Here is a 56,779-nt window from a genome sequence, read left to right on the forward strand (position 1 = left end):
ATCTTTGGGGAAGTGGAAATAAGAGAGGTGTTTCACTTCATTATGATTTTCTTGTAGTTGCATTAGGAAGTGAAACGAACTTTTTTGGAATGAATGATCTTGAGAAAAATGCCTATCAAATGAAGACACTCAATGATGCAGTTATGGTCAGAAATAGAATGATAGACATGTTAGAGCAAGCAGAAAATGAAACAAATCCAATTCTAAAACATAGTCTTCTTACTTTTGTTGTTGTAGGTGGAGGATTTGCAGGAATTGAAACTGCTGGAGAGATAATGGATCTTTTATTGGATGTTAGAAAATATTATCCAAATATCAAAAAAGAAGATATTCGAGTTGTTGTATTAGAAGCATTACCAAATATCTTACCAGGTTTTTCTGAAAGTCTTGCAAAATTTGCACAAGAAAAACTAACAGAACATGGAATTGAGATCAAACTACAAACAGCTGTTACCAGTTTTGATGGAGACGAAGTCATGATAAAGAGGTTAGATGTTGACAAAGATGCAGTAGATGATTCAATAGTAAGTTCAATTCAATCAAAGACTGTAATTTGGACTGCAGGAGTAACACCAGTCAACACAATCAAAAGATCATTGTTCAAAACAGACAAAGGAAAAATCATTATTGATAAGAATTTAGAAGTAAATGATTTCCCAGGCGTATTTGCAATTGGGGATTGTGCATTATTCGTTGATCCCAACACTCAAAGACCATTCCCACCAACTGCACAAATTGCAGAAGCTCAAGCAAAGATTGCTGCAAAAAACCTTCATGCCTTGATTAGAAATGAAGAAAAAACAGAATTTACATACGAATCAAAAGGTCAGATGGCAATAATTGGAAAGCGAACTGGTATTGCATCATTTTTGGGAATGAATATTCATGGAATTTTTGCATGGTTTCTATGGAGAAATATCTATCTATCAAAAATTCCAACATGGGATAAACGATTTAGAGTATTTCTTGATTGGACAGCTGATGCAATTTTTGATAGAGATATTTCAAGACTCAAATTCATGAGACGTGAACCAGAAAAAGAATACAAGGTTCTTGATGAAGTCGATGATGTTTGGTAATTAGTTTAGTTTTCGGATTTTGAAGATGATTATTACAGGAGCTACAAAATACATTCCAATATTCATTAGAATAATTCCCACTCCGTAAGAGATCATTTCTGCTTCAGAATCAATTTCAGCATAATTTAGAATTGAAAGTGTAGATAGCATTGGAGTAATTGTTAGTTTTACAATTTCTTTGAATAATGGGTGTTCACGTTCTAAATCAGCAATTGTTGGTGAAAATGAATAGTATAGTTGATTGAATCCACTCATAAATGCAGCTCCGGATTCTGTTTCAAAAACAGTATTGTCTCTAAGTTCTCTTAATTGCTGTACTTGTGGTGCAAGTTCTGAGCCAAATGTTGCAGTTGTAATTAAACAACCACCATTCTCTTCAGAATTGATAGAATCTTCTGATAGTTTTTTGAAAGAGTCTATTGTTTCGTTAAATCTTTCAAGTTGAGAATCAAAATCATCTGCTCCATTACTGTATGAAAAAGTGTAATAATTGTCTGAACTAAGAATTACTACTTCTTTGAATTTTACATCATATTCTTGACCATTAGCAGAAAAAAGCCCTTGTGCATTAGTTATGTAAGCATCTTTTCCATTAATGGTGATTTGTTCTTGAGAAATTAGATTCAGTTGTCCTGATTCAATTACTTGCCTTAGTTCTTCAGTTTTATCAGAAATTATATCATCAATGGTTTTTCCATTTGATGGATATATTGTAAGTGAAATTACAGGGTTTACTGTACCAACCTTTGGTCCAACTGCTACAACATCAGGTGAATTTTCCTGGGTTTTCTCAGGTTGTTGTAAGAGCCAACCTCCAGGAGCACTAAATTCTATATCATATTCTTCACTCTGAAATAATTGATTTCCAGTAAGGGGTTCTACGTTTGTTTGAATTCGTTCAGGCATATCTAACTCCAGTAAATCAGGGATTTCAGATTGATTAACAATTGTAACTTTGGTAATTCTAACTTGTTCAGGGTTTAGAGGTTCATCTCTATTTCCAGTAGAGACTGATGCAATTTTATCAAGTGTTTCAAAACTTTCTTCAGTCAAAATTCTTCCAAATACAGTATATTGTTCATCAAGGAAATTGGAATCTTGATGTACAATAAAGAATTGTGATCCACCACTGTTTGGATCAGTTGATCTTGCCATTGAAACAATTCCACGATTATGTTTGATATCGTTAAATTCTGCATCTAATCTTTTTTCAGGACCACCAGTACCCCAAGAATTTGGATCACCATCAATAGTATTTGGGTCTCCGCCTTGAATCATAAATCCAGGAATTATTCTATGGAAAAGTGTTCCATCATAAAATCCAGTATGTGATAATTTTATAAAATTTTCAACATGATTTGGTGCATCATATGGAAAAAATCCTATTACAATTTTTCCTAATTCAGTTTCAATGATCACCACTGGATTAGTTATGTTTGTTAAGTTAAATTCAACACCTACTTCTTGAGCTTGTGCAAGAGGTTGATTTGTAATTCCAACAAAAAGTATACCAATTGTAATTAGAAGAATTACTTTATTCAATATTTTTTTCCTATCTGACTTACTTAAAAGCCAATTGTATTAGTTTTTAACAAAGTCAAGCAGATTACTCCTATGCAACCTGATGAAAAGATTCAGGCACATATTGTTTCAATATGGAGAGAATCAAAAAAATTTCTATCAATTGGGGGGAAAGAAGGAATGTTGGTTCTTACTGATAAACATCTAATGTTTATTCATAAAACTGAAGCCAAGATGAAATGGTGGAAGGCAATAACTCAAAGACAAGTAATTAATTTTATCAGATCAAAAAATACCATGATACGTCATGATGGTTATGATGAGCAAGAGTTAATGAATGACGTAGAGGATAAAAGAAATACAGAATTATCATTTGATGATATTTCTAATATTAGTTTTGAAGAAAAAACATGGGGAAGTGTTTTACAATTAGAATACGAAAAAGATGGTAAAAAAGAGAAATTTCAGTATTCTATTGCCCAAGATTGGGTAAAATATCCAGCAAAAGAGCCTACAAAATACATGAAAGTAGATTGGGAGCCATTTGTGCAATATATTAAAGACAGACAGAAATTTACAAAGTAAAATTGGGAAAAGTTTTCGCTGTAGGTGTAGGTCCAGGTTCACCAAAATATGTTACAGAAGTTGTTAAAGATATAGTTCAAAATTGTGATATTGTGATTGGGTACAAATACACTCTAAAAACAATTGAACATCTTCTTGAAGGAAAAGAAATTCATGAAATTACAATGAATAATCAAGAAGAATCCTATCAAGAAGTTCTTCCAAGATTAGGAGATAAAACTCTAGTGATTCCATTTACTGGAGATGTAAATTTTTCAGAATCTGAAGTAGTAGATAGATTAATAGAAATTTTTGGTGAAGTAGAAATCATTCCAGGAATTAGTTCGATACAAGTAGCAGCATCTAGGGCACAAATACCACTTGATAAATCTAAAGTGATTACAATGCATGTAACAACTCCAATTGAAGATAAAAAACTAGAGTTACAAAAAGCATTGATTGATGGATTTAGTGTTGTTTTAGTTCCAAGACCCTGGCCAAAACAACCAGACAAGCATTTTATGCCATCAGAAATTGCAGTTTATCTTCGTAAATGTGGTTTTGACACTACAAGGATTAAAGTTCATGTTTTTGAGGTCATAACGACTGAAAATGAAACCAGTTTTGAGGGAACTGTAAAAGATTTGGAAGGAAAAGAGTTCTCAGATTTGTCAGTAATGGTGTTTAATCAAACAAGCCTAGACTCATACATGAATTACAGATGGCAGTGGGAAAACTAGTTTCCTAGATTTTGTCCCTCTCTAAGTATCAAATTATCTGAATTTGGGAACACATATGCTACAATTTTCATCCATGGGTAATCTGGATCATACAATCTGTAAAATCCTGCATCATCAAATGTTATGTTAATAGAGTTGCCAGGTGCAATATCCCCTGTTGAAATTCTTTCATCGGGTGTAAATGGATTATGTCTATCACCATAGTTTTCTTTTCCACTAATAATATTATGAGAGACTATATCATCATTTACAATTGTAATAGTAGTGCCAGGTTCTACTGATATTCTATCATCAGAGAAATATCGTAATCTTGTTGGATCTGTTGTAGATTGTGCTTCACCGGCATCAACATAACTATCTAAAAGACCCTGTGAGGAAGAACCTCCAAGGATATGGATTGCAACTTCTTTTGTGTCTTCTAATGTTGGAGTTGTGTTGATTTTTGATAATGAAGATAATTTTGTAGTGTAGATTATTTTGTATGTGTCATCAGATGTTGTAATTCTACCAGTAAAACCATACACCGCTGCGTCTTTACTTTCTGCAACTAGTCGTCCAAAGAAGCTAATTGTTGTTTCAACTCCACTAGAACTTTCTATATCTCCATTAATTCGAATATAACGGCCTTCACGCAAAAATTTTCCTTCTAATTCTGAAATTATGAATTCCTCATCATCAAGAGTGATAAATCCATCTTCAATAACAAACCCAATTGTACTTCCACGTTGTTCTTGAGATGAGAGACCTAAATCAATTTCAGTAAATTTGATTTGTTCTTCAGTTATAGCAAAACCAGATCCTTCTAAAAGAAAGGCTTGGTTTTCAGAAACTTCTGCAAATGATTCGTTGAAAAGATATCCTGAGAAAATTACCAATAATGCCAGTAATGATATTGCCAACTTCACAATAAATTTGTCCTTTAATTTGGTTTATAATTTGCTACTAAATTATTTTAGACTCAATAGGCAAATCCTAAGGGGATTAGATGTCAAGCCCAGGCATTTGAAGGCCTTGTTCCTGGGCAAGTTCAATCATGTAAAATTCCAGATACCCTCCTACCAAAAGCAATCCAACTACAATACTAATTTCAATTGCAGTAGGTTTGATTAAAGTTCTCAGACCAAATTTTTTAGTAATTGCTCTAATCAGAATAAAACTTCTAGAAATTCCTAATGAATATGCAGTAAGCTCCATCAATCCAAATGGAGACAAAAATAGAATTGCCAGTGGAGGGACTTTTTCTAAAATTGGAGCAGTCGTAGTAATTGCTGCAAATGCAAATCCTGTTGACCATGCTGAAAAAAGTCCCCAAGCAATGCCAAACCCTGGAATAAACATTGGAAGTGCTATTGTTGTATTATGAGTAAATATTCCAAATCCATCAATATCCATTACCAACTCTTCAAACTCTGACATGAAAATGTCAGCTTCCTCTTGACTTACTGTAGACATTGAACCAATTTGATATGTACCTGCAAAGATTCCCACGAATATAAAAAATAAGGAAATTCGGAGTTTATTCATAACACAACACAATTAGAACAATATTTGAGGGTTCGTAGGCGCAGATTTAATTAAACCACATCATATTTTTTGATATGAAAAAGGAATTGTCCTTTGCATTAAATTATGCACTAAACAAAGGATTCCAAATTCATCCAGACGCCTTTAAAATTTTAGAAAATGTTGATGTAAAAAAACTAGAGAAAATAATAAAGGAAATTGTTAGAGAGAAAACAAAACAGAAATTATTTCAAATCAATCAAGATGATTTAGAGACATATCTTGGAATCAAAGATGACCCATCATTAGAAAATGAAGTTAAGGTATTGTTGGATCCCACAGACAAGATAACCACTGGTGAGGGAGTAAAAGGGTATAATGCGTTATTTTCTAGTAGATTTAACAAACTAAAACGAATAATTTCAGACAGGCCAGAATCTAGAATGTTAAAGTCTCTAACTTTTGTTAAAAACGAAAGATCTGAGGATGACATGTATGTTTGCGGTTTGGTAACTACAAGAAATAGTGAGAGAAATGTTACAAAGTTGGTTTTAGAAGACCCCTCAGGCTCACTTGAGGGGATTATTTTTGATAATGAACTCCAAAAGACAGCCGATACTCTTCTAGTAGATCAATTTGTAATGGCAAGAGTTAGTGTAGGGAAAAATTCAGGATTTATCATAAAGGATTTGATTATGCCTGATATTCCTGATCAGGCCACTAACAAGTCTGAATCAGAATCATATGCTGTTTTTCTGTCTGATTTGCATATTGGAAGTAAATACTTCATGGAAGAAGAGTTTGCAGAATTTGTTTCCTGGATTTCTAGTCCAGATCCTACCGCAAAAAAAATCCGATTTGTTTTGATTGGTGGAGATGTAGTTGATGGGGTTGGGATATATCCAAATCAGAATAAGGAATTGGTTTGCCAAACCATAGAAGAGCAACTCAAAAAAGTTGAAAGTTTGATTGATCAGATTCCAAAAAACATCAAGATAATCATAATGCCTGGAAACCATGATCCTGGTAGAAGGGCATTGCCTCAACCAGCAATACCAAAAAAATACAATTCTGGGTTATGGGATAGAGAAAATGTCATAATGGTTGGAAACCCTGCTGTTGTCTCACTAAATGGTGTTAAAGTGATGATGTTTCATGGTCAAAGTATTGATGATATTGTAAAGACTACACCAGGATTAAGTTATGACAAGCCAACAAATGTAATGAAGCATCTACTAAGGGCCAGACATCTTAGTCCAATTTATGGTAGTCAAACACCCATTGCTCCTGAGATGCAGGATCTTATGGTAATTGAGGATATTCCAGATATCTTTCATGTAGGTCATGTCCACAAAGCCCAGTTGGATATGTACAAGGGTATTTTGTTAGTTAACTCAGGCTCTTGGCAAAAACAGACACCGTTTCAGGCAAGTGTTGGAATGACTCCTAATCCTGGAATTGCTTTGTTAGTTAATTTGAAAACCTTTCAAGTATTCCACCAAAATTACAATTCTAATTTAGACAATATCCTGCAAAGTTAGATCATCTTTGAAGGTCTTTTTTACCATTTCAGATGAAACTGTTAGTTTGTATTTCTTTGTCCTACCATGAATTCCTTGATGAATCAATCTTCCAGAGATAATTCCAGAAAGTTCAATCTCGCTTAACATTTGTGTAATCCTTCTTTGTGTAAGCTCATCACGTCCTACTACTTTACAGAGATTTTTGTATGATGAGTAGATTTCTCCAGTAGAAGAACCATTTGCCTTCATTATAGCAAGTATGACTAATTTTTCATGTAGTGGGTATGATTTGAGGGATGTCTCTTCTTTGTTTTCCTCAATTTTTTGGGATGCGTCTCGTACATGGGTTTCGGTGACTTTGTCAGATTGTTGTCTTTCAGCTAGTTCGCCTGCAACCCTAATCAAATCAATAGCTCGTCTTGCATCACCATGTTCTCCTCCTGCCAAAGCAGCGCATAAGTTTAGGGCAGAATCATCCACGGATTCGGTCTCAAAGGCTTCAGATATCCTTTCTTCTAGAATTTTCTTTATCTGTTCAACATCATAATTTGTAAAGACAATTTCCTCTTCTCCCAGGCTACTAATCACTCTAGGATCTAATTTTTCTTTGAAGGTTAGGTCATTTGAGATTCCAATTAAAGTTAATGAGCCAGAATTAAGGCTTTCATTTGCTCTGGTTAATTGGTATAAGATGTCCTTTCCAGTCTTTGAAACCAATTCGGCTAGGTAATCTATCTCATCAATTACAAAGACTACATTGAGTTTCTCTTGATCAATATTGTTTAGGATTCGTTTGAATACCTCACTAATAGCCAAACCAGTTGAGGGTAATTCCTTATCATTTAGGCCTAATTGACGCCCAAAACTGACCAGTAATCCATAAAGTGTGGTCTCTTTTTTTGCATTTGAATAAATTAATTTTATTGGGAAATTTGACTTCTCCACTCTCTCTTGAATTTTTGAAATAACTTTTTTGACGACAAGTGTTTTACCAGTTCCTGGTTTCCCATAAACTAGGAGATTAGACGGTCTTGATTGTTTGAGAATTGGCAAGAGTGATTGGGTAACTTGTTCTTGTTCATTATTCCTATGTTGAATGGTTTTTGGAATGTAGGTAAAATGTAGGATTTCCCTGTTTTTAATAATTGATTTGCCAGATTCAGCTGCATCTAATAATCTATCAATCGGATCAGACATACTCACACACCTTTGTTTCCTATCAATTTCATCTTAACCATATCTCAATTAAGAGAGTATAGAATAGAATAGTAATTCTAGTTTAGTTTGTAATTAATTATTTTTAGTTAGTTTTTGTTTTTTTCAAAAAAAAAAAAAAATAGAAAAAAGAAGAGTGGAAATATTGGTGTGTGGGTTCCATAGAGGTTAACAACCATGTTAATTTAGTGTTAAGAAAACTCCAAAAAACCCTGTTTTGACCCCATAATTTCCATTCCAGGCGTTAAGATTGACGTTAACATTGTGAATATCTCAAATCTAACCCCTTTATTTCCACTCCAGGCATGAATATTTCTTAATTTAGGGGGCTTAAACATGACTAATTGTTAATAATAAAAAAATGGCTAGGCGTGACTTACACAGTCAATGTTAACAAACCATTTAGTTAACAAATTTTCGCGGATCATTTGAACTGTTAACATCAGATCGAATAGATCCTAACATGGCCAAAAAACGTATTCGTATAGACATGGAAGACTCTGATGGTGCACGTTATGATATTAAACTTGAAGGTAATGTAACCAGGGACAAAGTCTTGAAAATATTTGAGATGATGGACTTGATGAATATTGAAGAAGAGGAAACCACAACCAACATAGATTCTGTAGGCTCTAAAATTTGGCATATTGTTGACAAGTTCTTCCCTATGGGCAAATTCACATCAACTAACATTCTTGAAAAATATGAGGATGAATTCAATGAACCTATCAAACTTAGTGTAATTTCCACATATCTCTCAAGATTTTCCTCAAAAGGTAGGGTGGATAGGACTAGAAATGGTAGAGAATGGACCTATCAAACCATAAAAATCGGCCAAAAACAACACTAAATCAATCAAGATATAGTGATTTTTCTAACAATCAAACGGTCTTTTCCAAGAATTAATTTTACATATTCGCCTTTTTGGATGTCCATATACTTTCTAAACTGTTTTGGGATAGAAATTGTCCCAGCAGATGTAATTTTTACCAAGACTTCATTTTCTTGAATGGACATATTATAACTATAAATTAATAATATATATAATTTAATAAAATATGTTAATTATAATTAATAATAAAAAATGGTATTTTTTGCGTAAAATTATGTAAAATGACTTTGGGAAAACTCGAAAGATATCTTTTAGGCAACAGTTGGATTTGTTTCAACTTCTCCAACCTTTGCTATTCCCTTTTCAGTAATGGAATACGTGTATGGTTTAGATTCAGTGTTTCTTTGAACAAGACCCTCTTCAAACAACTTCTTCATCAGTCTTGAAGTATGCTCCCTACTCTTCTTTAATGTGATTTGTATATCACGTGATGTCATAGCTTTGTTTGTGATTAGATGCAACACGTAATTGGTAGGATTTGCGTGCTCAATATTGGCAATTTTAGGCGTGGAAACTGGTTTTTCAAGAATTTTTTCTGGCTCCTGTGATAATACAACTTCCTTTTCTTGAACTTCATTCTTTGCTAATTTTTCCAAGAATTGTTTTAATTCCAAATTTGGATCCTCTGTTTTTTGCTCAATTCCCTGGATTTCTAATGCATCTAGGCGTATTTTCATATCAATTAACTGCCTTTCATAGTACTCTAAACGCTCAGATTGTGATGTATCAACCATCTCACTCTTAGATTTGATGAATGGTCGAATCTTATAGTATCCATACAAACCTCCCAAACCCACAATGAAGGCCAATATCACACTCAAAATCACTTCTGGGTCAGGAATCTCTACTAACATCACAAATTTTATGCCTGCATTGTGATTTATCGTGATAGAACAACATTATTTCACACTTTAGATTAACAAACTCACACAATTATCACAAACAACTCAACTGATTGAACTAAACAATTATCACAACATCACATACTACATGCCTGTCTTACGAGCCTATCTATCACACTAATGACCTCTTCCTCTCTTTCTGGGAATATGACACTCTCATTTATCACACTAATCTGCTCAGATAACTTGGATATCACATCAATATCATCAGGCAAAATGATGCCTAAACCGCGTAAAAGTATGATTGAGTAGAATAATGAGACTAATTTCTCTCTGGATTGCCCAACTTGCCTATAATACGCACCTTTTGAAATTGAAAACTCTGATTCAAGAAGATTCTTCTGATTTAAAATAATTTCAATTTGTCGCTCTGTAAACAAAGATTTTTTGATAATTTTTCTAATAATATTGTTAAAATTAGATCCTTCAAACTCCGACATAGCTATACAAATCTGTATAATGACATTCCAATTAAACTTTAAAGAGCCACATACAAACCATTTCTATGGCTGGAAACAAAGTTGAAACATTCCTAAAATCAGAATTAAAAAAGAAAAATGCATTATTGTTTGTTCTAATAGACTCAGAGGTATCAAATCTAGAGGCATCTGCTAAACTAGCAAAAGATGTTGAAAAGATTGGGGCATCTGCAATCTTGGTTGGTGGTTCGTCTGCTACAGATCAAATAGAGATGGCACAGGTGGTAAAAGGCATCAAAAAAGGCATCAAAATACCAATAATCCTGTTTCCTGGCAACGTTACAGGTGTTGTGCCTGACGCTGATGCCATTTTGTTTAGTTCCTTAATGAACTCAGAAAACCCATACTTTATCACACAAGCACAAGCCCTAGGTGCACCAAGTGTCCTAAAATTTGGGCTAGAACCACTCCCTACCGCATATCTGGTTATAGGAGAAGGTACAACTGCTTGGTTTGTTGGTTCTGCAAGAGGAATTCCATTTGAAAAGCCCAAAATCGCTGCAGCCTATGCACTTGCAGCTCAATTTCTTGGAATGAGATTCGTCTATCTTGAGGCAGGCTCTGGTGCAAAATCTAGTGTTACACCTGAGATGGTCAAGACTGTAAGACAGTTGTTTGATGGATTTTTGATTGTAGGTGGTGGGATAAAGGATGTAAAAACCGCCCAGAACTTGGTTAAAGCAGGAGCTGATGCCCTAGTAATTGGCACTTTCCTTGAGAAAGGTGGAAGTCTCAAGAAACTCGAAGAAATAACAAAAGCAATTCAAAGAAGCAAGTAATAGTACTCTATTATGTCTGAAAATGACGCAATTTCTCGTATTAGTGGCATTAAGATGCCTGATTACTATTCTGATTACTACTCTAGTCTATCAACAGAAACATACACCATTTTTGAGAAAGCTGCATCAGCAAAATCTAGCCTAGTCGACTCTTCAGGCATAATTGAGCCGAAAATCGCATTTGATCTGGCAGATCGAGTGGCAAAAATGCACGAAATTGATATTGCTGAACCCCTTAGAGAACTTCTAAAAATCAATGGAAAAGAACTCTCTGCATTAATTCTATCAAAAGAGATTGCACAGGGGAAATACTCACTTCCTGATTCTACTTTGGAAGAAAAACTTGATCTGGCAGTACGTGTTGGATTGGCAATTGTTACAGAAGGAGTAACAATTGCTCCATTGCAAGGAATTAGTGAGGTAAAGATTAAGAAAAACAAAGATGGTTCTGAATACCTTTCAGTTTCCATTGCAGGTCCTATGCGTTCTGCTGGAGGAACAGAATCTGCTGTAACTATGTTAATTGCAGATCACGTCAGAAAGACAGCAGGATTATCAAAATTTCAGGCCAATTCGTTTGATGATGAAACAGGTCGATTTGTTGAGGAGTTAAGAATCTATGAAAGAGAGGCCAGCAGCTTTCAATTCCATATCCTAGATGAGGATATTGAACATGTGATTTCTAATCTACCAGTAGAGCTGGATGGTGTTGATACAGACCCCTATGAGGTTGTAAATCACAAATCTATGGCACGAATCAAAACTGACAGAGTAAGAGGAGGCGCTCTACGTGTCCTAAATGACGGTCTTATAGGCAGATCCAAGAAACTGCTCAAAAGAATTGAAATGTACAATCTTGATGGTTGGGAGTGGCTTAATGACCTAAAGGGCGCAGTTCAGACTGGTGAAAAACAAGAAGATGCAGCTACCAAAAGAATGCATGAGGTAATTACAGGCAGATCAGTCCTTTCCATGCCTAACACATTAGGAGGATTTCGACTAAGATATGGACGAGCATGCAATACTGGCTTTGCTGCAGTTGGAATTCATCCTGTTGTAGCTGAAATACTTGATCACACAATTGCAGTTGGAACTCAAATCAAGATTGACATTCCAGGAAAAGGCTCAACTGTAGCATTTGTTGATTCAATTGAAACTCCAGTGGTTCGTTTGAAGAATGGAAATGTTGTAAAGATTAAGGATGTAAAACATGGAATTGAAATTAAAAACGACATTGAAAAAATACTCCATCTTGGGGATATCTTGATATCTTTTGGTGATTTCCTTGAAAATAATGCACAGCTTGTTCCATCAGGATATGTAGAGGAATACTGGATTGAGGAATTAAAACAAAAAATTGAGAAATACGAGCCTGAAGACAAATATCTAACTCAATTTCTCAATAGAATCCCTACGATAGATGAGGCATTGAAAATCTCAATTGATTTTGATATGGCTCTTCATCCTCATTACCTGTATTATTGGGATAAGATGTCTGCTGAAGAACTTGGGCTACTTTTGAATCCAAAAACAATCAATGAAACTTCAATTATCTACTCTTCACAAACAAAGAAAATTCTTGAAAAATTAGGAGTTCCACATAAAGTCGAAAACGACAGTATTATTCTTGAAAATATTGAAGCAAAAATTTTCTTTAATTTGTTGTTTAGAGAAGAACCAAAAATTGATGATTCTTCCGTTCCCCAAATTATTTCAAAATCTTCTGGGATCAAAATTAAAAACAAATTTTCTACATCCATTGGGGTACGAATCGGAAGACCTGAGAAATCTGCTCCAAGACAGATGAAACCACCAACACATGTATTGTTTCCAATTAGTGACAAAGGAGGACCTACACGAGATCTTCTAAAAGCATCTAGAAATGAACACTTTTTCACTAATATTCACAATAGACATTGTACTCAATGCAATACCCCATCAATTGGAATTAAATGCTCAAAATGCGATACAAAGACCACTGTTACCTATAGGTGCCCACATTGCAGAGATTCACTTGAAGAACCTTTTTGTGAAAAATGCAAACGAACTGCTTTAGCCTACTCTCATAAGGAATTTCCACTAAAATCAAAACTACTCGAAGCCCAAGAAAAAATTCGCCTACGTGCACAAGAACCATTCAAAGGAGTTAAGGAATTAATCAGTCAAGATAAGATTGCCGAACCTTTAGAAAAAGGACTGGTTCGTCAAAACTATGGATTGACAGTATTCAAGGATGGAACCGTTCGATTTGATGCAACAAATTCCCCTCTAACTCAATTCAAACCCTCTTGGATTGGAACATCTGTTGAAAAACTCAAAGAATTAGGATATTCTCATGATGTTGATGGAAATTTACTTGAAAATGCTGAACAAATAGTTGAGCTTCGGATGCAAGATGTAATTATTCCATATGAGAGTGGCAAGTATCTCGTTTCAATTTGTAAATACATTGATACACTTTTAGAAAAATTCTACGGCAAAACTGCATTCTATAATGTCAGCAACTCTGAACAATTAATTGGACATCTGATTATCGGTCTTGCCCCTCACACATCAGTTGGAATTGTAGGTAGAATTATTGGCTATTCTGAAACCCATGTGTGTTTTGCAACACCCAATTGGCATTCTGCAAAAAGAAGAGATGCAGACGGAGATGCAGATTCTATAATGTTGTTGATGGATAGTCTTTTGAATTTCTCAAGACAATTCCTCTCAGATGCAATTGGTGGGTTAATGGATGCACCACTACTTGTTCAGCCTCTTGTTTTACCACATGAATCCCAACCCCAAGCCCATAATCTTGAGGTAACAAAATCATTACCATTGGAATTTTTTGAATCAACACTTCAACAAACTAAATCACCTGACATCTCATCTGTAGAAATAATCAAATCTAGACTTGAAACAGAAAGGCAGTTCTATGACTATTATTTTACACATACCACATCATCTCTTACAACTTCCAAATCACGTAGTGCGTATTCCACTCTTGGTTCAATGCTTGATAAATTCGATATGCAAGTTAGAAATGCTGATCTAATTGATGCTGTAAATACTTCAGAAATCGTTTCAGATGTCATCTCGACTCATCTAGTACCAGACATCATGGGAAATCTGAGGGCATATGCTAGACAAAACTTTAGGTGCACTGGATGTGGTAAGTCATATCGTCGTATGCCACTAATCCAAACTTGTGTTTGTGGTCATAAACTGATTCCTACAATAACTCGTGGCTCTGTAGAAAAATATCTAAAACTTGCAAAAAGACTTGTTGACAAATATGATGTCAGTGAATATCAAAGAGGAAGAATTCATGCACTTTCTGATGAGATTGAACTAGTATTTGGAAAAAGCCCAGGCGACCAATCACTTCTTACAGACTATGCCTGAATTATCGCAATTTGACGTATTCGTAAGCACCTAACTTGTTGTCAAAACAGAATTTTACCTTTTGGTAGTTCTTTCTAAATGACTTTACTTTGGAAAGTAATTTTTTAGGATCTCTCTTTTCTATCACTACTTGTTTGATAAAAGAAGCAATCTCTTGCATTTCATTTTTCTTCATTCCAAGTCTAGTAATTTCTGAAACACCTAATCTAATTCCGCCTGGATGGAAATAATTTCTTCCAGCTTTAATGTCTCCTGGAATTAGTTGTCTGTTTACAATTATGTTGGCTTTCTCCAAATCCGCCTCAACTTTTCCACCATCAGAATAATCTAAGACATTTACCGCAATTTGGTGTGATTGTGTAAATCCTTTACTTTCACCTAAAACTTTGAATCCTGCATCACTTAATGCATCAGCAAATGATTTTGCATTCTTTATGACTTGAACAGCATAATCTTTTCCAAATTCTAATGCTTCAGCAAATGCAACTGCTTTTCCTGCCATATTGTTGATATGATGGCTACTTGTAAGTCCTGGGAATGTTGCTTTTTTGATTGGTTCTTCGTGTTCTTCAGAACCTAAAACCAATCCACCTTGAGGACCAAACAAAGTCTTGTGAGTACTCATTGTCATTGTATCTGCTCCTTCGCGGAGTGGGTCTTGGAATTTTCCTCCTGCTATTAATCCTGCAACATGAGCTGCATCATAATTGATATGCATGTCATAACTCTTTAGAAAATCTGAAAGTTCTTTGACTGGATGTGGGAACAAAAACAACGAACCTCCAAACATTGCAATTTTTGGTAGTCGTTTGCTTTTCTTTAACTCCTTCACTTTTTGCTTTGTCTTGTCAACATCAATTGTCATCTCTTCAGCATCAAATGGGTAAAACTCGATTTCCAAACCATGAACTAATCCAGCTGTTCCGGAATGTTCTTTTTTACCATGTGAGATGTGGCCTCCAGCTGGAATAGATGGGGCTAACATAACATCTCCTGGATTAGAATAAGCAGAATATACAGCAAGATTTGCTACTACACCTGAAATTGGTCTTACATCGGCAAACTTTGCTTTGTAAAGTTTTTTGGCTAATTTCATACATTCAAACTCTACATCATCAATGTAGATGCAACCAGCATAGACTCTTTCTCCAGGCCAACCTTCAGCATATCTATTGCCAAAATCTGAGATTATGGCTTCTCTGACTGCAGGACTTGGAATGTTTTCACTGGCAATTAACGGAATTGAGTTCTCAAACCATTTATGGTGTTCTTTTAATTTTGTAAAAATTTTATTGTAAGATTCTTTATTTTGTGATTTTGCCATATTTTGCAACCTGATTTTCCCAATTTAAAAACACCGATAGACTATCAAACCATCCAATCTTGATCTGGAAGGTATAAAAGGGGAATCTGGAGTTTTTGCATCAATGGGTATGCAAGCTACTTCTAAAGGAAATATGCCAGTCGTATTGCTCAAAGAAGGCGGTTCAGAAACTAAAGGAAAAGATGCACAAAAGAACAACATTGCTGCATCAAAGATAGTTGCTGAAATTGTTCATACCAGTTTAGGTCCTAGAGGCATGGATAAGATGCTAGTTGATTCACTAGGAGATGTTACTATTACAAATGATGGAGCAACAATTCTCAAAGAAATTGATGTTCAACATCCAGCAGCAAAAATGCTTGTAGAAATTTCTAAAACAACTGACAACGAAGTTGGAGATGGAACTACTTCTGCAGTAGTTTTGGCAGGAGCCTTACTTGAGAATGCTGAATCATTAATTGATCAAGATGTTCATCCAACAATTATTGTTGATGGTTATAGAAAGGCTGCTAGAAAGGCTAAACAATTTCTTGAAAGTATATCCGATAAAATTTCTGCAAATGATAAGAATATTCTCAATAAAATTGCAAAAACTTCAATGCAAACTAAACTTGTTAGAAAAGACTCAGACCAACTTGCAGATATTATTGTAAAATCAGTTCTTGCTGTTGCAGAAAAAGACTCTGAAAGCTATGATGTTGATATTGATGATATCAAAGTTGAAAAGAAAGCAGGCGGTTCAATAAAAGACTCAATGATTGTTCAAGGTATTGTTTTGGATAAAGAAATTGTTCATGGAGGCATGCCTAGAAAAATCAATGAAGCTAAAATTGCTTTGATTAACACTGCATTAGAAATCAGTAAAACTGAAACTGATGCTAAGATTAACATTTCAAATCCTCAACAATTGAAATCATTTCTAGATGAAGAAAATAGAATGCTAAAAACGATGGTTGACAAAGTTATCGGTTCTGGCGCAAATGTAGTTTTGTGTCAAAAAGGAATTGATGACATGGCACAACATTACTTGGCAAAAGCAGGAATCATTGCTGTTAGAAGAATTAAGGAAAGTGATTTAACAAAACTAGCAAAAGCAACAGGTGCAAGAATAGTTACAAACCTTGATGATCTCTTTGAAAAAGACCTTGGCAGTGCTGATCTTGTTGAGGAAAGAAAGATTGAAGAAGATAAATGGGTATTTGTTGAAGGATGTAAACATCCAAAATCTGTAACATTACTTTTACGTGGTGGCTCACAAAGAGTTGTTGATGAAGTAGAACGTTCTGTTCATGATGCTCTAATGGTTGTAAAAGATGTAATTGAAAAACCAGAAATTGTAGCAGGCGGAGGAGCTCCTGAAACTTATGCTGCTACAAAACTCCGAAACTGGGCTAAATCCCTTGAAGGACGAGAACAATTAGCTGCAGAAAAATTTGCTGATGCTTTAGAAGCAATTCCATTAACACTTTCAGAGAACGCTGGAATGGATCCTATTGATACTCTTACCTTATTGCGTTCAAAACAACAGAAAGGTGAGAAATGGACAGGTATTGATGTTATGAAAGGAAAGATTGCTAATATGAAATCTAGTGATATCATTGAACCTCTTGCAGTAAAACTCCAAATTGTTTCAGCATCTGCTGAAGCTGCATGTATGATTCTTAGAATTGATGATGTAATTGCTACTCAGAAATCTGCTGGTGGTCCACCTGGTGGTGGAGAAGGCGGAATGCCACCTGGAATGGGCGGAATGCCACCTGGAATGCCTGGAATGGGCGGTATGGGTGGAATGCCTGACATGGGCGGAATGATGTAAATTATTTTGCAATTTTTTTCAAAAGTTTATTTGATAACCAACTTTACGAACAACATTGAATGAAACTTCGTCAAAACTTCTTACTGGTTTTAAGTATGTTTACTTGGTTGCATTCTTTGCATTACTGGCAGGATTTTTCCATCCATTAATCACTAACACCAGTTTTGATAGTGTTGTTGTAGGGGTTTTGGTATTGTTTGTAGGACTTACAGGAGGTATTTTGTTGTACAAAGCTGCAACATCAGAGAAAAGAAGAGGAATATTTCTTGGAGGTGGATTTATTCTAATGGCAATTTCATTATACTATATTTTTGAAATTAGTGGACGAATCTAGACATCAAAGTACAGATAAAATTCATGTGGGTGTGGTCTAATGGAAATCTCACGTTGATCTCTTCTTTCTAATTCAATGATTTTGTCAATCACATCATTTGTATAAATTGGATTGAGGAATTTTCTATCACTCTCTAGCTCATCTAATGCTTCTCCAAGACTCTTTGGAAGAACCCCTATTCCTCTCTTGTTTCTATCACTTTTTGTCATTTTGAATATATCGTCACGAACTTCATCTCCAGGATCCATTTTCTTCTTGACCCCATCCATTCCTGCAGCAGTTACTGCTGCAAACACCAGATATGGATTTGATGACGGATCAGGAGCTCTGAACTCTAATCTCTTTAGATTTGAATAATTCTTACCTTTCAGATGTTTTGGGACTCTAACTATTGCAGAACGATTTCCAGAACTCCATGCAATGTATGCTGGAGCCTCATAACCGGGAACTAATCTATGATAGGAGTTTGTAGTTGGATTACAAATTGCTGATAATGCTTTTGCATGATTAATTATTCCACCACAAAAGTATCTTCCAAGCTGGCTTAATTCAATTTCGTCGTCTGGATCATAAAATGCATTATCTTTTCCCTTCCATAAACTGACATTAACATGCATTCCAGAACCTGAGTCCATTGCAATTGGTTTTGGCATCATTGTTGCAACTTTGCCATATTTTTGAGCAACATTTCTAATCACATATTTGTAAGATTGTGCGGCATCTGCAGCATTTGTCATATAATCATATTTGATATCAATCTCACATTGTCCTGCTGTTGCTACTTCGTGGTGATGGTTATCACATAAAATTCCAAAATTCTTATTGAGAATATTTACACATTCATTTCTATATGGTGTAAGAGTGTCCGCAGGCGTACTAGGATAATATCCTTCTTGTAATCCCATAGGATATCCATCACCTGATTGATTCCATGGTGCTTCCTTTGATTCAATTGAATAGGATTGTCCTTTGTATGGTGTTAGTACATCCCAATGTACTTTATCAAAAACAAAAAATTCTACTTCTGGACCCCATGTACTAAAGTCAAACCCTTGTGTCTTGATGTATTCTTCTGCTTTTTGTGAAATACCTCTAGGATCTCTTGATAATCTGCCTCTGTCTTCTCCCCAATAGACATCACAAAGCAATCTAGCTGTCTTGTTTTCAGTCATCCATGGAATTATTGCAAATGTATTTGGATCAGGTTTTAAGAGTAAATCTGAATCATCAATACTCGTAAATCCAATAATTGATGAACCATCTAATTTTGGTAGTCCATCTCTCATTTGCTCAGGTGTAAAAGTATTGGCAGAAATTGTAGTGTGGTGGAAATGGCCAGTTAGCCCAGTAAATTGAAGATCAATAAATTGGATACCTTCATGTTGAATCCTTGAGAAAACTTCGTCAGATGAATACGATACTTGCATTGCTTTTCCGTGACTGACTTTATAGGGCAATTTTATACTTCAATCAAACACAAATACATCCAGCATTTAAGGATTAGGTAAGAAATGTCCGAAACAAATCAAATTGATATCAACTATCTACATCATACTGTTTTACGAGAAGCTGAAGATGAGTCTCTACTAGAAATTGATCCAAACTTTTACAGAAACCTATCTGACTTTATGGGAAATTTGAAAAAACAGGAATTTGATGGTGTTGAAAGCAAAATCAAAGATGCCATGATAGAAATGGCTACTGAATTGACATCTCTATTGATAAATATCAGATTAGAAAAAATCTCAAAATCAAAAGACCTTGAAATTGGTTTTCTTTTAGATGAAGAAAAATTCATTCTTGATTCACAAGAAGAAGAAAAAGACCGGAAAGAGATGATTCTTTCAGCAACAATTAATGGAAAATCAAAATTTCTTGAATCATTATCACAAAATCATAAAACAAAGAGAATTGCAGTGAGATTTTTACAAGAAGTAGATGAAATTGTAGGTGCTGACCTTGAAAAATATGGGCCATTCAAAACTGAGGATATTGCTACTATTCCATATGAAAATGCACAGGCACTCATTGCTAAAAATGCTGCAACAAAAGTTCGTTTAGAAGATTAGATAGAAATTATACCTACTTCATTTCTAATTAGATGTCTCATACAGGTGTTGATGTAATTGATTTTCTATTTTACACAATTTACCCTGTAATTGGAATTTTTATTGTTGAGGGAATCAGTAGAGCAGTTAAAGCTCCCAAATGGGCAAAATTATGGACACAAGCTGTAGTTTCAATTGGTTTTGGAATTTATTATTGGTTCATTTTACCAGCACCACAAAATTTCCCATTAACTGCATTAGTGATGTTCGCACTTGCTATTGCATTAATCTATCAAGGAAGACGTGCAAAAATTTCTCCTGAAAAAAGTCCTTACTAAAAACGTCCAAAAATTCTTCTAAAAATATTTGGTCTATCTCTTCCTCCATCCCTGATAACTTTTTTTTCACCAAACCGCTTTGCTCTAATTTGGCTTAATTTTACACATCTGTGTTCTTCAGGAAGTCTGTGCTCTGAACAAAATGGATCTTTGCAGTAATTGCATTGGAATGGTAAATCTGTTAAATCTCCACAATACGCACACTTTTCAGATTTCACAATTTTATTTACTATTTTTCTTTTAAAAAAGTTGCCAGTATTTTTTTGAGAATTATTTTTCTAGGCTAAACATTTTTACGATGTCAAAATTTAGTGTGACTAATTGATTAAAGATAAAGTTGCAATAATAACTGGAGCTAGTAGCGGTATTGGATTTGCCACTGCTTTGGCATTATCAAAAGCAGGTGCAAAAGTTGCTATTGGTGCTAGAAGAGTTGATAGATTAGAAGAACTTGCAAACAAAATTACTGAAAATGGCGGGGAAGTATTTTATCAAAAACTAGATGTTACACAAAAATCAGAATGTGATAATTTTGCAAAAGCTGTTTTAGAAAAATGGAATTCTATTGATATTTTAGTTAACAATGCAGGCCTTATGCCTCTAAGCTTCTTCAAAAATCTCAAAGTAGATGAATGGGATAGAATGATTGATGTGAATATCAAAGGTGTTTTGTATTCTACTGCATCAGTTATTACTCACATGAAAGAAAAAAAATCTGGTCATATTGTTAATCTATCATCTGTAGCAGGAAGAATTGTCTTTCCTGCTGGTAGTGTGTATTGTGCAACAAAACATGCAATTGCCGCATTTAGTGAGGGATTGAGACAAGAATTCAGTATACGTTCAAACATTAGAGTAACAAGTATTGAACCTGGTGTTGTGGACACAGAACTCAATAACACAATCACTGATGAATCCTTAAAGGGATTTGTAGAGAATGCAGCAAAAATGGAAGCTCTACATGCTGAAGATATAGCAAATGCCATTTTGTATGCAGTTGACTCACCATCTTATGTTAATGTCAATGAAATCCTGATAAGACCCACAACACAAGAACGTTAACTTGACAGATATTCCACACGTTGTAATTTTAGGAGGAGGTTTTGGTGGACTTGCTACTGCAAATGAGATTAGAAACTCATTGTCTTCTTCACAAGTCAAAATCACAATTATTGATAAAAAAGACTGGTTTATGGTAGGATTTGCAAAATTATGGATAATAAATGGGACCCGAACATTTAAAAATTCTATTGGCGATCTAAATCAATTAGAAAAAAAAGAAATCAATTTCATGCAAGATGAAATATTATCAATTGATCTTCAAAACAAAAATGTCAAAACGAAACAAGAAAATGTATCATATGATTTTCTTGTAATATCATTAGGTGCAGTTTTAGCTCCACAAAAAATTCCTGGATTAATTAAAAATGGATTCAATTTGTATGATCATAATCAACTTTCAGAAATTCATAATAAACTCCAAAATATTGATTCCGGGAAAATTGCTATTTCTATAATGGGACTGCCATACAAATGTCCTCCCGCACCATTTGAGGCTAGTTTATTGATAGATTCTATGCTTAGAAAGCGTGGGATCCGAGATGATGTTCAAATTAATTTTTACAGTCCAGCTCCAATTACATTACCTGCAGCTGGTCCTGAAGTCAGCAAAAAAATTCTTGAATTAGTAAATTCTGAAAAAATCACTTTTCATAATTCATCTAAAATAAAATCAGTTGAATCAAACAAATTAATTTTTGAAAATGGTGAAGCTGAATTTGATTTGCTTTTAGCTGTTCCACCTCATGTTGCACCAAAAATAATCTATGATTCTGGATTAGCTAAAGAACCTGGATTTATTCCAATAGATAGAGATTGTAAAACTCCTTTTGAGAATGTATATGCAGTAGGTGATGTTACCAGCTTAGTAGTCACAGAAAATAAGGCAGTACCAAAGGCTGGAGTTTTTGCAGAAGGTGAGGGCATAACTGTTGCAAAAAATATTGTCTCAAAACTTCAATCAAAAGAAGAATCTGAATTATTTGATGGAAAAGGCGGATGTTTTATTGAATCAGGACGAGATACAGCTTCAATCATTGAAGTTGATATGTTTTCACAACCAGAACCTTCTACTAGTATTTCTGAACAAACTTCTGAAAATCTTTCAAGTAAATTAGAATTTGAAAAAGAAAGACTCTCCAAATGGCTTTAATTAATCAGAATTTTCTTTTTCTCTTGCAAGATGTTCTAAAACAGCTTTCATTTCAACACCAAGATCTTTATCATCTTTAGAAAGATTTAGTTTTTCAGGAATATTATTTTTGAAATCTTCAGCTTCCAACTCTATACTTCGTTTTTGAATGCAGTCTATATGGTCTTCTCCTGTTGCAGAAAGCTTGTGACAAATATTACAAATTTTCATAATTTTTGGTTGTTAATACGACGATTTAATAATTTCATTTTGTGCCTCTGAGACAAGGGATCGTCGTCTAGCTTGGTATGATACTAGTCTGGGGGACTAGTGGTCGCAGGTTCAAATCCTGCCGCTCCCATTACATTTTCAAAATTTTCAAGAGATTTTCAAAATTTTCAAGAGATTTTTCTTGTTTGTATTGTTTTAGAGCACCAATAATTTTCTCCTTTGGTGGATTTTTGTAAATTTTTTGTACTCTTTTTGCAATTCCTGAACCAATAAAAATTGCTTGAGTAATTGATGTGACGTTTGATGGTCTTCTTTTAACACTGGAACTCTCAAAATCTATTAGAGTAGATTTTGTTTTTCCAACTATAACATGTTTTGAGATATTACTTAGCTCCCCGTGATCAAAACCAATTTGATCCAAATTATAACAATCTTCAAGAACTTTTCTTATTGTTGGTTTCAATTTTTTTACACTACCTGTCCCTTTGAGAGAATTTACCCAATCAACAATTTTGATTCCTTCAATGTATTCCATTATTAGAAAATTTTTGCTTACATCAATCATTTTTGGCCCAACATTTACTGAATTTACTAACTTCAATAATTTGGCCTCACTCTTCATTTCTTTTCTTTGTGAATCTGTTCTTCTAATCTTTAATGCAACTTCTTTACTTCCTTTTTTTGCAAGAACAACCACACCCACGTATCCTTTTCCAAGAATCTCTAGTTTTCCTAATGTTGTAGGACCTGTCAATGAAATTGATTTAATTTTTAATTTGTCTAATTCCTTTATCCTAGACTTTATTTGACGTGGAGTTGATTTTGGATACCCCAAAATTTCTGAGTATGGCTCATTCACAAATTTCTTAATTGAAATGAAGGAGTGTGCCATCAGTTGAGATCAACTCACTTGCGACCTCTTTAATTGATTTGCTTAACCCTTTTTCTCCAATAGTGATTTTGAAACCTTGTTTGAAATCAGCTTGGAGGCCCTTTGGTATGCCTGTTTGAAGATTTTTATTCAAAAATTCAGTCATGAATTTTCTAGCATCTACGTGTTTTCTCTTTTCTAAAGAGATGATTTTTTTATTTTTTCCTACCCATACTATTCCTGTATTTGTAAGATTTTTTGAAATGAAACTCTTTGAACTACCTTCTCTAAAAAATTCTGGTCCACTTTTTGCATAAATATCAGAAATTTTTGTGGATTCTAAAAAGAATAGGAGACAAGCTTCTTTTTGTTGATCCGTGTATGCTTTACTCCTTAACACTGTAAAACCAGCTAATTCTAACTGCGTGTTTAATGATGATGTGGTTCTCTTGATTTGTCCCCAAATTATATCTGGGCTTCTCATTTTGAAACTAAATCTAATTGATAATACATTTCTCCAATGTTTTTTTGAAACTCTTGATTTTTTATTCTTAAAAAATTCTAATTTAGGATTTTCTTTAAAGGCTCTACAAACAAGAATAAATTTTCCAATATTTTCATCTGATATTGCAGCAGCTAAATTTCTATTATTGTCTATTGGATCAATTATTACTAAAGATGTATCAAACTTCTTTGAAGTTTTTCCAATAACTTGTTTTTCTTCAATTTTAGAAATTGATTTTATAATATTTTCAAAACTTCCAAAGTGCAAAATTAGAACTTCTGAAACATATCCACTAAATCCTTGTTTTGCAATTTCTGCACCATAGATTCCGTTTGATTTTAGAAATGTCTTTAGAATTCTAACCTCATTTCTCATTTTTTGTGTTAATGATTTTGACATGAATTTTGTATGAAATGGTGATCTATCTGCAGCGCTTTTCCATTCACCTGCTTTTACATCATAAAATGGAACAACATTGATCTTTGTATCCTTCATTTTAGCCTCAACATATGGGTGCTCAGAATATCTTACATATGGAGAAAATTCCTTCAATGAATCAAAACCAATTTTTTTAGAGATTTTTTCAAATTTCTCTTCTGAAGTTGATTTTTTGAATCTAACAAAAATATCTACATCTGCATCTTTTGATAGCCATGTGCCTTTAGCATATGATCCTCCAAATTCTACTCCTATAATTTCAGGAAACTTTTCAATTTCTTTCTTAACTAATCCTAATGCTGTTTGTGCAATTCCTTCTTTTGATTTTTCTACTGTTTTTGTCGGAATTACATTTCTCATCATGTTGGCAATAATTTTTTTCATTTTACAGCAATTACCTCCTCTAAATTAGAATAGATTGGTCCCTCAGATGTAAGTTCACTTTTTTTCAGCATAATCCTAGAAATTTTTTGCATTCCAAAATCCATAAACTTTTGTTTATTCAATTCCTCTGTAATATCTCCAATCTTCTTTTTAATTCTAAATATTGTAATATGTGGCTTGAATGGTTTATCCGAAATTAATCCTAGAGGTTTAAGCACATTTTCTACTCTTTTTGCCAATTCAATCAGATTCTTCCCTCCCTCTTCATCTGTTCCAACCCAAATTACTCGTGGAAACTTTGGTTTAGGAAATGCCCCAATTCCTTTCAAGTTTATGGTAAATTCAGAAAACTTGATTGTTTGTAGTGATTCAATTACTTTTTGTATTTGTTCTTCAGAAATTTCTCCTAAAAATTGTAATGTAAAATGTAATTGATCTGAACTTATCGGTTTTGCACTAATTTGTAATTTATTTTGAAAATCTTTAATAGATTTTTTTATGTCATTTTCTGAAATCTCAATTGCCACAAAAGTTCGCATTACAATTTTCCTTGATGTATCTTTATAATGATTTCCGGTAGCTTCATAGACGAGTTTAGTTTTCGATATTCAATGACAAAACTAATTGTCTGTTTGACAGGCATGCCAGGTGCCGGAAAATCTACTATTGCTGAAGGGCTAAAACCAAAAGGCTATGATATAGTCAATATGGGAAATGCTGTAAGAGAGGAAGCCAAAAAAAGAAATTTGGAACCATCAAGATCAAATCTTGGAAAATTAATGCTTGAACTTAGAGAAAAAAACGGATCTGGTGCAATTGCTGAATTAATAAAACCACAAATTGAATCTTCTTCTTCTAATGTGATTTTAATTGATGGTGTTCGCTCAAATGATGAAATTAAAGTCTTGAGAAAAATTGGAAATGTAAAATTATTAGCTATTCACGCATCAACTGATACTAGATTTGATTTCCTACAAAAAAGAGGGAGATCAGATGATCCACAAACAAAAGAACATTTTGAAGAAAGAGATAATCGTGAATTAGGTGTTGGAATTAGTAATTCAATTGCGTTATCTGATTATGCAATATCCAATATCGGATTAACTAAAGATGAATTAATAGAATCTGCAAATGAAATTATCCAAAGTTGGGTATGATGAAGATTCCAAACATTAATTGTAAAATTGAAATGTTTTGTGCAGTAAATCCGTCTGAAGATCTAGAAAAAACTCAAAAATCAATCTCAAGCATTTTTCCATATTCAATAATTAAAACTGAGAATTATTCAATTTCTGCTGAATCAAAAGACCTAACTTCTTTAGAAAAAATATACGAAGTAGTTCACTCAAAGCAATCTCAGAAAACCTATAGACGAAATCTCCAAAAAAATCTAAAAAACTACTCAACATGGTTTTATCTAAATAAACAAGCTGCATTTGTAGAAAAAATAGCCATTTGTGAAGGAGCTGAAGAATCTCCATTAGGTCCAATCAAAGTTGTGCTTACTTCATCAAAAATTGATGAAATCATTGATTGGTTTGTCTATGGAGACGAAAATTAGCTAAGAAAATTCAATCATTTTTGACTATTTTTTTTAGTATGAATCTAAAATTCATTTTTTAGAATTATTAACAAATGTTCATAAAATTAGGCATAATCGCAGGAATAATTGTTTTAGGAGGAATGATCTTCTCAAATGAAATTGATTCATTTTTCCCTACCACATCTGCAACAATAACTGATTCTCTTACTAATGATGTATCTGAAATAGGTACTAGGGCAACAAACGCTGTAGAAAATAGAATTGATGAATCTATTGATAAAATTGTAGATAGAACTAGTGATGCTATAACAAATGAAATTCATGAAACCGGAGATAAAATTTCTAATGAAGTTTCTGATGTAAGAGAAACTTCACAAAATATAATTCAAGAAGAAATTTCTAATTTCAATCCTGTAGAATCTATACAAAATTTGTTTACTGGAAGTTCTTCGAACACAAAAAACTCATCAAATGAAATTTCTACATTAAATCCACCTTCATCATCAAGTCAAATCATAACAGATTCTTCTCCTTTAGTATATGAAACACTTTCATTATCTACAAAACAAATGTCTGATGAAAATATTATACTTCAATATTCTGATTCTAGTGGAAAAACAAATAGTGTTAATGTCATACTTCGATCAGAACAAGAAGAAATTTTTTCTGGGACATTTTTCTCTTCAAACTTTGAAACTACTGTAAATGATGCAGCAGGAATTCCTTATTTTATAGACATGATTGTGGAACATGAAGAATATGGAACTGTAACTTCATCAGTTTTTAATCCTGGTGATTCATCAGATTCAAACATTAGTGGTATATTTTCATAAATTTTTGAATAATGAAACAAATTCTGGTAATGCATTTGCACTAGTGTTTCTTATCACAAGATCCATTTCTGATGACATTTCAGTATTTTCTGGATTAATTTCTATTAATATTGCATTGTTTTGTTTTGCATATATTGGTAAAGTGTTTGCAGGAGATACTACAAGTGATGTTCCTGCAATAATCATTAAATCACATTGATTTGCATGAATTATTGCTTCTTGCCAAACATCTTGTGGAAGAGACTCTCCAAACCATACAACATCTGGCCTCAAAATATTTCCGCATTTACATAAAGGTGGATTTTCTGTAAAATCTGTCATTATTTCATCACTAAAATCACAAACAGTACATTTTATTTTTACAATACTTCCATGTAATTCCAAAACTTTGGTACTACCTGCTTTTTGATGCAATCCATCAATATTTTGTGTTAAAATGACAACATCTGCAAATTTTTCAAGTTCAGCAATTGCTTTGTGTCCTTGGTTTGGATTTGCTGAAAAAATGTTGTGTCTTCGCTCATTATACCATTCCCAAACCAATTTTGGATCATCATAAAATGCGTCAATTGTGGCTAATTTCATAGCATCATAGTTTCTCCAAAGACCATCTTTGCCTCTAAATGTGGGAATTCCACTCTCTTGTGATATTCCTGCCCCAGTAACAAAAACAATCTTTTTTGCATTCTTAACTTGGTCTTTAATTGATTCAAACATTTTCATTTAATCTCTATTTCTAAAAGATCCTTTGCAGTAATTACTGAATCATGAATTTCTTTTGCTTCCCTTAGATGCTCTATTTCATCTCTATATCTTGCTGAAAAATGTGTTAACACTAGATGTTTTACTTTGGCATTTTTTGCTACTGTTGCAGCTTGTTTTGCAGTTGAGTGACATGTGTCTTGCGCTTTTTGTTTTTCTGCTTCAAGAAATGTTGAATCAAATACAAGATAATCGCATTCTTCAAAAAACTCCTCTAATTCTTTTGTAGGCATTGTATCTCCAGAAATCCCTATTTTTTTACCTGGACGTTTTTCTCCTAGAACTTGTTCTGGTTTTATTATTTTTTCATTAACTGTAATTTCATTTCCATTTTGTAGTTTATTCCATAATTCCCCTTCAGGTATTCCTAATTCTTTAGCTTTTTCAACATTGAATTTACCTGGCTTGTCTTTTTCTTCAAACAAATAAGAAAATGCAACAATTGAATGGTTTGCTTTACATGTATGGATTGAAAATTTTTCATCTTCAAAAATTTTTTCATCTTTTATTGTATTGATCAAAATGGGAAACGACAATCCAAAATTTAAAACTTTGATGTTTGCTGCAATAAACTCTTCAATTCCACTTGGACCAAAAATTTCTAATGATTCTGTTCTATTTTGCATAGACATTGTTTGTAATAATCCTAAAATTCCTACACAATGATCGCCATGAAGATGTGTAACAAATATTTTCATTTTTTTATTCCAACCCAATCCTGATTTCATATATGAAATCTGTGCAGCTTCACCTGCATCAAACATGAGAACTTCACCTTCTCTCTCTAAACATATGCATGATAATCCTCTGTTCTCAGTTGGTTGTGCAGCTGAAGTTCCGAGAAATACAAGTTTCATTTTATCAGAATTGTCCTTGTCAAGCTTTTATGCCTATAGATTTGATATTTTTTTAATCCCTTTAATTTCAATTTGTCCCCCAATTCCTTTTTGTACATTATAGCCATCTTCTTTCTTTTTGGCACAATAGTCACAAATCTCTTAATGATCCCTTCGGGTTTTTCTGATATTTTTGTATTTTTTCCATATGGAAAATCTGTTACAATACCATCAAATTCATCAGCCATGTTCTTAATTTCTTGGAAATCTGAATGAATTACTCTTGATTTGTATCCATTTTCTTTGATGTTCTTTTTTGTGATTTCAACCATTTTTTCATCAAAATCTAAACCAATTCCGTGAATTCCCATTGACTCAGCTTCTAGAAGCGTTGTACCAGTTCCACAGAATGGATCACACACTGTTTCTCCTTTTTTTAATCCAACTAGGTTTATCATTGCCCTTGTTAACTTCCAATCTAATTCATGTGGCTGTGATATTGCCTTTTTTGGTCTCTTTTTCTCCTTTGTAATTTTGGAAAACCCAAAAAAATTTTCTTTATTTGTAAAAATCAAATAAACTGTAATGTCTGGATTTTCAAGTTTTACTTTTGAATTAGAGAATTTTGAAATCATATCGCCCATAGAATTTTCCAATTCTGGTATGTCGAACTGATTTGAAGATAAATTGATAATTCTACAAACGAATGTTTTTGCATTTTTCAAAATTTCAAAATTTCCTTCATCTAAAAACAATCCAGACATTTTTCGTAATATTTGTCCTGATGTTTTTACAAATGTTGCTTTCTTTGAAATTTCATACCAATTCGTTTTTGACTGAACAATTACTAAGTTTGAAATAATTTTAATTTTAGAAAATCTATCAAAAGTTTTTGCTATTGCAATAACCTCATCAATTGCAATCTCTAAATATTCTTTAGATAATACAAAAAAACTCTCTGGCATTATACTATTGCCTTTGCAATTGTATTTGATACATCAACTATCGATGTATTACCTGGAATAGTATTTGCACTTACAATTTTTGTAACTCCAGATTTTTTTATTTTCTTTTCAGCATCATTCATCAATAGTGCATGTGTACATGCCACAAAAACCCTCTTGCATTTTTCTTTTTTAAGAAATTTTGTTGCATTAACTATACTTCCACCGGTACTAATCATATCATCAACCAATATCAGATCACGTCCTATAACATCAGCCTGTTTTGTTTTTATCTGTACTTTACCAGTTTTTCTATCCCTTTTCTTTTGTAATACAATGAATTCTATTCCCATTTCCTTGGCAAACTCTCTTGCTCTTTCTTTTCCACCTTGATCTGGCGAAACAACTAATGGGTTTTTTAGGCTTATTTTTTTGAAATATTTTGCCAGATCTGGTACCGCTGATACGTTTTTGGATTTTATAGTGAAATATTTGAGCCCAATCAAACTGTGGATATCGACTACAATTAATTTTGATGCTCCTGCACCTTTGAATAATTTTGCTAGAACTTTCATGGTAACAATTTCGCCTGGCAAAAATTCTCTATCCTGCCTTGCATATCCCATGTAAGGAATTACAACAATTACTTCAGATGATGTCTCTTTTGCTTTTGAAATTAGTGATAATGCTTGAACAAGATTTGTATCAACATGAGGATAAATTGATTGAACAACAATTGATTTTCTTTTAGATATAGTTCCTTTTAGTGTGATTTTACTTTCTCCATCTGGAAAAACTCTTACATCTGATTTTACTAAATTTGCTTTAGTTTTTCCAGCTAATTTTTTCCCTAAATCTTCAGATGCTTTTCCACAGATTACTGATAGTTTGCTCAACAAGAAAATGTGATTTAATGGGATTCTTAAGTTTTGAGAAGAATTAGACTAGTCTTCTCCTTCCCCACGTCCAATATCTCCCATACCATATTCATCAATTACTTTATCTCTATCCGGATCTCTTTGACTAATCTCATCAAATTCTTTCTTTTCATCACCCTGATAGACAGTTCTAATTGGCCATGGAATTCTAATGTCATATTTCTTGAACTCTTCATACATTATCATTCTCAAATCGGTTTTTGTTTTGAATTGTGCACCATAATCTCTAACATATACCCACATTGAAAAGTCAAGTGATGAATCATTAAAGTCACTAAACCTAACTACTGGTTGGACAACTTCAACATGAAGTTCTTTATCACATCCACAACTTGGTTTATTTTGATCTAAATACGGACATCTGTTTTGCCTTACTAGGTGTCTTCCCTTTGAATCGATAATTTCTTTCATTCCTCTTTTTCCAACTTTTACTAAAATTGATGCTACTTGACGAGGATTATTAAGATATGAAACACCAACCTTTACTATTGCTGGAACAAGCTTGTTTTCTTTTGTATAATTAACAATTTGTGCTGAAACAAGTTGTCTTGTTGGAATAATTGCAATTGATTCATGCAAAGCATCTCTAACATAAGTAACTCTAGGAGTTATTTTGTGCACATATCCATTATATCCAGAATCTAACTGTATTCTGTCTCCTTCTATAACGATCTTGTCTTTTCTAATCATAATATATGCAAAATAATTTTGCATCGTTTCTTGTAATGCTAAACCTAAACCAATTGAAAAACCACCTGTTGCAGTAGCAATTACTATCAAATCTACTCCCCACCATGCAACAACTCCTAAAATTGTAGCAACAAAAATTCCTATTGGAAGAACTTGTTTTGCAGATTTTGGAATACCTTCTCTCTTCTTCTTTGCATATCCTGGAGGACGAGAACTTGGAATAATTGGTTCATAACCATGCATGCGTTTTTCTTCTCGCCATACATCAATAGGAAAAATTTCATCTGGTTTTGCACCAGGTCTTAATTTTCTACCTGATTGATTGTGTCCTTTGATACAATTTTGGAAATATTTTTTATATTTTGCCCGCTCTGATTTTTTCCATTCTTCAAATGGGGTATCAACTAATCTCTCATATCCTCCAATTGGATTTCCTTTTGTAGTTCGAAATTGTTCTAATTTTTGCATTCCTTCTTGAGACTTTAACATTTTTTTGAATTCATCCTCATCAATATCTTCAGGTGTAATTTTGGGCGGTACCCATTTGTACAATTTGTGAAATAGATCACCATCATCATCTACAAATCCACGCATTTCAAACCATGCATCAAAATCCTCTTTTTCTAAAATTGATTTATCGCGTTTAGTGAGAGCTATAGGGATAAGATGTGATATTGTATAACCAATAACAAGAATATTGAAAGTATTGAGAATTTTGGCAAACATTTCATGAGGAGATATATCTTCATTGCCAACTATTGTAAGGTCTTCTCCTAATAGAACGCCTGTTTGAACATGAACATTAATTGCTGTAATTAACGCAATCGCAAAGAAAGGTAAAACAGCTCTTCTAAGAAATCTTGAGAAATGTGGTTTCTGATAATAGAATTTCTGTGAACCTACCCAAAATGAAAATTTTCTATACCCAACAACAATCCCAACAATCCCAACTATCATAATCATAAATGCTAGTTGAAGTGATTCTGAAGATGCTACAAGCTGAGAAACAGTTTCAAATTCTCCTACTGAAATTTGAGATAATTCTTCTTCAGCCATAACTAATCACCATCTTACTCCAATTCATATCCTAGAATACAAACGTTAAGGCATATTATCATTATTTATCAAAAAATTTTGTGCGTACTGAGCCTGTAACCTTTAACAAGGGTTAACGGACTAATTACTAAATGACCTATCAAGAATCAGTTTGGGATGATTCTCCTTCACTAAAATCATACACATTATCAAACTTTCGTGATCTCCCACAAATTCAGAATATTTCAGAAGAAAAACAATTTGAAATGGAAGTTGTAGGAAATGTTTTACCATTTAAAGCAAACAACTATGTTGTTGAACAATTAATTGATTGGAATAATATTCCTACAGATCCAATGTATGTATTAACATTTCCTCAAAAAGGAATGTTAAAACCAGAACACTATTCAAAAATGGAAAATACTCTAAAAAATACTTCTGATAAAAAAGAAATTGCTACTGTTGCAAATGAAATTCGTTTACAACTTAATCCTCATCCTGCAGGACAAATGGAACTAAATGTTCCAACTTTAAAAGATGGTACAAAATTGTATGGAATGCAACACAAATACAAAGAAACTTGTTTGTTCTTTCCAAGTCAAAGTCAAACTTGTCATGCATACTGTAGTTTTTGTTTCAGATGGCCACAATTTGTAGGAATGGATGAAATGAAATTTGCAATGCAGGAAGGCGAACAACTTGTCCAATATGTTTCAGAACATCCTGAAATTACTGATGTTCTTTTCACTGGCGGTGATCCCATGATAATGAAAGCAAAAATGTTTTCAAAATATGTTGATGCTTTAATTGAGTCAAAATTACCAAATCTTAAAACAATTAGAATTGGAACAAAAGCTCTTTCTTATTGGCCATACAAATTTTTGACAGATTCTGATTCTCAAGAAATGTTAGATGTTTTCAAAAAAATCACTGATAGTGGTTTGCATTTAGCATTTATGGCTCATTTTAACCATCTAAATGAATTATCAACTGATGCTGTACAATCTGCAATTAAACAAGTAAGGAAAACAGGTGCACAGATTAGGACTCAATCCCCAATTTTAACTCATATCAATGATGATGCAGAAATGTGGGCTAAAATGTGGACAAAACAAGTTCAACTTGGCTGTATACCATACTACATGTTTGTGGTAAGAGATACAGGAGCTCAGCATTACTTTGGCGTTCCTCTAGTTAGAGCATATGAGATCTTTAGTCAAGCATATTCAACTGTCAGTGGATTGGGGAGAACTGTTCGTGGACCTAGTATGTCTGCAACACCTGGAAAAGTCCAAATTGTTGGAACTACAGAATTTAATGGTGAAAAATTACTAGTTTTGAGATTTTTGCAAGGACGAAACCCAAATTGGGTTAAAGAACCATTTTTTGCAAAATATGATGAAAATGCAATTTGGTTAGATGATCTAAAACCAGCATTTGGCGACAAATTCTTTTTTGAAGATGAATTAGACGCCATAAAAGCATCAAAAAGTAGTTAATTTCGAAATTTTTTTAATTTACCTGACCATCTTGACAAATCTATCTTACTTGATAACATTAGTAAACTGATTCTCTAAAAACATCAATTGAACGCAGATCAAGCATTACAAACTATCCAAGATGAAAAAATTTCATTTATTGATTTTTGGTTTGTAGATATTTTTGGTGAACTACATAATGTTGGAATGCCAAGCTATGCAATTGATAAAAATAGTTTTGTTAATGGTCTTGAGAAATTAGATGCAAGTTCAATTGTTGGGTTCAAATCTGTAAATAATTCTGATATGATCTTAATGCCTGATCCAACTTCATTTAAAATTCTTCCATCTGATTACGATCCGGGTCATAGAAAAAATGCTAGAATATTTTGTGATTTGTATGATGGCAGTACAGATGAAAGTTCAAGATACAACAGAGATTCAAGAGGTATTGCCCACAAAGCATCAAAGAAACTTGGAGAATTTGGATTTACTCATACAAACTGGGGACCTGAAATAGAATTTTTTGTATTTGATACAATCAACGTTTATCCATCACCATATGCTGCAACACATTCCTATGGCGGATCTGGTTATTCCATTGAATCTAAAGAATCACCTTGGGCTAAGGGAAATGTAAGTACTGCCATCGATATCAAAGAGGGGTATTACCCATCTCAGCCTAAAGATACACTTGAAGGATTTAGAAAAGATGTGTGTGATGATCTGTATAATTATTTTGGAATTAGAATAGAAGCTGAACATCATGAAGTAGCAACTTCTGGTCAATGTGAAATTAACCTTGTATATGATGAAATGATACAAATGGCAGATCATGTAATTGGAGTAAAAAATTTAGTAAAAGTTAAAGCTAAACGAAAAAATAAAGTTGCAACATTTATGCCAAAACCAATTTTTGGTGATAACGCATCAGCAATGCATACTCATCAAAGCTTGTGGAATGGAGACTCAAATGCAATGTATGATGAAAATGATGAACTTGCACAAATGAGCCAAACTGGTAGATACTATATTGGAGGAATTCTGAATCATGCATCTGCTTTATGTGCAATTTCAAACCCAACAACAAACTCTTACAAACGTCTTGTTCCTGGTTTTGAGGCACCTGTCAATGTTTGTTGGGGATTGGCAAATAGATCTGCTGCCATTAGAGTTCCAATGTATAACAGAAATCAAGAAAAGAGTAAGAGACTTGAATATAGAGTTCCTGATCCTACTGCAAATATCTATCTTTTAGAGGCAGCATTATTACTTGCAGGTTTGGATGGAATAAAAAATAAAATTGATCCTGGTGATCCAATTGAAGAAAATGTATACAAACTTTCTGCAGAAAAGAAAAGAGAATACAAAATTGGCTCATTACCCGTTTCACTAAAAGGTGCCCTTGATTCTTTGTCCTCTGATTCAAAATTCCTTGAAGACGTATTTACAAAAGACTTTCTTGACGTATATTCTGAATTAAAATACAAAGAATATGTTGCATTTGCCCAAACTCCTACTGCTTGGGAAGTTTCAATGTATGCTGATGCATAATTGGTACAAATATCAAATCCTCTCAAATTAACATAGAACATTTTTAAAATCAATTATGGATTTTTTTAGCATGAAACTAAGCTTATTGCTTCTTTTGCTGATTGTTCCAGGTTCAGTTGGTATTGCATATGGGCATACTGTAGATGCTGTGGGAGAATATAGGGTAGAAATTGGATGGATGAATGAACCTGTTGTTTCAGGAGAAACAAATGCCATTGAATTCTATGTTAGTCCTATGAATCCATGTCCAGAAATTCCAGAACCTATCAAATGTGCTGAATCACAAGAATTTCAAAATGGAGTTGAAGGATTGAAAAAAACAGTAAAGATGCAATTAATTTACAAAGACGAAAGTATAACACTTCCACTATCTCCTGATCATAACATTTCTGGAAAATATTATGCATTTGTAAACCCAACTGTCTCTGGATTTTATCAGGCAAACATGTTAGGATCAATTGAAGATACTCCAATTAGTCTATCAATGCATCCTCCAAAAGTTGCAGAACGTTCGTACATTGAATTTCCTGAGCCTTCTGACATTACTGTACAACAAATGATTGATGGACATACTGCATTAATTGAAGATATTGGTGATCTGAAAGATTCTGTCAATAACTTAGAAGAAACTAAACAACAAATGGATATGGGTTATGCAGGAATCGGTGTTGGGTTAATAGGTATAGCAATTGCAGTTGTTGCACTTGCAAAATCTAAAAAGAATTAATCAGAATTCATAAAATCTTTTCTTCTCCTTAAAATTATGTACAAAAGAGATCCAACTCCAATTATTGCCAATCCAACTAAAACTACTTCAACTTCAAACTGTAATGCCATGTAAACCGTGGTACCAAATCCAAATAATGGCAAAATAGGGAATTTTCCAATATTTACTGGGACTCTGAATGGTCTTTCTAAAATTGGTTCTGTATATCGTAGAACAATTACTGCCAAGTTGATTGCTGCAAAAGTAATTACAACTGCAAACACCACAATGTTTGCTATAATTACTATGTCTCCAACAAAAGTAAATCCTATTGATGCAACCAAAATCCCAATAACAGATATCCATGGAGTTTTAGTTTTAGGATGAATTCTGCCTAAAAATCTAGGAAGGGAATTGCTTCTTGCCATTCCATAAAGAATTCGTGCCCCTGCAACCAATGTGATTAGAACAGTACTAGCCGTAGCAAAAAGTGCAATTAATGAAAGTGTAAAACTACCATTCATGCCTATTGCAGAATGTGCAACATCTGCTAAGGGAGCTGAAGAATCAGCTAAATCTTCCCAATTTAAAATTCGAATTGATGCTAAAGAAACTAGAATGTAAATTATTGCAGTTATGACTATGGACAAAATTATTGCTCTTGGAATTGTCTTTTTCGGTTTTCTAACTTCTTCAGCAACATTTGCCATATCTTCAAATCCAATAAATGCAAAGAAAATCAACACAAATGCTAGAATTATTCCTGTAATTCCACTTGGTGCTTCAAAATAATCAATTGTTTCAATTGGTTCCATTGAAAAACCAAGGAAAATTATGAGAACAAGTCCTGCTGCAGTAATTAACGCAAAAATAGTGTTTGCCCACGCAGATTCTTTAATTCCAATAAAATTCACAACAGACAAAACGATAATGAGAAAAACTGCACCAATTGTAATTGGTAAATCTATAAACTGTGTTAGATATCCGCCAAATCCTAACGAAACTGTGGCTGCAACTATAATAGATGTAATGGCTGTTAACCATCCTATAATAAAACCAAAAAAATTACTCTTGAATGCATTTTTTACAAAAGTATACTCTGCAGCTGCTTTTGGAAATAAAGCAGATAATTCTGCATAACTAAGTCCAGCAAAAATTGCAACTACTGCACCTATCAAAAAAGAAATCCACATTGAGTTTCCTGCAAATCCTGCAGCTTCACCAATTAAGACATAGATTCCTGCCCCTAGAATTAATCCAACACCATACATAGTAAGGTGAAAAAGACCCATGTGACGATGTAATTCAGACATTTCTGTTTTCTCTTAAACTAGAAAATTTAATCCATATCCTATCATGTATGCGACAATTGCTGCAATTCCACCAATGATTAGTGTGTATATTCCCGAACGAATCTTTGATTTTTTCACAATTTTTGCTTTGATCATTCCAACAATGAAAAATGCAGTTGCTACTGAAATTGTTGAAAAAAGAAATGTATCTGAATTCAAATTAGAATTAAATGTAAAAAACACGATAAAAGGAATAAGTGGAATAATTCCAATTACATTAAAACCTACAAATGTACTAACAGAACTGTCAATTGGTTTTCCCCCATCTTCAACTAATCCTAATTCTTCTCTCATCATAGTATCAACCCAAACTTTTCTTCTTGAAGTAATTATTCGAACAATTTCTTCTAACAATTCATCTCTGAAACCTTTTTTCCTGTAAATGTCTCGAATTTCTTCTCTTTCCTCATCTTCTAAATTATCAATTTCCCATTCTTCCTGTTTTCTTTTCATTTGAATAAATTCATTTTTTGCTTTTGATGCTTGGAAATTGGCTGCGGCCATAGAGAATCCATCCGCAAATAAATTAGCAAATCCTAAAATTAAAATTATTCCAGGTGATAATCCAGCACCTACAACCCCTGCAACTATTGCAAAAGTTGTAACTGCACCATCAATGGAACCATAAATAAAATCATCAAAATGCCATTTCATAACTAATCTTTCAATAATTTTTTTTATAAAAACAATTGATATAATTTTCATAACTGGAATAACTTTTCACAATCATATTTCCAACACTGAAAATCATCGCTGTTTCTTATATTGAATAATTTTATTTTTTGATTTATGGGAAAACTTTCAAAAATTCTTGTTCCACTTGATGGTTCTGCTAATTCCACACGTGGTTTGGATAGAGCAATTGAACTTGCAAAAGGTAATGGTGCTGAAATTACTGGATTTTATGTATTCCATTTACCAATTGCAGCAGGAATAAAATACACCAAAAAAATGAAAGACGATGCTCAGAAAAAGGCTGTAAAAGCAATTGGTCCCGCAATGCAAAAAGCCGAAAAAGCTAGTGCTAAATTCAAGTATCACACAGGTGGTGGTCACACTGGTTCTGAAATTGTCAAATATGCAAAAAAAGGCAAATTTGACATGATCGTAATAGGTGCAAGAGGTATGGGTGGTGCAAAAGAAGCATTTCTTGGAAGCACATCAAATTATGTTATGCACAAAACTAAGATACCTGTGCTAGTTGTAAAATAGCACATCTTACAATTTTTCTTTTCAAATCCTTGTATTCTGTAAGTGTGAAACCTACAAGTATAGGAATTGTGAAAAATTATTTGGGGACTGCAGGTATGGTTGAAAGTAATTATGATATCTTAGGAATTATTGAAGGAACTACTGAAAAAGAAATTCGAGATGCATTTCGAAGATTAGCCCTACAATATCACTCTGATCGTGGTGGAGAAAATGAACAATTCATAAAAATCAAACAAGCATATGAAGATCTAAAAATTGGAAAAAAATATCCTGAAACAGATATTGAAAAAATAAAGAATTCTAGAGTGTATTCTGATGAATCCGAAGCTGATGTAAGAAGAAAAAATCAGATTTTGGGCCAACAACTATCTAAAGAAATGAAAACAGCTGAAGAATGGGCAGCTGCACATAACAGAGCAAATTCTACTGGTACTAGACTATTTGGTTCAAAAACTCTTGGTGAAATTGAATTAGAAAGAAAAGCTAATGGTGCTTTGTCTATTAAGGGAAATTTTATGGCTGGAAGTTTAACTTATGATGGTCCAATTACTATGCAAGGAAGCATCACTAGTCCATCATGGACTAGAGAATTTCAAACAAACATTCACCTCACAAAAGGAGACTTCAAATTTTTTAATCCTGTAGAAAACAAATACAAAATTGAAAATGGAGCCCAAATTACTGTAGATAATGGAAATGTTGTAGTAGGAAATATTTTTGGTAGAAAATTTAGGGTTGAAGATCCTGATGGCAAAGTTGGTGTCTATAAAATTCTGGAGCATAGAACAAATGTTTCTGCCCCAAATGGAAAAATTATTGCTGAAAATGTAGTTAATACTGTATCATTAGATGCTGATACGGTCATTGTTCTAAACGTGGAAGATGATGTGACAATTTTTGCACGTGAAGTCTTGTTTTATGGAGGAAAATTCACTTATGATTCTATAATTAAATTAAAAGAAGGCGGTTTAATTCGATTCTTTGAAAATTTCTCTATTCAGGGATTGAGTGGGGATGCTAAAATTGAATTAGAAAATGGTAAGAAAATTCGATTATTTGATCTCAAAACAAAGAAAATCAAAGATTTAGCTGACGAATTTGTTCCTAACAAACAGAACTATGCAAATGATGCAACCATGGTTGGCCATGGATTTACAATCACATATGACATGCTTAACAATCTTTCAAAAAAACCAACAAAGAAACAAAAATTAGGTTGGGCATCAAAGTTTGGTTTTTCTAGAAATTAATCAGATTTTTTACCAAAACTTTCCAGTTCTTTTCTTCTGACTTCAAAAATATTGTAACCGTATTTTTGTTTTAATTCAATTATACACAATTCTGAAAATTCGTATTCTGAAAAATTCTTAAATATATTTTCTATATTTTCACCCACAACTAGACTATTTTTTGGACAAAGTGAGTTAATTTTGAAACATCGATTAACAGTAGGACCAAAAACATCACTAATTTTTGAAGTAGTACTTTGAGCTACTTTGACAGGACCATATGTTAAACTAATTTTATAATCTAATTTAGGCATGTTTTCTTTTTCAAGTTCTTCTTGTAATTTTCCATGTGATTCAACCATGGATAAACAACACTCTAGAATATTTTTCAATTCTTCATTATTTTTAGTATCAACATTTGCAAATCTAAACATAAGTGCATCACCAATATTTTTTATAACTTCTCCTTTATGATTAATGACAATCTTTGCCATAAAATTCAAAAATATTTCATACAGTTTAGAAATATCTTGGTCAGATAATTTTGATGATATTCTAGTAGAGTCTGCCATGTCAATTACCCCTACACAATCATTTTCTTCATGTTGTGAAAACTTTAACAACATATCGCCTTCAAGTTGCTTGATGACTTCATCTTTTTGTTTAATCTCGATTAATGATTCTTGTAATTTTTGTGCCATTGAGTCAAATGCATTTGATAACTCTGCAATCTCGTCTCTTGTTTTGATGTTAGTTCTGACATCAAAATTCCCTTCTGCAATCTTATTTGCAGCTTTTTTGAGTGCCCGTAATGGATGTGATAATGATTCTGCAGCAAAAAATGCTACTAATCCCATCGCTAATGTTATGAGTAGACTAGTAAGGATAATTCTAGTTTGTAGAATTTCTATTGGCTCAATCAGTTCTTTTTCATCCATCTCTGCAAGCAAAACAATTCCGTATTCAGGCATACAGTAAGATGATCCATAAATTGAAATTCCTCTATAGTCAGGATAAATTCCAACATATTCCATGTTATTAGTAAAACATTCTTGAACACCGACTGTATCTACTCGTTGTTCAAATACTGCATTTTCAAAAAATCTAGATTCAGATAACATTACAAAATCCTTATTGACAATGTACACTTCACCTGTTTCTCCTAATCCACTTCTGTTCAGTAAAATATTGTCAATTGCAGCAGTTCTCATTCTAGAAATGATGACTCCAATTGACTCATCACCAATTTTACTATCTGCAGCATAAACAGGAGAGACGACAATCATTTTTTTACTTGTTCCTGATTGTTCAAAATCAACAAAGGATCCTTTTAGTCCTCTTTGAAAGAATTCATTTTGAGAAAGTTCTTCGTCAGATGTTCCTACAAGTGAAAAGAACACATTTCCATTATTGCCAATTATTTTAGTATCTTCAAATCCAATTGAAAATCCAACAAGCTCTTGAAATGCTTGTATTTGAATCAGAAAGTCCCTACGTTTTTCTTCTTTCATAGATTTTAATTCTGATCCTGAAAGTCCGTCCATTTCAGAAACCAACAATCGAATCATAGGATCATTTGCAAGAATTTTATTTTGTTCAATCCTTGTTTCAAAAAGTAATCTTAAAGATTCTCCTCTAATATCCGACTCACCATGTAACAGTTCTCCACCTCTTTCTTTCAGAGTTTCAGCGGAATAATCAATACTCATGTAAGATGTAATTCCTAAAGCAGTCATTGTTACAAGCATGACTAACAAAACAAGTTTTTTACCAAGATTTATTGAGATTGACAATTTCGCTCTTTGTTATTTTTATGTAAATATCAAGGCTTCTAGAATTTTCAAGTATATTATGCCTGCATTGATTCTACTCTCTGATAATTACTTTGGTAGAAAGAAAAAACAAGCCTGAGGCTGTTAAAATCTAAAATAAGAAAAAGAAATTAAAAGTTGAACTAATCTAATCGATTAATTCGGTCCAACCTTTTACGAAGACTGAATCTTTGTGGAGTGGAACTGGTTGTCCAACAGTAAAGTCCATTGGTCTCATCCAAAAGATTGCTTTTGTTGGGCATACACCAATGCATGCACCATCAGAAATACATCTCTCTGGGTAAAAGACAAATGCTTTACCTCTCTTCCAGCCTTCAACTGGTTTTACTCTAAGGACATCTGGACCAAGTGTTGTACAGATTTCTACACATAGTGCACATCCGATACACATTTGTTCGCTTATGTCTGGAATAATTCCTACTGGCATAACAAAATAAAATCTTGATTCGGCATTAATATAATTTGCCTAAAAATCTTGTGTTATAACGGCGTTTGAAATTTTATAACAGTGTTTGAATTTTTGATCGCATTTCAACTGCTTTTCGATTAGATCTTGAAAATCTTTGAATCTTCTTCTATTTCACGAATAATCAAATCACCCTCAATTTTCTTGAGAAGATAAACCCCAGTTTTTGCAGACTTTATGATTTGTTTGCCTCCTGGTGTAAGAATCCAACCCTCACCTTCTTTTTTTCTAGCCATTGCAGTTATGATGATAGAAGAATTTGCATCTTTTCCAAGAGATGAAAGCAACATAATACATGAGTTAATGAATATGGCAGATTCTAAATCTTCAAACATATTGTATACTCCGTTAAATGAATCAATAATTACAAGAAATTTTTCTTTAGAAACTCTTGTTATTATCTCAGCGAATTTGTCTTCCCAATTTTCTTTTGTAGGGTGAAATATTGTTAAATTGTTCTTTTTTTGAATTATTCCTGACTCCACATATCCTGTATAAAGCAAATCCATATCTACAAAAATTATTGGTTTTGCAACAGAATTGATTAATTTATTGAGAAATTCTACTTTGTTAAATGGTTCTGAACAAAATACAATGTTGGGAAACTTCTCTTTGAACTTATTTTGAATATGGACTAATTTACTATCCAAAATTTGGTCAGGACTTTTATCCAACACCGATTTAGCATTCTACAGATATAATAATGAATTTAGTATCAAAGGATATTTCAGATGATTTTCCAACTTCAGATAAAATCTATCTAAACAATGCATCAGTCTCTCTAATGCCTAATCAAAGTATTGATGCAATGAAAGACTTTCTAATTTCTTACAACTCTATTGGACCTGATTCAAAAGGATCAGAACCATTTGTGACTGAAAAATTAAGAGATGTAAGAAAAGCTATGGCCAAAATTATTTCATGCCAACCTGATGAAGTAGTTTTAACTCAAAGTACTACTGATGGAATCAATATTGTTGCAAATGGGCTTTCATTTGATGAGAAATCAAACATGATTATTCGTGGAATGACTCATGAACACCATTCAAATTTTTATCCTTGGCTAAAACTAGAAGAAAAAATCACTCTAAAAAATCTCCCAATAGATAAAGATGGATTTTTCAAATCTGAAGATTTAGAATCATTAATTGATGATAATACAAAATTAGTTGCTCTAAGCCATGCTCTGTACAACACTGGTTCCATATTACCCTTAGAGGAAATTTCTAAAATTCTCAACGATGTGCCTCTTTTTGTTGATAGTGCACAAACTGTAGGATGTATTGATGTCAATGTTTCAAAAATAAATTGTAATTTTATGTCTTTTAATGGCTCAAAATGGCTCTGTGGTCCAATGGGGACTGGTTTGTTTTATTGTAATAGAAAATCAAGTGAGTTGTTAGAACCAAAAACCATCGGCGGCGAATCTGCAATTATCTATGATGATGCTAATTTAGCATTCAAAGAACTTCCAGATAAATTTCAAACAGGATTTAGAAATTATGTTGGAATTGTTGGATTGGAATCTTCTGCAAATTATTTACTTAACTTTGGTCTCAAAAATATTCGTGAAAAAAATCAATATCTATCCAATCTTCTAAGAGAAGAACTATCAAAAATTCCAAAAATTATTTTGTATGGTCCTGAAGAGCCTGATTCTAGAACTAGTATTGTATCATTTAACATAGATAGAATGGATTCTCAGGAAGTTGTTGACAGACTTGAAAAACAAAACATTGTCTTGGCTCTAAGAGAAATTATGGAAACAAAGATTGTGAGAGCTTCTCCTCACTTCTTTAATTCAGAATCTGAAATTATGTCTGTAGTTGATACAATAAAGAGGCTATAGATTCTCTTGTTCTTCTATGACCATCATTGTTAGAGTAGATTGTACTTTGGTAATCTTTCTAACTTTATTGGTGATAATTGAACGTAGTTTTTCAGCATCATCTGAAGACAATTTTAACACAATATCGTATACTCCATAAACTCCTTGGACTTCGTAGGTTACATTTTCATCTGTGAGAATTTGCTTTACTTCATTGATGATTGATTCATCTGACCCTAAATCAGAATTCAGTAGAACATATGCAGTAGGCACACGAAATTTTTACTCAAAGAGTATTTAACTTTTCATAATTCAAAAATTGATTAATCAGCATTTTGTCTTATTGATGTGAAACCTGTAGATCTAACACTTACAATATCGAAATCTATTCCAAGTTTTCCTGGTTCTCCAAAGCCACAATTCATTTCTTGGTCAAATCTCAAAGATGACGGGTATAATCTTGAGCTTTTGTTCCTTAGTTCTCACACTGGAACTCATCTTGATGCTCCTTTTCATTTTGTTAAGAATGGCATCAAAATTGACCAAATTCCACTTGATAGATTAATGGGAAAAGCAATTCTAATCAAAATCAAAAAATCAAAAAATTCTCCAATAACCAAATCTGATATTATTCAATTTGAGAAAAAAAATGGAACTATTCCTAACAATTCATCAGTTTTCTTTTTTACAGATTGGCAAAAAAATCTCAAAAAAGATAATTATTTTACAGAAAATCCTGGGTTAGCGTTATCTGCTGCTACATATCTTGCACAAAAAAAGACAAATCTTGTTGGAATAGATTCACCAAGTATAGATCTTGGAAAAGATGAATCATTTAGTGTACATCATGTTTTGTCAAAAAACAATATTTTGATAGTAGAAAACTTGACAAATTTGAATAAAATCAATTCAAAGGAATTTATTTTTACAATTCTTCCACTAAAACTAAAAGATGCAACAGGTTCACCTGTAAGAGCAGTAGCACTCTAACATTTCGTAATGCTAAAAATATAGTAGATGTTGATATCTTATATGAGCAAGCCTGGTAATATATGGAGAAAAGTTCATGGAAAAATTACAAAAAAACCAACAAACTTTTCCTGGTTGATTGAAGAAAAATTAGCAGGCTCTGGTATGCCTACAAGTTTTGATGAATTTGATTGGATTGTAAATCAAGGCGTAAAATCAATTGTAACTATGACTGAAAATGCTTTACCTGAAAACTGGACACAAAATATTGATTATCTTCATGTTCCAACTCCTGATCTAACTGCACCTGATATGGAGAGGATTGATTCTGCAGTTGATTTCATACATGAACAAATTACAAATGATCAAGCAGTAATGGTTCATTGTGCAGCTGGAATGGGAAGAGCTGGAACAATACTTGCATGTTACTTTGTAAAATATCAAAAATTTTCAGCAGTAAAAGCTATTGAAATGATCCGTGAAGAAAGACCTGGTTCTATACAATCTGAAGTGCAAGAACTAGCTATTGGTTTTTATGAAAAACATATAAAAAATTAAATAGATTCTGAAACTAGTTTACCATCAACTATTTTGATCTTCATAGTTTTACTGTCTGAAAAAGTTACTGTTAATTCATCATTTGAATCAGAGTCTTCAATTTTTAGAATTTCTTTCATTTTGAATTCTTCAACATCTATCATTCATTTTCACCTATTCTGGAATTGACACCGTCTCAATTTTACCATCAATCACTTTAACGAACAAAAATCTATTATCTTTCATAATGAAAGTTATACCACCTTCTTTATCAGGATCTTCTATTTCAAGAAGTGGTTGTCCTAACAAACCATCATATTTTGCCATACTAATTCACCAAAAAAGTTCCTTATATCCCTAATTGATTTTGATCTCAATTTCTCCAGAATTGTTCTTGACGCTTCCTGGTTCTGTAAACTCGTGTTTTTGCCATGATGCAAATGCTTCAGCACTAATTTTGTGTGTGCCTTTTCCCAAATCTTCTGCTTTGAAAACAAATTTCTCATTAAAATCAAATAATTCTTCTCTAACTTCTTCTTCTGTCAGTCTGATAAACGGTTCAAAATTTTTGGCTACCTGAACCCAAATTCTTCTATCTTTCATAGGGTTGACAAGTTTAGGATTTCTAGTCCAAAATATAGATGCCTTTCTGTAAGTGTCAATTGTTCTACCTAATTCCTTTTTCCTAAATCCTCCTGAAGTCAATTTTACACCACACTTCATTTTGAATGAGACATCGTTTTTGTTGTATGCCTCTGTCCAATTTGTCTCATTGAATGCATCTCTTAGGCGACCCTCAACTGAAAATTGGGCATTTATCTCAATATTTTCATCTAAAGCGTATTCATCCTTGGATTTTATCAATTCTATGTCTGAAATTCTACTTTCGCCCATTTCTACTGCTCATAATGATTTATATCCGCAATAAGTGCTTTTTCTGAATACATGAACGCACAAGTGATCAGTTCAGAAGCCAAAGAAATCAACCTCTCAATTACTGAAACCGATATTGGGATTTTGTACCTAATTCAACATGAGCTTCTAAAGGAATCAAATATTGATTTTGCAGGTGTTATTGTAAAACATCCACTAACTAACGAGTGTTGGATGAGAATTAATTCTAGTTCAAAACCACTGAGTGAAATAAAGAAAGCTACCGATTCAGCAATCAAAATGGCAGATGAGTTCAAACAACTATTTAATTCAAAACTTAAGGTAAATTAGAATTGAAGTTTTGCCCCAAATGTGAGGTCAAATTAAAAAAAGGTACTTCAGGCCTTCAATGCTCAAAATGTGGTTACACAGAAGGCAAAGAAGAAAAACAGACCAAAAAAATTATTGAAAATGAAGAACAAGAAGAATCTATTTTAGCTTTTGAAGGAGATGAAGGAGAGGAATCTCATCCAACTATCAAAATAGAATGTGAAAAATGCGGACATGATGAAGCAATTTGGTGGATGCTTCAAACAAGAAGTGCAGATGAACCAACCACACAATTCTATCGCTGTACAAAATGTAAGAATACTTGGCGTAATTACGCATAACGTTTAACTGGAACATAAAGTCAACAAAATTGATTTGACTTTTGGAGCAAAAACAAGTGGTTCTGATGATCTAAAGGCAATTATCTCTGCAATCTCAACACTTGTTGAAGAGGCAACATTTGTTGCAACTGCAGAAGGAATTTCATTTAGAGGAATGGACCCATCTCATGTTGCTCTCATAGATATATCGTGGCCTAATTCTGCATTTGAAAAATACGAATGTGATAGTGATATAAAATTTGGAGTAAGAATTGATGAATTCTCAAAACTCATTAAAAGAGCAGATAAAAAAGATAGTATCGAGATTAGTATCTCTGAACAAAACATGTTACTTGTTACAGTTGGAAAAAATAAAAAATACAAAATGCGTTTGATTGAAAGTTCTGCAACAGATACTCCATTACCAAAGATACCATATGATTCTAAAATTATATTATCTTCATCAAAGTTTGACAAAATTTTAGGTGATGTTCAAGTGGTATCTGACTATTTGACAATACATACATCTGATTCTAAAGGTGATTTTTCAGGAAAAGGTGATTCTGGAGAAGTTGTTATTGATTTAGATAAAGATGATGAAGATATTGAAGAGATTTCTTATAAAGAAGATAGCGTTGGAACCTACAGTTTAGAATATCTAAATCCGGTAGTAAAAGCAGTAGGAACCACTGCAGGCTTTATTACCTGTGAGTTTTCAAGCGCAAAACCACTCAGAATTGAATTCAAGGTAGCTAATATTGGTAGAATTCACTTTTACTTAGCTCCACGCGTGGAAAGTTAAAGCATTTAAAGATTAACTAATTCAGGTATTTTGAAATGAGACTTGTAATAAAATACGGTGGAACATCAATTTCATCTGCAAAAGACATTCAAGCAGTAGCTAATCACCTAAATTCATTATCAAAGAAAAACCAAATTGTAGTTGTATGTTCTGCAACTAGCGGAACAACAGATGATCTCATAGAAATATCTGAATCAATAAAAAAAGAAAATAAATCAAAGGCTGAACAGCTTGCATCAAAGATAACTAATAGACATAAACAATTAGCAAAACAAACGATCAAAAAAACTGATTTACGAAAAAAATTATTAAAAAACTTTGATGATGATTTTGCAGAACTTGTTGCATTAATTGATGGAATGGTTCTGTTAGGAGAAGTTACTCCAAGAACTATGGATTATCTTTTCTCATTTGGTGAACGATTATCAATAAAACTTGTTTCAATGGCAGTAAATGATTCAGGAAAGAAGTCGGTACCTCTAACTGGAAAAGATGTAGGAATAGTAACTGATTCTAATTTTGGCGAATCTAAACCCCTAATTGACACAACTAGATTACGAGTATCAAAAAATGTGGAAAATCTTTTCTCAAAGAAAACGGTACCTGTTGTAGGTGGTTTTGTTGGCGCAGATCAACATGGTCATGTTACTACTTTTGGAAGAGGAGGTTCAGATTATTCAGCAACAATTATTGGAACTTGCATAAAAGCAGATGAAATTTGGTTAATGAGTGATGTTGATGGTCTAATGACTGCAGATCCAAAAATAGTCAAGAATGCAAAATTGCTCAAAGAGGTCTCATATATTGAGGCAATAGAGATGGCATTGTTTGGTGCAAAACAGATACATCCACGCACATTTGAGCCTCTATTATCAAAGAAAATTCCAATGAAGATTAGAAGTTCCTTTAATGTAAAAAATGAGGGAACGTTAGTTACAGCTTCATCATCATCAACTGTAAAAAATACTGTAAAATGTGTTAGTAATGTTAGAAACAATGGATTAATCGATATTCAAGGTGGAAGTATGGTTGGAACTCCTGGTACTGCTGCAAAAATTTTTGCAACATTAGCAAAAGCTGGAATCAATGTAATGATGATATCTCAAAACCCTTCAGAGTCTAGTATAACAATAGTTGTTAAGAACACTGATCTTGATAAAGCTGTAAGTTCTCTTGAAATGGAACTTTTAGGAAACATTATCAAGAAATTAGAAGTAACAACAAATGTAGCAATTATTGCGCTTATTGGTTCAGGAATGCGTGGAACTGTAGGTGTGGCCTCCAAAGTTTTTGGTGCAGCTGAGAAAAATAAAGTAAATGTTTCAATGATTACTCAAGGCTCATCTGAACTAAATCTGGCATTTGTTGTCAAAAACTCTGACACAAATGCAGCTGTTCGTGCATTACACAATGCATTTGAATTAGATAAAATCAATTAAGATAAAATCATTTAAGGGAATAATCTCAATGAAATTTGTTGAGAAAATTACTTGTCATATTGATTATTGGAATTTTTGCAACAAGTATCATTACAGTCTCTTCATTATCGGATCAGTTTGCTGATGCGGGTTCTAGGAAAAAGATCCATTTTACACAAACTTTTACATCATCTCAAGATCCTGGCCAGGGGCATGAAAATCATCAATTATCTCTAATTTTGTCGCCTAATGAGGGCACAATCTATGATGGTTCTATGACGTTTACCTCTAGTGAGCCTGTTCAGATTGTTGTTTTACATGAAATTAACTCAAATGATGCAAAAGGCCAACCCACTTGGAGTATTGATGGGGATACTGTTTATGGATTATCTCTAATAGATTTACAAGAAAAATCTGGCTCCTTTGAATTTACAGGAGCTGCACTTGGATTACATTCTCCTAACTCTAAACCATTTACATCAACTGTAAGTGTTGATGGATGGATTAGAGGACAACCAACTGAAGTTATTATGCAAAAAATTGAATTAGAAAAAGAAGAACCCACATCATTACTTTCAAGAGCAAATGTTCCAGCTACAATTCCATTGCATAAAGGAATCTATGGTGGTGAAAAAGTTTTGTATATTATTACTGATGGAAGTGATGAAGAGTATGCAAAAGAATTATCAGAAAAACAAGAATGGAATGTAGAGGTTGCACCTGTTTTAGCTGGTGTTCCAGAAAATGCTCTTCAAAAAATATTTGTTTTTAAAAATGGTGTTAAAGGAGACGGACTTTATGGATTTCAAGATGAAGTATTTTCAAGTACACCGCAACAAGAATCAGATTATAGTGCACTATCTTCTGTAATTGAAGTAACATGGAAGGCTGGTCAAAAAGAGATTATCTTTGAATCTGTTATTGATGTAATTGCAGCTGAAGAAGGTGGAAGAATTGAATTTAATGAAACAGGAGTTGTCCTAAATACTCCTCATATTGTATGGCCTGATGGACAGATGCAAATACGTTCAGATACCGAAATCACTGATGATATGCCTTATGGAGGAGGACAAATCACTGAAATCAATGAAGAAGAAATGACTGTTACGTTTGTTGCTCATAGAGGATGGGGACCTGATGGAAGAACAATTTACTATATTGTAACTGATGCTACTCCCTCTGGACCTGCTGAGATGATGGGAGTAACTTCATCTCCAACTTCTACAAATCTAATTGCTCATTCAGGAGCAGTTGATCTCTTCCAATTTAAAAATGGAATTAAAGGCACAGGTCCGTTAGGATTCCAAGCTGGAATTGCTGCAGCCGCATTAGGTGATGAGAATTACAGTCCAATGTGGAGAATCTATCTGATTGAATGGAATGATTCAGAAAATGCAAAAATTCTTGAAACAAAATCTGATATTGATTCATTCCGTGCAGATGATCTGATTACTGTTAGCATAGCACGACCTACTAATAGTGATCATATAGTAAACTGTCCATTTATTGATCCCTTCCAATAATTCACTAAAGGGATAAATTACTTGCAAATTGATTTGTTGTAAATTTGACTGGAAAATTAAACATTGTTGGTGTTGGTCCTGGACATAATGATCATATGACATTTAGAGCAAAAGAAGTAATTGGTCAAAGTGATATCATTATTGGTTATGAAACATATGTAAATTTAGTTTCAGATCTAATTGAAGGAAAAACAGTTCATCGTTATGCAATGACTCAAGAAGTTGAAAGAGCTCATCAGTGTATTGACCTTGCAAAATCAGGAAAAATTGTATCTCTTGTATCAAGTGGAGATCCTGGAATTTATGGAATGGCTGGATTAATTTACGAAACTTTGGCTGAAGGTGGCTGGGATCCACAAGATGGACTTCAAGTAGAAGTAGTTCCAGGCGTGTCTGCACTTAATTCATGTGCATCTATTGTTGGTTCACCATTAATGTCTGATTTTGCAGTAGTAAGTATGAGTGATTTGTTAGTTCCATGGGAAGTTATTGAAAATAGAGTTGAGTCCGCAGCAAAAGGCGATTTTGTTCTTGTAATTTACAATCCTGCTAGTAAGAAACGAGTTCATCAATTGCAAGATACTAGAAAAATTCTATTAAAATACAGAAAACCTACAACACCTGTTGCAATAATTGTTGGTGCATATAGAGAATCCGAAACAATTGTAGTGACTGATTTAGAAAATCTACCAAACCATTCAGACAAATTAGGAATGACTAGTACTGTGATAGTAGGGAATTCATCTACATATTCCTACAAAGATTTAATGATAAATCCAAGAGGATACAAATCGAAATACAATTTAGAAGAACAGACTAATCCAGATCTTAAAGTTCAGTAACTTTTCTTGATTGCTTCATGTAATTCTTCAGTTAGATCAAGCTTGTCTCTAATTGGAGATATTATTTTTACCAAATAATTTCCAACGGTTTGCTTCAAATCTCCCGGATGTAGTTTTTTTTCACCAAAATCTGTTTCAAGTTGATTATAATCTTGATATGATACGTTTCCTCCAAATTTTTCAGGTCTTTCTACATTCATCTCACTGAATTCATGAAAAATTACCGTTTTTGCAATTTCTAATAGTGGGTTATTCTGTATATTTGCCTCTTCACACCAAGCTTTGTTCATTTTTTTCTTTATTTCTTCATCTGTATTATGAATAAAGACCCCTGAATTTGGATCAGATTTACTCATTTTACCTAGAACTTGTGACTCATTAGTGTCTGCAGGCTTGGATAGTCCTGGTAATAATTTGTGATGTACAGCCACTGGAACTTTCCATTTCATTTTAGGAAATATCTCTCTGACTAACATGTGGATTTTTCTTTGATCCATTCCTGCATGTGCAATATCTACTTCCAAAGAATGAATGTCAACTGCTTGCATTGCGGGATAAAGTAATTTAGCAACATCTATTTTTTCTTCATTTTCAGAACGGCCCATAATTGTTAGAGTTCTCATTGTTCTAGCTAATGACATGTGTTTTGTAAATTTCACAAGCTCTGACCAATACTCTGTTTTTTCTTCATAAAGTTTTGAACCTAAAATAATTTCAGCATCGGGACAAACTAGTTTGAAAGCATCTTGATAATATTTTGAAACCTTTGAAATCGTTTCCCAGTTTCCTCCTAATTTATCATTGATTAATGTGTGCCAATCTGCAAGAAATATTGTACACTTTACACCAGCTTTTGCAAAATCATTAATTTTGAATCCTGTACTAATTAGACTACCAAGATGTAAGAAACCAGAAATCTCTAAACCAATGTAATGCTTTGGAGATGAATTTGTTTTGAACAATTCAGTCAATTCATCACGTGTGACAACTTCTTCAGTAGGTGGTTTTTCAATCAAATTGACTTTTTCAGTTATGTCCAAACCAAATCAACTTTTGAGTGGTAAACGTATAAAGTTATTCAAAGAATTTTTGAAAAATTAGAACCTTTGAATAGAAGATATTTCAATTATTGTTATGACACTTGAAGAAGGATTGGAATTAATTGAAAATTACAAAAAAGGTCTTGAAAAATTCTTAGAGACATTACCTGAACAATCTGTACAATTAGGTACAGAAATGGTCAAAACTCTGACTATGAACTCAAAAAATGAGATTAAAAATTTAGAATCCATAGAAAAAGCCCTCAAGCGACCCCCAAAGTATGAATCAGGACTTTCTGAATAACCAAAACCTATTTACAATTTTTTTTGTGTTTTCTCAAATCTTCTTGAGTATTAAATTCTGTTCCACAAACTCTACATTTTTCTTTTTTCTTGTTATGGGCTATTTCTTGATGTTTTTTAAGTCTCTCTGAATCTGAAAGTACTGTTCCACATTTTTTGCATTTTAATTCATTTTTATTTCCACCAAATAATCCCATGATTATATTACGGTATACTCAAAGAAAAGTCTTAATTTTTAAAAACCTAAGCTTCTGGCTCATCTAATGATTTTCTAGGTTTTGTACTCAGATAGAATGCATGAGTGCTAATGATGAATGCTGCTAGAAACATTTTGATTGCAAAAATTGTATTCCAAGGCCGATCTGGATCTGGATATGCAATTGATAATTTGTCAATATCTGGCAGTACTCCATTAATAATTCCTGCAGACATTTGAGCGGTTAATACTGAAAAATTGTACATTACTTCAAACAAAGTGATAATTGAAAATCCTAACAACATTAATTGTAATAATGCCATTCGTGTTCCAACAATTTTATTTCCTGCAGTTCTTCTCCAACCTATTCTAGATACACAATACCATCCAATTATTGTGGAAAAAAATATCCATGTTGATACTCTTGCAAAATTTTCAAATGGAATTGTTGTATTATGTATGGCTTCACCCATTACATATGTTCCATTTTCCATCCACTCAATCATTGTAACATATACGCCAAAGATTAGTGATGAACCCATGATGAATCCACAAACATAGAAAATATACAGAAAAACTTTGTACCCTTTGTCTGTCTTCTCTAGATGACGTGATTTCATTATGCCGATTGCCAAATTTTGAAATATAAAAATTCATGTGTAGTAATTGTCTTTATACAGTAGTACTAAGGACAAAATTTGTGAAAATTCCAATTAACACGCCTATTCTAGGCAAAGAAGAGCTATCAGCAGTAGCCTCAGTTATAAAATCTGGAGGGCTTACTTCAGCCTCAAAAGATGGTGGAAAAAATGTACAGGAATTTGAAAAATCAATCAGATCTTTTGTCAAAACCAAATATGCTATTTCAGTAAATTCTGGCACTGCTGCATTACAAGCAGCACTGTATGCACTTGATATCAAAAAAGGTGATGAAGTAATTGTTCCTTCTTTTACATTTGTTGCTAGTGCAAATGCCATTGCTTCTACTGGTGCAAAACCTGTTTTTGCAGACATTTTAAAAGAAAATTTTACAATTGATCCTGAATCCATTACAAAAAAAATTACTAGAAATACCAAAGCAATAATGCCTGTACATTTGTATGGTCATATATCATCACTTGATAGAATTAAAGAAATTGCAAAAAAGCACAATCTTTCAATAGTTGAGGATGCTGCACAGTCACTTGGGTCTACGTTTAAAGGAAAACAAACTGGAACATTTTTTGAACTTGGATGTTATAGTTTGTATCCAGGAAAAGTTATGACTTCTGGTGAAGGTGGTGTTGTAGTTACTAATAGTAAAAAACTCTGTGAAAAATTGCAAATGATTCGAAATCATGGAATGATAAAAGGATATGATTCTAAAATATTTGGATTAAATCTTAGACTACCTGAAATTAATGCAGCAATAGCTAAAATCCAAATTAAAAAATTACCAAAGTTTATTCAATTAAGAAAACGTAATGCAAAATTACTGTCAGATTTATTATCTAATACAAAAATAAAAATCCCTACTGAGAGGAAAAATGAAAAACTCAATTGGGGATTGTACACCATTGCTATACAAAATAGAAATTCAATTTTAAAGAAATTGAATTCAAAAGGAATTGGGGCTGCAGTCTATTATCCAATACCAGTTCATAAAATTCCTATTTACAAAATAAAATCAAAATTACCAAATACTGATTGGGCATCAAAACATGTTATGTCATTACCTGTTCATCCAAATGTATCTACCAAAAATGTTGAATATATCGCAAAAACTATGCGTGATTTGGTAAATGAATAGCCTTGGTAACATAATTGGAGAAATTTGTAAGGCTGTTCTGCCTATAAAACAGGAATTTTACCTTGGAAATCCCAATTCACAAATTGCAATATGCACACTTGCAAGCATATCATTACTTGATGATTTGAAGGATTCAGAATTATTCTCTAAAACAGCAATTATTGGAAGACTATTTTCAGAAAATAAGGGAATTGATAGTATGATACAATATATTTATGAAAACAAGAACATAACAAAAATAATTCTTTGTGGAAAAGAAGCTTGGGGTCATAAATCTGGTCATTCATTATTACAATTACATGAAAATGGAATTGATGAAAATTCTAGAATAATTAATTCTGTTAGTCCGGAACCTTATCTTACAATTTCTAAAAATATGATAGAATATTTTCAAAAAAATATTACTATAGTTGATTTGATTGGTGAAACTGATCTTGAAGTGATTTCTAGAAAATTATAATTTCTTAATACCCATTTCTTTGTCTTTCTCTATTGATCTCATTTTTCTTTTTGTATTCATCTACGATATCATCTGGTGTGAGATTTAATTCAAGTGATGCTTGAACTACAAAATGCCAAATATCGATTAACTCTTCTCTTGCTTCATCTTCATTGAATTTTGTTGGTGTTTTCCACCATTTCCAGTTGGTGGTTCTTTGTAATTCTACTGCTTCATGCATTATTGCAGTAGATAATGCAGATACGCGTCCTTCAGCATCTTTTGGATACCTGTCAAGCTTCATCATTTCTGATAATCCTTTTTGAAGTTGGAAAATGGTATCTAGTCTGTCTTCAGTTACTTGTGACAATGATAAATTAATTTGAGAAATTATTGAACTTAAGTCTTTTTAGAATCTGATCATTTTTTCATACATTTTGATTCTTTTTGTAATATCTCCGTTTTTGATATGTAACAAACCATCTAATCCGTATCTTTCTACTGCAAATGAACCTAAAACATTACCATATACTACTGCTTTTTTGATTTCAGAAAGACTAGTTGATTTTTTACTTGCTAGATATCCTATCATAGCCCCTGCAAAAGAGTCTCCTGCACCTGTAGGATCTACTACATCTTCTAGTGAAAAACCAGCAGTTGGAAAGATAACATCATCATAAAACATGAGTGAACCATGTTCGCCTTTTTTAATAATAACATACTTTGCACCCCACTGCATAATTTTTTTTGCACATTTTATCAAGTTGAATTCTTTTGTGAGTAGCTTAGCCTCTTCATCATTAATCACAACTGCATCTACAGATTTTATCATCTTTATTACAGCATTTCTTTTAGTAGAAATCCAAAAATCAATTGTATCACACATAGAAAATTTTACTTTATCAAATTCTTTGATTAATGCAGTATTTTGTTCAGGATCATTATTTGCTAAATACACAAATTGAGATTTTCTATATGCTTCAGGTACTGTAGGCTTGAAATCTGCTAGAACATTTAGTTCTGTCTTTAGTGTTGATCTAGTACTTAATGTATCATCATACTTTCCATCATAACGAAATGTTTTTCCGTTTTT

66 protein-coding genes and 1 tRNA gene (2 of these 67 only partly in view) are annotated in these 56,779 nt (G+C 33.0%); 34 read left to right on the top strand and 33 right to left on the bottom strand.

The genetic code is table 11. The features are described from left to right. Nucleotides 1-1,079, top strand: the 3' portion of a protein-coding gene (locus ACQY22_RS03265; protein ID WP_428325116.1) for an NAD(P)/FAD-dependent oxidoreductase. It extends 277 nt beyond the left edge of the window; only the last 1,079 of its 1,356 coding nucleotides appear in the window; its start codon lies off the left edge, out of view; it ends in the stop codon at nt 1,077-1,079. Here ACQY22_RS03265 and ACQY22_RS03270 read toward each other — a convergent pair whose 3' ends face one another. Continuing rightward, complete coding sequence (locus tag ACQY22_RS03270; RefSeq protein WP_428325117.1) at nt 1,080-2,621, bottom strand: peptidylprolyl isomerase; 1,542 nt, start codon at nt 2,619-2,621, stop codon at nt 1,080-1,082. 72 nt (nt 2,622-2,693) lie between these two features. Here ACQY22_RS03270 and ACQY22_RS03275 point away from each other — a divergent pair, with 72 nt between their 5' ends. Together ACQY22_RS03275 and cbiE are read left to right on the top strand one after the other, a co-directional pair. Further along, the gene (locus ACQY22_RS03275) at nt 2,694-3,185 is read left to right on the top strand and encodes a hypothetical protein (RefSeq protein ID WP_428325118.1); all 492 of its coding nucleotides are present in this window, start codon (nt 2,694-2,696) and stop codon (nt 3,183-3,185) included. 2 nt (nt 3,186-3,187) lie between these two features. Continuing rightward, nucleotides 3,188-3,904, top strand: a complete 717-nt coding sequence (gene cbiE, locus ACQY22_RS03280) for a precorrin-6y C5,15-methyltransferase (decarboxylating) subunit CbiE (RefSeq protein ID WP_428325119.1) — start codon at nt 3,188-3,190, stop codon at nt 3,902-3,904. On the opposite strand, the gene ACQY22_RS03285 is transcribed toward cbiE, so the two are convergent. Both ACQY22_RS03285 and ACQY22_RS03290 read right to left on the bottom strand, forming a co-directional pair. Then, nucleotides 3,901-4,809, bottom strand: coding sequence for a cupredoxin domain-containing protein (locus ACQY22_RS03285; RefSeq protein ID WP_428325120.1), 909 nt, complete (start codon nt 4,807-4,809; stop codon nt 3,901-3,903). The genes cbiE and ACQY22_RS03285 overlap by 4 nt on opposite strands. 76 nt (nt 4,810-4,885) lie before the next feature. Then, nucleotides 4,886-5,428 (bottom strand): stage II sporulation protein M, encoded by a 543-nt coding sequence (locus tag ACQY22_RS03290; protein WP_428325121.1) that lies wholly within the window; start codon nt 5,426-5,428, stop codon nt 4,886-4,888. Between the two features lie 74 nt (nt 5,429-5,502). Between ACQY22_RS03290 and ACQY22_RS03295 the strand changes: the two genes are divergently transcribed. Then, the gene (locus ACQY22_RS03295) at nt 5,503-6,948 is read left to right on the top strand and encodes a DNA-directed DNA polymerase II small subunit (protein WP_428325122.1); all 1,446 of its coding nucleotides are present in this window, start codon (nt 5,503-5,505) and stop codon (nt 6,946-6,948) included. Here ACQY22_RS03295 and ACQY22_RS03300 read toward each other — a convergent pair. Further along, a complete protein-coding gene (locus ACQY22_RS03300) occupies nt 6,925-8,127 on the bottom strand; it encodes a Cdc6/Cdc18 family protein (RefSeq protein ID WP_428325123.1) in 1,203 nt (400 codons plus the stop codon). The two genes, ACQY22_RS03295 and ACQY22_RS03300, sit on opposite strands and share 24 nt — an antisense overlap. Before the next feature lie 481 nt (nt 8,128-8,608). Here ACQY22_RS03300 and ACQY22_RS03305 point away from each other — a divergent pair, with 481 nt between their 5' ends. Further along, nucleotides 8,609-8,995 carry a hypothetical protein gene (locus ACQY22_RS03305; protein ID WP_428325124.1) on the top strand — a complete coding sequence of 129 codons (387 nt, stop codon included), beginning with the start codon at nt 8,609-8,611 and terminating at the stop codon, nt 8,993-8,995. 5 nt (nt 8,996-9,000) lie between these two features. Here the strand turns inward: ACQY22_RS03305 and ACQY22_RS03310 are convergent, their stop codons facing one another. The 3 genes from ACQY22_RS03310 to ACQY22_RS03320 form a co-directional block, all read right to left on the bottom strand. Further along, on the bottom strand, nt 9,001-9,162 hold the full coding sequence (locus tag ACQY22_RS03310; protein WP_012216180.1) for an AbrB/MazE/SpoVT family DNA-binding domain-containing protein: 162 nt from the start codon (nt 9,160-9,162) through the stop codon (nt 9,001-9,003). Nucleotides 9,163-9,288: 126 nt separating this feature from the next. Beyond that, complete coding sequence (locus tag ACQY22_RS03315; RefSeq protein ID WP_428325512.1) at nt 9,289-9,891, bottom strand: winged helix DNA-binding protein; 603 nt, start codon at nt 9,889-9,891, stop codon at nt 9,289-9,291. A gap of 125 nt (nt 9,892-10,016) precedes the next feature. Continuing rightward, entirely contained in the window at nt 10,017-10,379 is a 363-nt protein-coding gene (locus ACQY22_RS03320) for a hypothetical protein (RefSeq protein WP_428325125.1), read from the bottom strand. 65 nt (nt 10,380-10,444) lie between these two features. Here ACQY22_RS03320 and ACQY22_RS03325 point away from each other — a divergent pair, with 65 nt between their 5' ends. Further along, a complete protein-coding gene (locus tag ACQY22_RS03325) occupies nt 10,445-11,197 on the top strand; it encodes a geranylgeranylglyceryl/heptaprenylglyceryl phosphate synthase (protein WP_428325126.1) in 753 nt (250 codons plus the stop codon). 12 nt (nt 11,198-11,209) lie between these two features. Further along, nucleotides 11,210-14,587, top strand: a complete 3,378-nt coding sequence (locus tag ACQY22_RS03330) for a DNA polymerase II large subunit (protein ID WP_428325127.1) — start codon at nt 11,210-11,212, stop codon at nt 14,585-14,587. Nucleotide 14,588: 1 nt separating this feature from the next. Here ACQY22_RS03330 and glyA read toward each other — a convergent pair whose 3' ends face one another. After that, nucleotides 14,589-15,911: a serine hydroxymethyltransferase gene (gene glyA / locus ACQY22_RS03335; protein ID WP_428325128.1), complete on the bottom strand. Its 1,323-nt coding sequence runs from the start codon at nt 15,909-15,911 to the stop codon at nt 14,589-14,591. Between the two features lie 103 nt (nt 15,912-16,014). Between glyA and thsB the strand changes: the two genes are divergently transcribed. Next, nucleotides 16,015-17,727: a thermosome subunit beta gene (thsB, locus tag ACQY22_RS03340; RefSeq protein WP_428325129.1), complete on the top strand. Its 1,713-nt coding sequence runs from the start codon at nt 16,015-16,017 to the stop codon at nt 17,725-17,727. 55 nt (nt 17,728-17,782) lie between these two features. Continuing rightward, nucleotides 17,783-18,061, top strand: coding sequence for a hypothetical protein (locus tag ACQY22_RS03345; protein ID WP_428325130.1), 279 nt, complete (start codon nt 17,783-17,785; stop codon nt 18,059-18,061). Here ACQY22_RS03345 and glnA (ACQY22_RS03350) read toward each other — a convergent pair. Next, nucleotides 18,058-19,518, bottom strand: a complete 1,461-nt coding sequence (glnA, locus tag ACQY22_RS03350) for a type I glutamate--ammonia ligase (protein ID WP_428325131.1) — start codon at nt 19,516-19,518, stop codon at nt 18,058-18,060. The two genes, ACQY22_RS03345 and glnA (ACQY22_RS03350), sit on opposite strands and share 4 nt — an antisense overlap. Before the next feature lie 54 nt (nt 19,519-19,572). Here glnA (ACQY22_RS03350) and ACQY22_RS03355 point away from each other — a divergent pair, with 54 nt between their 5' ends. Further along, nucleotides 19,573-20,130, top strand: coding sequence for a hypothetical protein (locus ACQY22_RS03355; protein ID WP_428325132.1), 558 nt, complete (start codon nt 19,573-19,575; stop codon nt 20,128-20,130). Nucleotides 20,131-20,162: 32 nt separating this feature from the next. After that, nucleotides 20,163-20,447 (top strand): hypothetical protein, encoded by a 285-nt coding sequence (locus tag ACQY22_RS03360; RefSeq protein WP_428325133.1) that lies wholly within the window; start codon nt 20,163-20,165, stop codon nt 20,445-20,447. On the opposite strand, the gene ACQY22_RS03365 is transcribed toward ACQY22_RS03360, so the two are convergent. Next, a complete protein-coding gene (locus ACQY22_RS03365; RefSeq protein ID WP_012216169.1) occupies nt 20,444-20,665 on the bottom strand; it encodes an AN1-type zinc finger domain-containing protein in 222 nt (73 codons plus the stop codon). The genes ACQY22_RS03360 and ACQY22_RS03365 overlap by 4 nt on opposite strands. 103 nt (nt 20,666-20,768) lie before the next feature. Between ACQY22_RS03365 and ACQY22_RS03370 the strand changes: the two genes are divergently transcribed. Both ACQY22_RS03370 and ACQY22_RS03375 read left to right on the top strand, forming a co-directional pair. Further along, complete coding sequence (locus ACQY22_RS03370; RefSeq protein ID WP_428325134.1) at nt 20,769-21,509, top strand: SDR family oxidoreductase; 741 nt, start codon at nt 20,769-20,771, stop codon at nt 21,507-21,509. Between the two features lies 1 nt (nt 21,510). Continuing rightward, nucleotides 21,511-22,659: an NAD(P)/FAD-dependent oxidoreductase gene (locus ACQY22_RS03375; RefSeq protein WP_428325135.1), complete on the top strand. Its 1,149-nt coding sequence runs from the start codon at nt 21,511-21,513 to the stop codon at nt 22,657-22,659. Here ACQY22_RS03375 and ACQY22_RS03380 read toward each other — a convergent pair whose 3' ends face one another. Next, nucleotides 22,660-22,869, bottom strand: a complete 210-nt coding sequence (locus tag ACQY22_RS03380; RefSeq protein ID WP_428325136.1) for a hypothetical protein — start codon at nt 22,867-22,869, stop codon at nt 22,660-22,662. Between the two features lie 56 nt (nt 22,870-22,925). Here ACQY22_RS03380 and ACQY22_RS03385 point away from each other — a divergent pair. Then, nucleotides 22,926-22,999 (top strand) — tRNA-Pro (locus tag ACQY22_RS03385). Here the strand turns inward: ACQY22_RS03385 and ACQY22_RS03390 are convergent. The 3 genes from ACQY22_RS03390 to thpR are packed head-to-tail and all read right to left on the bottom strand — an operon-like array spanning nt 23,000 to nt 25,606. Then, nucleotides 23,000-23,761, bottom strand: coding sequence for an RIO1 family regulatory kinase/ATPase (locus tag ACQY22_RS03390; RefSeq protein WP_428325137.1), 762 nt, complete (start codon nt 23,759-23,761; stop codon nt 23,000-23,002). Continuing rightward, nucleotides 23,736-25,067, bottom strand: coding sequence for a CCA tRNA nucleotidyltransferase (gene cca, locus ACQY22_RS03395; protein ID WP_428325138.1), 1,332 nt, complete (start codon nt 25,065-25,067; stop codon nt 23,736-23,738). Before cca ends, ACQY22_RS03390 begins: the two co-directional genes overlap by 26 nt. Then, nucleotides 25,064-25,606, bottom strand: coding sequence for an RNA 2',3'-cyclic phosphodiesterase (thpR, locus tag ACQY22_RS03400; RefSeq protein WP_428325139.1), 543 nt, complete (start codon nt 25,604-25,606; stop codon nt 25,064-25,066). The genes cca and thpR overlap by 4 nt, the downstream gene beginning before the upstream one ends. Nucleotides 25,607-25,678: 72 nt before the next feature. Between thpR and ACQY22_RS03405 the strand changes: the two genes are divergently transcribed. The 3 genes from ACQY22_RS03405 (at nt 25,679) to ACQY22_RS03415 (ending at nt 27,443) form a co-directional block, all read left to right on the top strand. Continuing rightward, nucleotides 25,679-26,224, top strand: a complete 546-nt coding sequence (locus ACQY22_RS03405; RefSeq protein ID WP_428325140.1) for an AAA family ATPase — start codon at nt 25,679-25,681, stop codon at nt 26,222-26,224. After that, complete coding sequence (locus ACQY22_RS03410; RefSeq protein WP_428325141.1) at nt 26,224-26,628, top strand: RNA-binding domain-containing protein; 405 nt, start codon at nt 26,224-26,226, stop codon at nt 26,626-26,628. Before ACQY22_RS03405 ends, ACQY22_RS03410 begins: the two co-directional genes overlap by 1 nt. 74 nt (nt 26,629-26,702) lie before the next feature. Beyond that, nucleotides 26,703-27,443: a hypothetical protein gene (locus ACQY22_RS03415; protein WP_428325142.1), complete on the top strand. Its 741-nt coding sequence runs from the start codon at nt 26,703-26,705 to the stop codon at nt 27,441-27,443. Here ACQY22_RS03415 and ACQY22_RS03420 read toward each other — a convergent pair. From ACQY22_RS03420 to ACQY22_RS03440, 5 genes are read right to left on the bottom strand one after another with little or no spacing between them, the layout of a single operon-like run. After that, nucleotides 27,438-28,160 (bottom strand): SIR2 family NAD-dependent protein deacylase, encoded by a 723-nt coding sequence (locus tag ACQY22_RS03420; RefSeq protein WP_428325143.1) that lies wholly within the window; start codon nt 28,158-28,160, stop codon nt 27,438-27,440. The two genes, ACQY22_RS03415 and ACQY22_RS03420, sit on opposite strands and share 6 nt — an antisense overlap. Nucleotides 28,161-28,162: 2 nt before the next feature. Continuing rightward, on the bottom strand, nt 28,163-29,062 hold the full coding sequence (gene rnz / locus ACQY22_RS03425) for a ribonuclease Z (protein WP_428325144.1): 900 nt from the start codon (nt 29,060-29,062) through the stop codon (nt 28,163-28,165). Further along, nucleotides 29,059-30,006, bottom strand: a complete 948-nt coding sequence (locus ACQY22_RS03430) for a TRM11 family SAM-dependent methyltransferase (RefSeq protein ID WP_428325145.1) — start codon at nt 30,004-30,006, stop codon at nt 29,059-29,061. Before ACQY22_RS03430 ends, rnz begins: the two co-directional genes overlap by 4 nt. Then, on the bottom strand, nt 30,006-30,881 hold the full coding sequence (locus ACQY22_RS03435; protein WP_428325146.1) for a ribose-phosphate diphosphokinase: 876 nt from the start codon (nt 30,879-30,881) through the stop codon (nt 30,006-30,008). Before ACQY22_RS03435 ends, ACQY22_RS03430 begins: the two co-directional genes overlap by 1 nt. A 48-nt stretch (nt 30,882-30,929) precedes the next feature. Further along, the gene (locus tag ACQY22_RS03440) at nt 30,930-32,669 is read right to left on the bottom strand and encodes a mechanosensitive ion channel family protein (RefSeq protein ID WP_428325147.1); all 1,740 of its coding nucleotides are present in this window, start codon (nt 32,667-32,669) and stop codon (nt 30,930-30,932) included. Between the two features lie 131 nt (nt 32,670-32,800). On the opposite strand from ACQY22_RS03440, the gene ACQY22_RS03445 reads away from it, so the two are divergent. The 3 genes from ACQY22_RS03445 to ACQY22_RS03455 all read left to right on the top strand — a co-directional run bounded on the left by ACQY22_RS03445 (nt 32,801) and on the right by ACQY22_RS03455 (nt 36,407). Next, on the top strand, nt 32,801-34,147 hold the full coding sequence (locus tag ACQY22_RS03445) for a KamA family radical SAM protein (protein WP_428325148.1): 1,347 nt from the start codon (nt 32,801-32,803) through the stop codon (nt 34,145-34,147). 87 nt (nt 34,148-34,234) lie between these two features. Then, nucleotides 34,235-35,680, top strand: a complete 1,446-nt coding sequence (gene glnA / locus ACQY22_RS03450; protein ID WP_428325149.1) for a type I glutamate--ammonia ligase — start codon at nt 34,235-34,237, stop codon at nt 35,678-35,680. A 70-nt stretch (nt 35,681-35,750) separates the two neighbouring features. Beyond that, complete coding sequence (locus ACQY22_RS03455; RefSeq protein WP_428325150.1) at nt 35,751-36,407, top strand: hypothetical protein; 657 nt, start codon at nt 35,751-35,753, stop codon at nt 36,405-36,407. Here ACQY22_RS03455 and ACQY22_RS03460 read toward each other — a convergent pair. Next, a complete protein-coding gene (locus ACQY22_RS03460; protein WP_428325151.1) occupies nt 36,404-37,699 on the bottom strand; it encodes an APC family permease in 1,296 nt (431 codons plus the stop codon). The genes ACQY22_RS03455 and ACQY22_RS03460 overlap by 4 nt on opposite strands. Nucleotides 37,700-37,711: 12 nt before the next feature. Continuing rightward, nucleotides 37,712-38,392: a VIT1/CCC1 transporter family protein gene (locus ACQY22_RS03465; RefSeq protein ID WP_428325152.1), complete on the bottom strand. Its 681-nt coding sequence runs from the start codon at nt 38,390-38,392 to the stop codon at nt 37,712-37,714. 135 nt (nt 38,393-38,527) lie between these two features. On the opposite strand from ACQY22_RS03465, the gene ACQY22_RS03470 reads away from it, so the two are divergent. Next, nucleotides 38,528-38,950, top strand: coding sequence for a universal stress protein (locus tag ACQY22_RS03470; protein WP_428325153.1), 423 nt, complete (start codon nt 38,528-38,530; stop codon nt 38,948-38,950). Between the two features lie 95 nt (nt 38,951-39,045). Beyond that, a complete protein-coding gene (locus tag ACQY22_RS03475) occupies nt 39,046-40,200 on the top strand; it encodes a J domain-containing protein (RefSeq protein WP_428325513.1) in 1,155 nt (384 codons plus the stop codon). On the opposite strand, the gene ACQY22_RS03480 is transcribed toward ACQY22_RS03475, so the two are convergent. From ACQY22_RS03480 to ACQY22_RS03490, 3 genes are all read right to left on the bottom strand, one after another. Further along, the gene (locus ACQY22_RS03480) at nt 40,197-41,972 is read right to left on the bottom strand and encodes a HAMP domain-containing protein (protein WP_428325154.1); all 1,776 of its coding nucleotides are present in this window, start codon (nt 41,970-41,972) and stop codon (nt 40,197-40,199) included. The genes ACQY22_RS03475 and ACQY22_RS03480 overlap by 4 nt on opposite strands. Before the next feature lie 166 nt (nt 41,973-42,138). After that, nucleotides 42,139-42,438: an ATP-binding protein gene (locus ACQY22_RS03485; RefSeq protein WP_012216147.1), complete on the bottom strand. Its 300-nt coding sequence runs from the start codon at nt 42,436-42,438 to the stop codon at nt 42,139-42,141. A gap of 119 nt (nt 42,439-42,557) precedes the next feature. Next, nucleotides 42,558-43,154 (bottom strand): hypothetical protein, encoded by a 597-nt coding sequence (locus ACQY22_RS03490; RefSeq protein ID WP_428325155.1) that lies wholly within the window; start codon nt 43,152-43,154, stop codon nt 42,558-42,560. A 26-nt stretch (nt 43,155-43,180) separates the two neighbouring features. Between ACQY22_RS03490 and ACQY22_RS03495 the strand changes: the two genes are divergently transcribed. Then, nucleotides 43,181-44,326 carry an aminotransferase class V-fold PLP-dependent enzyme gene (locus tag ACQY22_RS03495; protein ID WP_428325156.1) on the top strand — a complete coding sequence of 382 codons (1,146 nt, stop codon included), beginning with the start codon at nt 43,181-43,183 and terminating at the stop codon, nt 44,324-44,326. On the opposite strand, the gene ACQY22_RS03500 is transcribed toward ACQY22_RS03495, so the two are convergent. After that, nucleotides 44,321-44,578, bottom strand: a complete 258-nt coding sequence (locus ACQY22_RS03500; RefSeq protein ID WP_428325157.1) for an Lrp/AsnC ligand binding domain-containing protein — start codon at nt 44,576-44,578, stop codon at nt 44,321-44,323. The two genes, ACQY22_RS03495 and ACQY22_RS03500, sit on opposite strands and share 6 nt — an antisense overlap. A 75-nt stretch (nt 44,579-44,653) precedes the next feature. On the opposite strand from ACQY22_RS03500, the gene ACQY22_RS03505 reads away from it, so the two are divergent. Continuing rightward, nucleotides 44,654-45,295, top strand: coding sequence for a cyclase family protein (locus tag ACQY22_RS03505; protein ID WP_428325158.1), 642 nt, complete (start codon nt 44,654-44,656; stop codon nt 45,293-45,295). A gap of 42 nt (nt 45,296-45,337) precedes the next feature. Beyond that, entirely contained in the window at nt 45,338-45,832 is a 495-nt protein-coding gene (locus ACQY22_RS03510) for a dual specificity protein phosphatase 23 (protein WP_428325159.1), read from the top strand. On the opposite strand, the gene ACQY22_RS03515 is transcribed toward ACQY22_RS03510, so the two are convergent. From ACQY22_RS03515 to ACQY22_RS03525, 3 genes are read right to left on the bottom strand one after another with little or no spacing between them, the layout of a single operon-like run. Then, nucleotides 45,829-45,975 (bottom strand): hypothetical protein, encoded by a 147-nt coding sequence (locus ACQY22_RS03515; RefSeq protein ID WP_428325160.1) that lies wholly within the window; start codon nt 45,973-45,975, stop codon nt 45,829-45,831. The genes ACQY22_RS03510 and ACQY22_RS03515 overlap by 4 nt on opposite strands. A gap of 10 nt (nt 45,976-45,985) precedes the next feature. Continuing rightward, nucleotides 45,986-46,138, bottom strand: coding sequence for a hypothetical protein (locus ACQY22_RS03520; RefSeq protein ID WP_428325161.1), 153 nt, complete (start codon nt 46,136-46,138; stop codon nt 45,986-45,988). 30 nt (nt 46,139-46,168) lie between these two features. Next, on the bottom strand, nt 46,169-46,705 hold the full coding sequence (locus ACQY22_RS03525; protein ID WP_428325162.1) for a hypothetical protein: 537 nt from the start codon (nt 46,703-46,705) through the stop codon (nt 46,169-46,171). 51 nt (nt 46,706-46,756) lie between these two features. On the opposite strand from ACQY22_RS03525, the gene ACQY22_RS03530 reads away from it, so the two are divergent. From ACQY22_RS03530 to cobJ, 6 genes are read left to right on the top strand one after another with little or no spacing between them, the layout of a single operon-like run. Next, a complete protein-coding gene (locus tag ACQY22_RS03530) occupies nt 46,757-47,035 on the top strand; it encodes an RpoL/Rpb11 RNA polymerase subunit family protein (RefSeq protein WP_428325163.1) in 279 nt (92 codons plus the stop codon). Nucleotides 47,036-47,037: 2 nt separating this feature from the next. Then, nucleotides 47,038-47,355 (top strand): transcription factor S, encoded by a 318-nt coding sequence (locus tag ACQY22_RS03535; RefSeq protein ID WP_428325164.1) that lies wholly within the window; start codon nt 47,038-47,040, stop codon nt 47,353-47,355. A 34-nt stretch (nt 47,356-47,389) separates the two neighbouring features. Then, nucleotides 47,390-48,136, top strand: coding sequence for a proliferating cell nuclear antigen (pcna) (pcn, locus tag ACQY22_RS03540; protein ID WP_428325165.1), 747 nt, complete (start codon nt 47,390-47,392; stop codon nt 48,134-48,136). 35 nt (nt 48,137-48,171) lie between these two features. After that, nucleotides 48,172-49,575, top strand: a complete 1,404-nt coding sequence (locus ACQY22_RS03545) for an aspartate kinase (protein WP_428325166.1) — start codon at nt 48,172-48,174, stop codon at nt 49,573-49,575. Between the two features lie 38 nt (nt 49,576-49,613). After that, the gene (locus tag ACQY22_RS03550; RefSeq protein WP_428325167.1) at nt 49,614-51,077 is read left to right on the top strand and encodes a DUF7482 domain-containing protein; all 1,464 of its coding nucleotides are present in this window, start codon (nt 49,614-49,616) and stop codon (nt 51,075-51,077) included. Nucleotides 51,078-51,121: 44 nt separating this feature from the next. After that, nucleotides 51,122-51,919, top strand: coding sequence for a precorrin-3B C(17)-methyltransferase (gene cobJ, locus ACQY22_RS03555; RefSeq protein WP_428325168.1), 798 nt, complete (start codon nt 51,122-51,124; stop codon nt 51,917-51,919). Here cobJ and ACQY22_RS03560 read toward each other — a convergent pair. Further along, nucleotides 51,913-52,959: a tyrosine--tRNA ligase gene (locus ACQY22_RS03560; protein WP_428325169.1), complete on the bottom strand. Its 1,047-nt coding sequence runs from the start codon at nt 52,957-52,959 to the stop codon at nt 51,913-51,915. The two genes, cobJ and ACQY22_RS03560, sit on opposite strands and share 7 nt — an antisense overlap. A gap of 94 nt (nt 52,960-53,053) precedes the next feature. Here ACQY22_RS03560 and ACQY22_RS03565 point away from each other — a divergent pair, with 94 nt between their 5' ends. Further along, nucleotides 53,054-53,263: a hypothetical protein gene (locus ACQY22_RS03565; RefSeq protein ID WP_026089916.1), complete on the top strand. Its 210-nt coding sequence runs from the start codon at nt 53,054-53,056 to the stop codon at nt 53,261-53,263. A gap of 7 nt (nt 53,264-53,270) precedes the next feature. On the opposite strand, the gene ACQY22_RS03570 is transcribed toward ACQY22_RS03565, so the two are convergent. Together ACQY22_RS03570 and ACQY22_RS03575 are read right to left on the bottom strand one after the other, a co-directional pair. Next, nucleotides 53,271-53,459, bottom strand: a complete 189-nt coding sequence (locus ACQY22_RS03570) for a C2H2-type zinc finger protein (RefSeq protein ID WP_141977148.1) — start codon at nt 53,457-53,459, stop codon at nt 53,271-53,273. Nucleotides 53,460-53,505: 46 nt separating this feature from the next. Next, entirely contained in the window at nt 53,506-54,078 is a 573-nt protein-coding gene (locus ACQY22_RS03575) for a hypothetical protein (protein ID WP_428325170.1), read from the bottom strand. Nucleotides 54,079-54,113: 35 nt separating this feature from the next. Between ACQY22_RS03575 and ACQY22_RS03580 the strand changes: the two genes are divergently transcribed. Both ACQY22_RS03580 and ACQY22_RS03585 read left to right on the top strand, forming a co-directional pair. Further along, nucleotides 54,114-55,247, top strand: a complete 1,134-nt coding sequence (locus ACQY22_RS03580) for a DegT/DnrJ/EryC1/StrS family aminotransferase (RefSeq protein WP_428325171.1) — start codon at nt 54,114-54,116, stop codon at nt 55,245-55,247. Then, nucleotides 55,240-55,707: a tetrahydromethanopterin S-methyltransferase subunit A gene (locus tag ACQY22_RS03585; RefSeq protein ID WP_428325172.1), complete on the top strand. Its 468-nt coding sequence runs from the start codon at nt 55,240-55,242 to the stop codon at nt 55,705-55,707. The genes ACQY22_RS03580 and ACQY22_RS03585 overlap by 8 nt, the downstream gene beginning before the upstream one ends. A 4-nt stretch (nt 55,708-55,711) precedes the next feature. Here the strand turns inward: ACQY22_RS03585 and ACQY22_RS03590 are convergent, their stop codons facing one another. After that, entirely contained in the window at nt 55,712-56,056 is a 345-nt protein-coding gene (locus ACQY22_RS03590) for a dUTPase (RefSeq protein ID WP_428325173.1), read from the bottom strand. 39 nt (nt 56,057-56,095) lie between these two features. After that, a protein-coding gene (locus ACQY22_RS03595; RefSeq protein ID WP_428325174.1) for a PfkB family carbohydrate kinase crosses the window boundary here: on the bottom strand, nt 56,096-56,779 show its 3' portion. It continues 210 nt past the right edge of the window; only the last 684 of its 894 coding nucleotides appear in the window; its start codon lies beyond the right edge, outside the window; it ends in the stop codon at nt 56,096-56,098.

This window comes from Candidatus Nitrosopumilus sp. (assembly GCF_965263415.1).
Taxonomy (GTDB): domain Archaea; phylum Thermoproteota; class Nitrososphaeria; order Nitrososphaerales; family Nitrosopumilaceae; genus Nitrosopumilus.

Coding starts and splice junctions, on each gene's coding strand:
- ACQY22_RS03275 (WP_428325118.1), top strand. CDS start 2,694: ATGCAACCTGATGAAAAGATTCAGGCACATATTGTTTCAATATGGAGA.
- ACQY22_RS03290 (WP_428325121.1), bottom strand. CDS start 5,428: ATGAATAAACTCCGAATTTCCTTATTTTTTATATTCGTGGGAATCTTT.
- ACQY22_RS03295 (WP_428325122.1), top strand. CDS start 5,503: ATGAAAAAGGAATTGTCCTTTGCATTAAATTATGCACTAAACAAAGGA.
- ACQY22_RS03300 (WP_428325123.1), bottom strand. CDS start 8,127: ATGTCTGATCCGATTGATAGATTATTAGATGCAGCTGAATCTGGCAAA.
- ACQY22_RS03305 (WP_428325124.1), top strand. CDS start 8,609: ATGGCCAAAAAACGTATTCGTATAGACATGGAAGACTCTGATGGTGCA.
- ACQY22_RS03310 (WP_012216180.1), bottom strand. CDS start 9,162: ATGTCCATTCAAGAAAATGAAGTCTTGGTAAAAATTACATCTGCTGGG.
- ACQY22_RS03315 (WP_428325512.1), bottom strand. CDS start 9,891: ATGTTAGTAGAGATTCCTGACCCAGAAGTGATTTTGAGTGTGATATTG.
- ACQY22_RS03320 (WP_428325125.1), bottom strand. CDS start 10,379: ATGTCGGAGTTTGAAGGATCTAATTTTAACAATATTATTAGAAAAATT.
- ACQY22_RS03325 (WP_428325126.1), top strand. CDS start 10,445: ATGGCTGGAAACAAAGTTGAAACATTCCTAAAATCAGAATTAAAAAAG.
- ACQY22_RS03330 (WP_428325127.1), top strand. CDS start 11,210: ATGTCTGAAAATGACGCAATTTCTCGTATTAGTGGCATTAAGATGCCT.
- glyA (WP_428325128.1), bottom strand. CDS start 15,911: ATGGCAAAATCACAAAATAAAGAATCTTACAATAAAATTTTTACAAAA.
- thsB (WP_428325129.1), top strand. CDS start 16,015: ATGGGTATGCAAGCTACTTCTAAAGGAAATATGCCAGTCGTATTGCTC.
- ACQY22_RS03355 (WP_428325132.1), top strand. CDS start 19,573: ATGTCCGAAACAAATCAAATTGATATCAACTATCTACATCATACTGTT.
- ACQY22_RS03360 (WP_428325133.1), top strand. CDS start 20,163: ATGTCTCATACAGGTGTTGATGTAATTGATTTTCTATTTTACACAATT.
- ACQY22_RS03380 (WP_428325136.1), bottom strand. CDS start 22,869: ATGAAAATTTGTAATATTTGTCACAAGCTTTCTGCAACAGGAGAAGAC.
- ACQY22_RS03390 (WP_428325137.1), bottom strand. CDS start 23,761: ATGGCACACTCCTTCATTTCAATTAAGAAATTTGTGAATGAGCCATAC.
- cca (WP_428325138.1), bottom strand. CDS start 25,067: ATGAAAAAAATTATTGCCAACATGATGAGAAATGTAATTCCGACAAAA.
- thpR (WP_428325139.1), bottom strand. CDS start 25,606: ATGCGAACTTTTGTGGCAATTGAGATTTCAGAAAATGACATAAAAAAA.
- ACQY22_RS03405 (WP_428325140.1), top strand. CDS start 25,679: ATGACAAAACTAATTGTCTGTTTGACAGGCATGCCAGGTGCCGGAAAA.
- ACQY22_RS03410 (WP_428325141.1), top strand. CDS start 26,224: ATGAAGATTCCAAACATTAATTGTAAAATTGAAATGTTTTGTGCAGTA.
- ACQY22_RS03415 (WP_428325142.1), top strand. CDS start 26,703: ATGTTCATAAAATTAGGCATAATCGCAGGAATAATTGTTTTAGGAGGA.
- ACQY22_RS03420 (WP_428325143.1), bottom strand. CDS start 28,160: ATGTTTGAATCAATTAAAGACCAAGTTAAGAATGCAAAAAAGATTGTT.
- rnz (WP_428325144.1), bottom strand. CDS start 29,062: ATGAAACTTGTATTTCTCGGAACTTCAGCTGCACAACCAACTGAGAAC.
- ACQY22_RS03430 (WP_428325145.1), bottom strand. CDS start 30,006: ATGCCAGAGAGTTTTTTTGTATTATCTAAAGAATATTTAGAGATTGCA.
- ACQY22_RS03440 (WP_428325147.1), bottom strand. CDS start 32,669: ATGGCTGAAGAAGAATTATCTCAAATTTCAGTAGGAGAATTTGAAACT.
- ACQY22_RS03445 (WP_428325148.1), top strand. CDS start 32,801: ATGACCTATCAAGAATCAGTTTGGGATGATTCTCCTTCACTAAAATCA.
- ACQY22_RS03455 (WP_428325150.1), top strand. CDS start 35,751: ATGAAACTAAGCTTATTGCTTCTTTTGCTGATTGTTCCAGGTTCAGTT.
- ACQY22_RS03460 (WP_428325151.1), bottom strand. CDS start 37,699: ATGTCTGAATTACATCGTCACATGGGTCTTTTTCACCTTACTATGTAT.
- ACQY22_RS03465 (WP_428325152.1), bottom strand. CDS start 38,392: ATGAAATGGCATTTTGATGATTTTATTTATGGTTCCATTGATGGTGCA.
- ACQY22_RS03470 (WP_428325153.1), top strand. CDS start 38,528: ATGGGAAAACTTTCAAAAATTCTTGTTCCACTTGATGGTTCTGCTAAT.
- ACQY22_RS03475 (WP_428325513.1), top strand. CDS start 39,046: ATGGTTGAAAGTAATTATGATATCTTAGGAATTATTGAAGGAACTACT.
- ACQY22_RS03485 (WP_012216147.1), bottom strand. CDS start 42,438: ATGCCAGTAGGAATTATTCCAGACATAAGCGAACAAATGTGTATCGGA.
- ACQY22_RS03495 (WP_428325156.1), top strand. CDS start 43,181: ATGAATTTAGTATCAAAGGATATTTCAGATGATTTTCCAACTTCAGAT.
- ACQY22_RS03510 (WP_428325159.1), top strand. CDS start 45,338: ATGAGCAAGCCTGGTAATATATGGAGAAAAGTTCATGGAAAAATTACA.
- ACQY22_RS03515 (WP_428325160.1), bottom strand. CDS start 45,975: ATGATAGATGTTGAAGAATTCAAAATGAAAGAAATTCTAAAAATTGAA.
- ACQY22_RS03520 (WP_428325161.1), bottom strand. CDS start 46,138: ATGGCAAAATATGATGGTTTGTTAGGACAACCACTTCTTGAAATAGAA.
- ACQY22_RS03525 (WP_428325162.1), bottom strand. CDS start 46,705: ATGGGCGAAAGTAGAATTTCAGACATAGAATTGATAAAATCCAAGGAT.
- ACQY22_RS03530 (WP_428325163.1), top strand. CDS start 46,757: ATGAACGCACAAGTGATCAGTTCAGAAGCCAAAGAAATCAACCTCTCA.
- ACQY22_RS03545 (WP_428325166.1), top strand. CDS start 48,172: ATGAGACTTGTAATAAAATACGGTGGAACATCAATTTCATCTGCAAAA.
- ACQY22_RS03565 (WP_026089916.1), top strand. CDS start 53,054: ATGACACTTGAAGAAGGATTGGAATTAATTGAAAATTACAAAAAAGGT.
- ACQY22_RS03570 (WP_141977148.1), bottom strand. CDS start 53,459: ATGGGATTATTTGGTGGAAATAAAAATGAATTAAAATGCAAAAAATGT.
- ACQY22_RS03575 (WP_428325170.1), bottom strand. CDS start 54,078: ATGAAATCACGTCATCTAGAGAAGACAGACAAAGGGTACAAAGTTTTT.
- ACQY22_RS03580 (WP_428325171.1), top strand. CDS start 54,114: ATGTGTAGTAATTGTCTTTATACAGTAGTACTAAGGACAAAATTTGTG.
- ACQY22_RS03585 (WP_428325172.1), top strand. CDS start 55,240: ATGAATAGCCTTGGTAACATAATTGGAGAAATTTGTAAGGCTGTTCTG.